The 55,813-nt window shown below is 54.1% G+C and carries 56 protein-coding genes (1 of these 56 cut by a window edge); 21 read left to right on the forward strand and 35 right to left on the reverse strand.

The window, feature by feature from the left end:
* Positions 1-323: 323 nt before the first annotated feature.
* From pstS to psbQ, 3 genes are read right to left on the reverse strand one after another with little or no spacing between them, the layout of a single operon-like run.
* On the reverse strand, positions 324-1,328 hold the full coding sequence (gene pstS / locus DXY38_RS08745; protein ID WP_170952905.1) for a phosphate ABC transporter substrate-binding protein PstS: 1,005 nt from the start codon (positions 1,326-1,328) through the stop codon (positions 324-326).
* A 48-nt stretch (positions 1,329-1,376) separates the two neighbouring features.
* The gene (locus DXY38_RS08750; RefSeq protein ID WP_115071323.1) at positions 1,377-2,462 is read right to left on the reverse strand and encodes an FAD-binding oxidoreductase; all 1,086 of its coding nucleotides are present in this window, start codon (positions 2,460-2,462) and stop codon (positions 1,377-1,379) included.
* A gap of 14 nt (positions 2,463-2,476) precedes the next feature.
* Positions 2,477-2,935 carry a photosystem II protein PsbQ gene (gene psbQ, locus DXY38_RS08755; protein WP_006854265.1) on the reverse strand — a complete coding sequence of 153 codons (459 nt, stop codon included), beginning with the start codon at positions 2,933-2,935 and terminating at the stop codon, positions 2,477-2,479.
* Between the two features lie 100 nt (positions 2,936-3,035).
* Here psbQ and purU point away from each other — a divergent pair, with 100 nt between their 5' ends.
* Together purU and DXY38_RS08765 are read left to right on the forward strand one after the other, a co-directional pair.
* A complete protein-coding gene (gene purU, locus DXY38_RS08760; protein WP_115071324.1) occupies positions 3,036-3,890 on the forward strand; it encodes a formyltetrahydrofolate deformylase in 855 nt (284 codons plus the stop codon).
* On the forward strand, positions 3,887-5,182 hold the full coding sequence (locus tag DXY38_RS08765; RefSeq protein ID WP_115071325.1) for an O-antigen ligase: 1,296 nt from the start codon (positions 3,887-3,889) through the stop codon (positions 5,180-5,182). Before purU ends, DXY38_RS08765 begins: the two co-directional genes overlap by 4 nt.
* On the opposite strand, the gene DXY38_RS08770 is transcribed toward DXY38_RS08765, so the two are convergent.
* The 3 genes from DXY38_RS08770 to acnB are packed head-to-tail and all read right to left on the reverse strand — an operon-like array spanning position 5,118 to position 10,894.
* Positions 5,118-6,803, reverse strand: coding sequence for a radical SAM protein (locus DXY38_RS08770; protein ID WP_115071326.1), 1,686 nt, complete (start codon positions 6,801-6,803; stop codon positions 5,118-5,120). The two genes, DXY38_RS08765 and DXY38_RS08770, sit on opposite strands and share 65 nt — an antisense overlap.
* Positions 6,804-6,837: 34 nt before the next feature.
* Positions 6,838-8,292, reverse strand: coding sequence for a ClC family H(+)/Cl(-) exchange transporter (locus DXY38_RS08775; protein WP_115071327.1), 1,455 nt, complete (start codon positions 8,290-8,292; stop codon positions 6,838-6,840).
* A 19-nt stretch (positions 8,293-8,311) separates the two neighbouring features.
* Positions 8,312-10,894, reverse strand: coding sequence for a bifunctional aconitate hydratase 2/2-methylisocitrate dehydratase (gene acnB, locus DXY38_RS08780; protein ID WP_115071328.1), 2,583 nt, complete (start codon positions 10,892-10,894; stop codon positions 8,312-8,314).
* 114 nt (positions 10,895-11,008) lie between these two features.
* On the opposite strand from acnB, the gene DXY38_RS08785 reads away from it, so the two are divergent.
* A complete protein-coding gene (locus tag DXY38_RS08785) occupies positions 11,009-12,067 on the forward strand; it encodes a 3-deoxy-7-phosphoheptulonate synthase (protein WP_115071329.1) in 1,059 nt (352 codons plus the stop codon).
* 23 nt (positions 12,068-12,090) lie between these two features.
* Here DXY38_RS08785 and DXY38_RS08790 read toward each other — a convergent pair whose 3' ends face one another.
* From DXY38_RS08790 to DXY38_RS08815, 6 genes are all read right to left on the reverse strand, one after another.
* Complete coding sequence (locus tag DXY38_RS08790) at positions 12,091-12,702, reverse strand: diacylglycerol/polyprenol kinase family protein (RefSeq protein WP_115071404.1); 612 nt, start codon at positions 12,700-12,702, stop codon at positions 12,091-12,093.
* A 43-nt stretch (positions 12,703-12,745) separates the two neighbouring features.
* Positions 12,746-13,768: an RpoD/SigA family RNA polymerase sigma factor gene (locus DXY38_RS08795; RefSeq protein ID WP_115071330.1), complete on the reverse strand. Its 1,023-nt coding sequence runs from the start codon at positions 13,766-13,768 to the stop codon at positions 12,746-12,748.
* A 187-nt stretch (positions 13,769-13,955) separates the two neighbouring features.
* A complete protein-coding gene (gene ppk1, locus DXY38_RS08800) occupies positions 13,956-16,067 on the reverse strand; it encodes a polyphosphate kinase 1 (protein ID WP_371411002.1) in 2,112 nt (703 codons plus the stop codon).
* 60 nt (positions 16,068-16,127) lie between these two features.
* A complete protein-coding gene (locus DXY38_RS08805) occupies positions 16,128-17,351 on the reverse strand; it encodes an MFS transporter (protein ID WP_115071332.1) in 1,224 nt (407 codons plus the stop codon).
* Between the two features lie 19 nt (positions 17,352-17,370).
* On the reverse strand, positions 17,371-18,444 hold the full coding sequence (locus DXY38_RS08810; protein ID WP_115071333.1) for an anthranilate phosphoribosyltransferase family protein: 1,074 nt from the start codon (positions 18,442-18,444) through the stop codon (positions 17,371-17,373).
* 91 nt (positions 18,445-18,535) lie between these two features.
* Positions 18,536-18,736, reverse strand: coding sequence for a hypothetical protein (locus DXY38_RS08815; RefSeq protein ID WP_115071334.1), 201 nt, complete (start codon positions 18,734-18,736; stop codon positions 18,536-18,538).
* A 251-nt stretch (positions 18,737-18,987) separates the two neighbouring features.
* On the opposite strand from DXY38_RS08815, the gene cynS reads away from it, so the two are divergent.
* Positions 18,988-19,440 carry a cyanase gene (gene cynS, locus DXY38_RS08820; protein WP_115071405.1) on the forward strand — a complete coding sequence of 151 codons (453 nt, stop codon included), beginning with the start codon at positions 18,988-18,990 and terminating at the stop codon, positions 19,438-19,440.
* A 51-nt stretch (positions 19,441-19,491) separates the two neighbouring features.
* Here cynS and DXY38_RS08825 read toward each other — a convergent pair whose 3' ends face one another.
* From DXY38_RS08825 to DXY38_RS08845, 4 genes are all read right to left on the reverse strand, one after another.
* On the reverse strand, positions 19,492-20,205 hold the full coding sequence (locus DXY38_RS08825; RefSeq protein ID WP_115071335.1) for a HEAT repeat domain-containing protein: 714 nt from the start codon (positions 20,203-20,205) through the stop codon (positions 19,492-19,494).
* Between the two features lie 11 nt (positions 20,206-20,216).
* Positions 20,217-21,107 (reverse strand): formate/nitrite transporter family protein, encoded by an 891-nt coding sequence (locus DXY38_RS08830; protein WP_115071406.1) that lies wholly within the window; start codon positions 21,105-21,107, stop codon positions 20,217-20,219.
* Positions 21,108-21,384: 277 nt separating this feature from the next.
* Positions 21,385-22,926, reverse strand: coding sequence for a ferredoxin--nitrite reductase (locus DXY38_RS08840; protein ID WP_115071337.1), 1,542 nt, complete (start codon positions 22,924-22,926; stop codon positions 21,385-21,387).
* A gap of 220 nt (positions 22,927-23,146) precedes the next feature.
* Positions 23,147-23,326, reverse strand: coding sequence for a hypothetical protein (locus DXY38_RS08845; RefSeq protein WP_006854248.1), 180 nt, complete (start codon positions 23,324-23,326; stop codon positions 23,147-23,149).
* A gap of 39 nt (positions 23,327-23,365) precedes the next feature.
* Between DXY38_RS08845 and DXY38_RS08850 the strand changes: the two genes are divergently transcribed.
* Together DXY38_RS08850 and cobA are read left to right on the forward strand one after the other, a co-directional pair.
* A complete protein-coding gene (locus tag DXY38_RS08850; protein WP_371411003.1) occupies positions 23,366-24,025 on the forward strand; it encodes a DNA mismatch repair protein MutS in 660 nt (219 codons plus the stop codon).
* Positions 24,022-24,810 (forward strand): uroporphyrinogen-III C-methyltransferase, encoded by a 789-nt coding sequence (cobA, locus tag DXY38_RS08855; protein WP_115071339.1) that lies wholly within the window; start codon positions 24,022-24,024, stop codon positions 24,808-24,810. Before DXY38_RS08850 ends, cobA begins: the two co-directional genes overlap by 4 nt.
* A gap of 53 nt (positions 24,811-24,863) precedes the next feature.
* Here cobA and moaB read toward each other — a convergent pair whose 3' ends face one another.
* Positions 24,864-25,391 carry a molybdenum cofactor biosynthesis protein B gene (gene moaB, locus DXY38_RS08860; RefSeq protein ID WP_115071407.1) on the reverse strand — a complete coding sequence of 176 codons (528 nt, stop codon included), beginning with the start codon at positions 25,389-25,391 and terminating at the stop codon, positions 24,864-24,866.
* 59 nt (positions 25,392-25,450) lie between these two features.
* Here moaB and DXY38_RS08865 point away from each other — a divergent pair, with 59 nt between their 5' ends.
* Both DXY38_RS08865 and DXY38_RS08870 read left to right on the forward strand, forming a co-directional pair.
* Entirely contained in the window at positions 25,451-25,705 is a 255-nt protein-coding gene (locus DXY38_RS08865) for a MoaD/ThiS family protein (RefSeq protein WP_115071340.1), read from the forward strand.
* A 4-nt stretch (positions 25,706-25,709) separates the two neighbouring features.
* Positions 25,710-26,147 carry a molybdenum cofactor biosynthesis protein MoaE gene (locus DXY38_RS08870; protein ID WP_038014285.1) on the forward strand — a complete coding sequence of 146 codons (438 nt, stop codon included), beginning with the start codon at positions 25,710-25,712 and terminating at the stop codon, positions 26,145-26,147.
* 8 nt (positions 26,148-26,155) lie between these two features.
* Here DXY38_RS08870 and DXY38_RS08875 read toward each other — a convergent pair whose 3' ends face one another.
* Genes DXY38_RS08875 through DXY38_RS08885 form a run of 3 tightly spaced genes read right to left on the reverse strand, consistent with a single transcriptional unit; the run spans position 26,156 to position 28,198 of the window.
* Positions 26,156-27,415: a molybdopterin molybdotransferase MoeA gene (locus DXY38_RS08875; protein ID WP_115071341.1), complete on the reverse strand. Its 1,260-nt coding sequence runs from the start codon at positions 27,413-27,415 to the stop codon at positions 26,156-26,158.
* A complete protein-coding gene (moaC, locus tag DXY38_RS08880; RefSeq protein WP_115071342.1) occupies positions 27,399-27,875 on the reverse strand; it encodes a cyclic pyranopterin monophosphate synthase MoaC in 477 nt (158 codons plus the stop codon). The genes DXY38_RS08875 and moaC overlap by 17 nt, the downstream gene beginning before the upstream one ends.
* A gap of 2 nt (positions 27,876-27,877) precedes the next feature.
* On the reverse strand, positions 27,878-28,198 hold the full coding sequence (locus DXY38_RS08885; protein WP_115071343.1) for a hypothetical protein: 321 nt from the start codon (positions 28,196-28,198) through the stop codon (positions 27,878-27,880).
* Between the two features lie 313 nt (positions 28,199-28,511).
* On the opposite strand from DXY38_RS08885, the gene DXY38_RS08890 reads away from it, so the two are divergent.
* Positions 28,512-28,967, forward strand: coding sequence for a nitrate reductase associated protein (locus DXY38_RS08890; RefSeq protein ID WP_006854238.1), 456 nt, complete (start codon positions 28,512-28,514; stop codon positions 28,965-28,967).
* On the opposite strand, the gene DXY38_RS08895 is transcribed toward DXY38_RS08890, so the two are convergent.
* Together DXY38_RS08895 and DXY38_RS08900 are read right to left on the reverse strand one after the other, a co-directional pair.
* Positions 28,948-31,176, reverse strand: coding sequence for a molybdopterin oxidoreductase family protein (locus tag DXY38_RS08895; protein WP_115071344.1), 2,229 nt, complete (start codon positions 31,174-31,176; stop codon positions 28,948-28,950). The genes DXY38_RS08890 and DXY38_RS08895 overlap by 20 nt on opposite strands.
* Before the next feature lie 75 nt (positions 31,177-31,251).
* The gene (locus DXY38_RS08900) at positions 31,252-32,814 is read right to left on the reverse strand and encodes an MFS transporter (RefSeq protein ID WP_115071345.1); all 1,563 of its coding nucleotides are present in this window, start codon (positions 32,812-32,814) and stop codon (positions 31,252-31,254) included.
* 231 nt (positions 32,815-33,045) lie between these two features.
* Here DXY38_RS08900 and DXY38_RS08905 point away from each other — a divergent pair, with 231 nt between their 5' ends.
* From DXY38_RS08905 to DXY38_RS08915, 3 genes are all read left to right on the forward strand, one after another.
* Positions 33,046-33,630 carry a molybdenum cofactor guanylyltransferase gene (locus tag DXY38_RS08905; protein WP_071778048.1) on the forward strand — a complete coding sequence of 195 codons (585 nt, stop codon included), beginning with the start codon at positions 33,046-33,048 and terminating at the stop codon, positions 33,628-33,630.
* Positions 33,627-34,679, forward strand: a complete 1,053-nt coding sequence (locus tag DXY38_RS08910; RefSeq protein ID WP_371411004.1) for a GTP 3',8-cyclase MoaA — start codon at positions 33,627-33,629, stop codon at positions 34,677-34,679. The genes DXY38_RS08905 and DXY38_RS08910 overlap by 4 nt, the downstream gene beginning before the upstream one ends.
* A 64-nt stretch (positions 34,680-34,743) precedes the next feature.
* Positions 34,744-35,235, forward strand: coding sequence for a redox protein (locus DXY38_RS08915; RefSeq protein ID WP_115071346.1), 492 nt, complete (start codon positions 34,744-34,746; stop codon positions 35,233-35,235).
* Here DXY38_RS08915 and DXY38_RS08920 read toward each other — a convergent pair.
* From DXY38_RS08920 to DXY38_RS08950, 7 genes are all read right to left on the reverse strand, one after another.
* A complete protein-coding gene (locus DXY38_RS08920) occupies positions 35,223-36,125 on the reverse strand; it encodes a transglutaminase family protein (protein WP_115071347.1) in 903 nt (300 codons plus the stop codon). The two genes, DXY38_RS08915 and DXY38_RS08920, sit on opposite strands and share 13 nt — an antisense overlap.
* Positions 36,110-37,093: an alpha-E domain-containing protein gene (locus DXY38_RS08925; protein ID WP_115071348.1), complete on the reverse strand. Its 984-nt coding sequence runs from the start codon at positions 37,091-37,093 to the stop codon at positions 36,110-36,112. The genes DXY38_RS08920 and DXY38_RS08925 overlap by 16 nt, the downstream gene beginning before the upstream one ends.
* Positions 37,087-38,577: a circularly permuted type 2 ATP-grasp protein gene (locus DXY38_RS08930; RefSeq protein ID WP_115071349.1), complete on the reverse strand. Its 1,491-nt coding sequence runs from the start codon at positions 38,575-38,577 to the stop codon at positions 37,087-37,089. The genes DXY38_RS08925 and DXY38_RS08930 overlap by 7 nt, the downstream gene beginning before the upstream one ends.
* 243 nt (positions 38,578-38,820) lie before the next feature.
* Positions 38,821-40,530 (reverse strand): urease subunit alpha, encoded by a 1,710-nt coding sequence (gene ureC / locus DXY38_RS08935; protein WP_115071350.1) that lies wholly within the window; start codon positions 40,528-40,530, stop codon positions 38,821-38,823.
* A gap of 3 nt (positions 40,531-40,533) precedes the next feature.
* Positions 40,534-40,854 (reverse strand): urease subunit beta, encoded by a 321-nt coding sequence (locus DXY38_RS08940; RefSeq protein WP_115071351.1) that lies wholly within the window; start codon positions 40,852-40,854, stop codon positions 40,534-40,536.
* An 11-nt stretch (positions 40,855-40,865) separates the two neighbouring features.
* Entirely contained in the window at positions 40,866-41,168 is a 303-nt protein-coding gene (locus tag DXY38_RS08945; protein ID WP_006854227.1) for an urease subunit gamma, read from the reverse strand.
* A gap of 63 nt (positions 41,169-41,231) precedes the next feature.
* Positions 41,232-42,122, reverse strand: a complete 891-nt coding sequence (locus tag DXY38_RS08950; protein WP_115071352.1) for an urease accessory protein UreD — start codon at positions 42,120-42,122, stop codon at positions 41,232-41,234.
* Between the two features lie 109 nt (positions 42,123-42,231).
* On the opposite strand from DXY38_RS08950, the gene ureE reads away from it, so the two are divergent.
* From ureE to urtE, 8 genes are all read left to right on the forward strand, one after another.
* Positions 42,232-42,699 carry an urease accessory protein UreE gene (gene ureE, locus DXY38_RS08955; protein WP_115071353.1) on the forward strand — a complete coding sequence of 156 codons (468 nt, stop codon included), beginning with the start codon at positions 42,232-42,234 and terminating at the stop codon, positions 42,697-42,699.
* On the forward strand, positions 42,696-43,364 hold the full coding sequence (locus tag DXY38_RS08960; protein ID WP_115071354.1) for an urease accessory protein UreF: 669 nt from the start codon (positions 42,696-42,698) through the stop codon (positions 43,362-43,364). Before ureE ends, DXY38_RS08960 begins: the two co-directional genes overlap by 4 nt.
* Positions 43,364-43,966 (forward strand): urease accessory protein UreG, encoded by a 603-nt coding sequence (gene ureG, locus DXY38_RS08965; RefSeq protein ID WP_115071355.1) that lies wholly within the window; start codon positions 43,364-43,366, stop codon positions 43,964-43,966. The genes DXY38_RS08960 and ureG overlap by 1 nt, the downstream gene beginning before the upstream one ends.
* 116 nt (positions 43,967-44,082) lie before the next feature.
* Entirely contained in the window at positions 44,083-45,378 is a 1,296-nt protein-coding gene (urtA, locus tag DXY38_RS08970; RefSeq protein ID WP_115071356.1) for an urea ABC transporter substrate-binding protein, read from the forward strand.
* Between the two features lie 91 nt (positions 45,379-45,469).
* Positions 45,470-46,624 (forward strand): branched-chain amino acid ABC transporter permease, encoded by a 1,155-nt coding sequence (locus tag DXY38_RS08975; RefSeq protein WP_115071357.1) that lies wholly within the window; start codon positions 45,470-45,472, stop codon positions 46,622-46,624.
* A gap of 4 nt (positions 46,625-46,628) precedes the next feature.
* Positions 46,629-47,759 carry an urea ABC transporter permease subunit UrtC gene (gene urtC, locus DXY38_RS08980; RefSeq protein WP_115071358.1) on the forward strand — a complete coding sequence of 377 codons (1,131 nt, stop codon included), beginning with the start codon at positions 46,629-46,631 and terminating at the stop codon, positions 47,757-47,759.
* Entirely contained in the window at positions 47,756-48,529 is a 774-nt protein-coding gene (urtD, locus tag DXY38_RS08985; RefSeq protein WP_115071359.1) for an urea ABC transporter ATP-binding protein UrtD, read from the forward strand. Before urtC ends, urtD begins: the two co-directional genes overlap by 4 nt.
* Complete coding sequence (urtE, locus tag DXY38_RS08990; protein ID WP_115071360.1) at positions 48,526-49,233, forward strand: urea ABC transporter ATP-binding subunit UrtE; 708 nt, start codon at positions 48,526-48,528, stop codon at positions 49,231-49,233. The genes urtD and urtE overlap by 4 nt, the downstream gene beginning before the upstream one ends.
* On the opposite strand, the gene DXY38_RS08995 is transcribed toward urtE, so the two are convergent.
* The 4 genes from DXY38_RS08995 to queC are packed head-to-tail and all read right to left on the reverse strand — an operon-like array spanning position 49,196 to position 53,699.
* Positions 49,196-50,791: an APC family permease gene (locus tag DXY38_RS08995; protein WP_115071361.1), complete on the reverse strand. Its 1,596-nt coding sequence runs from the start codon at positions 50,789-50,791 to the stop codon at positions 49,196-49,198. The genes urtE and DXY38_RS08995 overlap by 38 nt on opposite strands.
* 24 nt (positions 50,792-50,815) lie before the next feature.
* Positions 50,816-51,682: an aminotransferase class IV gene (locus DXY38_RS09000; RefSeq protein ID WP_115071362.1), complete on the reverse strand. Its 867-nt coding sequence runs from the start codon at positions 51,680-51,682 to the stop codon at positions 50,816-50,818.
* Positions 51,679-53,022, reverse strand: a complete 1,344-nt coding sequence (locus DXY38_RS09005) for an anthranilate synthase component I family protein (protein ID WP_115071363.1) — start codon at positions 53,020-53,022, stop codon at positions 51,679-51,681. Before DXY38_RS09005 ends, DXY38_RS09000 begins: the two co-directional genes overlap by 4 nt.
* The gene (gene queC, locus DXY38_RS09010; RefSeq protein WP_115071364.1) at positions 53,019-53,699 is read right to left on the reverse strand and encodes a 7-cyano-7-deazaguanine synthase QueC; all 681 of its coding nucleotides are present in this window, start codon (positions 53,697-53,699) and stop codon (positions 53,019-53,021) included. The genes DXY38_RS09005 and queC overlap by 4 nt, the downstream gene beginning before the upstream one ends.
* 31 nt (positions 53,700-53,730) lie before the next feature.
* Between queC and DXY38_RS09015 the strand changes: the two genes are divergently transcribed.
* Entirely contained in the window at positions 53,731-54,252 is a 522-nt protein-coding gene (locus DXY38_RS09015; RefSeq protein WP_115071410.1) for an ecotin family protein, read from the forward strand.
* 4 nt (positions 54,253-54,256) lie between these two features.
* Here DXY38_RS09015 and DXY38_RS09020 read toward each other — a convergent pair whose 3' ends face one another.
* Entirely contained in the window at positions 54,257-55,516 is a 1,260-nt protein-coding gene (locus DXY38_RS09020) for an HlyD family secretion protein (protein ID WP_115071365.1), read from the reverse strand.
* A gap of 2 nt (positions 55,517-55,518) precedes the next feature.
* Positions 55,519-55,813, reverse strand: partial view of a type I secretion system permease/ATPase gene (locus DXY38_RS09025; RefSeq protein ID WP_115071366.1) — the final stretch only. The gene runs 2,660 nt beyond the window's last position; 295 of the gene's 2,955 nt are visible here — the last part of the coding sequence; the start codon falls outside the window, past its right edge — the gene reads right to left on this strand; its stop codon occupies positions 55,519-55,521.

Genomic DNA, 55,813 nt, shown 5'->3' on the forward strand with positions numbered 1-55,813 from the left:
ACAACATCTCTGTGACTCCTGCGATCTACTACCTCAGCCGCCCTTATGGCGATCTCACTGATGGTGGAAACCGTGCCTTCGGTGGCGACCGTCAGAACAATTCCAGAGACACTCAGTTCAACAACTTTGGCGGCCTCCTGAAGACCACCTTCAAGTTCTGATCACTAAAAGATTGATCCCCCTTTTGAGGAATGTTCTGTTATTTGCTTTCCCCATATTACAGAAGAGTATGAGATTTTTAATGGAGAATTGGCTTCTAAAGTGATTGTCTGAGGTCCACGCCTAGCTGCAAAAACTTATCCATCGTGGTTTCTGCTGGTGGCTTACTCCTTAATCGTGTTAGCCGCTGCTTTGGCTCGAACGATCACCTCTGGAGGAAGGGAGATGTAGCCCAGCGCGGGAGCTTTCGCTTGGGATTCCTCCGACAACATGTAATCGAAGGTTGATTTGAGTACATCCGTGTTTGCTCCGTTGCCGTTGGCGTAAGCCAGCACCCAGGTGAAGGTCACGATCGGATATCCGTTCTCTGGATTGGCATTGCTACCGATGAGATTGGGTCCGAGGTCGATGGAACCCAGGGCACGATTTGCCGTGGCATTGGTTGGCACCACTTTTTCTCCGGAGCCGTTTTGAATGGCAGCCGCTTGTAAATCCCCTTTGACATAGGCCAGCTCGACATAGCCAATCCCACCATCAATCTGGGTGAGTTGAGCGGCGACACCCTCATTGCCTTTGGCTCCTACGCCTGTAGGCCATTGAACGGATTTATTGGCGCCTACAGCGTTGCTCCATTCCGAACTGATGGCAGAGAGGTGCTTCGTGAAGTTGTAAGTGGTGCCAGAGCCATCGGAGCGATGCACCACTTTGATGGCTTTGGATTGGCAGCCCAACTCCTTGTAATCACGAATCTTGCCTAAAAAGATTCCAGCAAGTTGCTCTCGTGTGAGCTTCAATTCACAGCCTGGATTGTGATATGCCACCGCGATGGCGCCTGCTGTCATCGGAACCTGGACGACGCCGCGACTCACTTTGGCAATGGCTTCGGCTTGCATTGGCTTGTCAGAAGCCCCGAAGTCAACGGTGCCTGCAGTGAATTGACGGACTCCTGCACCTGATCCAACGGATTGGTAATTGACCTGAATTCCTTGTGGTGCCAGATCTTGGAACCAGCGTTGGTAAATCGCAGCTGGGAATGAGGCCCCCGCTGCTGATAGTCGGCCTTGTTGTTTGCCAGTTCCCTGATTGCCCGAGGAGCAGGCAGCAAGACTGAAAGCGGCAGCAACGCTGATCAGTGCAGTACTGGAGGGGCTCAAGAAACGGCGAAGCATGAGATCGAAGGAGCGATTTACTTGCATGTCATCTCTAGATCTGAGGTGTCAAAGACCAATAAAGATCGAGATTTGCTGACAAACCCAGTCTGCCGTAGCAGGCGCCAAAAGAACTCCGTTTCGATAATGCCCGCTGGCCAGAATCAAGCCTGGCTCCAACACGTCAAGCAATGGTGCTGGCTGTCCAGAGGGTCTGGCCCTGAGGCCATGCCATTGATCGATCACCTCGGCCTGTTGCAGCCAGTGGGGTGCCAGGCCATCCAATCGCCGCATGATTGCAGGCTCTTCAGTGGAAGGTTCCTCGCCTTGTTCCAGGGTTGCTCCAAGCCAAAGACGGTTGTTGCCATGGCGAATCAGATTGACTCCATTGCAAACCAGTACTGCTGGCCAGTGATCCCATGCCTTGCTGGGGGCCGAGACTTGAAGATCCAGCACCTGGCCAAGCACTGCACCCATTGGATAGTCGTGCCCAAGAGGTTGGAGCAACAATGCACTGGCCAAGGCTGTGCAGAGCACAACAACGGCGCAGTCAATGGTGCGGTCTGAGTCCAACTCCAGGTGCCAGCGGTTGTCTTCCCCGGTGCTCGTTCGATGGAGTTTTGTCACGCGAGCCGGTAAAAGCCCGACCTTTTCTGCCTTGAGGCTGCGTCTCAGCGCCCGTTGCAGGGCAAGGGGATCAATCCGTCCGTCATGTTTGGAAAGCAATCCTCCATGCCCAGGATTGGGCCAGGGGACCGGATGGGATCCCGTGTTCACTGAGCTGAAGCTTTCGAGCCCAAGGTCATGGCGTTGATTGGCTAATGCCTCCATGCGTTCTGCCTCCATTGGGTCAGAAGCCAGTTGGATCAGAGGAGAGTGGAGCTGCAGGGGCGTATCCGGATGATTCAGCCTCTCCACCCATTGAGGCCAAAGCTCCATGCTGCGTTGACGCAGCCGCCAAGCCCGTCCGCTTGATCGACGGAAGACGTTCCCCATCAACACGCCAAGCGAAGCAGTCGTGCCATTGAGGGATTGGTCACATTCGTTGCTGCGCTGAATCGGCGCGTCTAACGACGGGTCAATCAACGTGACGGTGTGTCCTTGACGGGCCAGATGCCAAGCCGTGCCGGCGCCGACGGCACCAGCACCAATCACGGCAATCGAGGTAATCAGCTCAACGCTTCGGCGGGAATAACGCGGGCGTAATTAGCAAAACCCGTTGCAACGGATGTGTAGGACTTTTGCAAGCGTGTTCCGTCTTGGAGACGGGCGGCCTCATCCACATCAGCGAGAGCTTCTTTGAGCTTGGTTGCCAGCTTGTTGGCTTCGGCCCGGTCGTTTGGAAGGAGGCGCTGATTGATGTACAGCATCTCGCGACCGACCTCTTGCATCGGTCCGTGAATCAGGTTGCGGGTAAAGGTCCAATCGCGCTGATTAACAAGGGCTGCCAAATCTGGAAGACGTTCCTGGGCTTGCGTGAATCCCTCGGCTTGCCTACGGATGACTGCCATGTCTTCAGGGCTAATCGTTGCGGGCTTGGCATTGCCATTACCGCTGCAGGCCGCGAGGCCGAAGCAGAGGCACACGCAGAGGCAAAACGCAGCGAGGCGACGCAGGGCGCTCAGCATGGGGATCGGTAGAGAAGGGAGTCCGCGAGTTTACCTGCGTAATTCCGTTCCCCGAGCAATGACTGCCAAGAGAGAATGAACTTGTGAATATCTGCTGCGCGTGAACGGCTCAACGGTCATCCTTCAACTGATCTGTCCTGATCGGTCAGCACTTGTGAGTGAGCTGGCTGGTTGGGTGGCAGCCAACGGCGGCAACATTCGTCACGCTGACCACCACACCGACTCGGGTGCAGGGTTGTTTTTAAGTCGGATTGAGTGGGAGCTTGATGGATTCGGGTTGCCTCGGCACGCGATTGAGCCAGCGGTTTCTGCCCTTGCGGAGCGGCTCGGCGGTGAGGCCCAGCTCCATTTCTCCGATGAGTTGCCCCGAGTTGCGATCTTTGTGAGTAAACAGAGCCACTGTCTGCTGGATTTGCTTTGGCGCTCTCGCAGCGGTGAATTGCCGATGGAGGTTGCGTTAGTGATCTCCAATCATCCCGATTTGGAGCCACTCTGTGGTGATTTTGGTGGGCGATTTGTCCACGTACCGGTCACTCCGGCAACCAAGCGGGACGCGGAAAACCGCATTCTTGACCTTCTTGAAGAGCAAAGCATTGAACTCGCTGTGTTGGCGAAATACATGCAAGTGCTAAGCGGTGATTTTTTAGAGCGCTTCTCCCAGGTGATCAATATCCATCACTCGTTCTTGCCTGCGTTTAAAGGTGCTCAGCCATATCACCGCGCCTGGGACCGGGGCGTGAAGTTGATCGGTGCCACGGCGCATTACGTCACCGAAGACTTAGATGATGGTCCGATCATTGAGCAGGCCACCCTGTCTGTGAGTCATCGCGATGAGGTGGAGGATTTGATTCGTAAGGGCCGGGACACGGAGCGATTGGCCTTGGCCCGGGCTCTGCGGTTGCATCTCTGCCGGCAGGTCATGGTGTATCGCGGCCGGACGGCGGTGTTCGCGTGATCCAGCGCATCGATGCATCCCGCCCGCCCCAATCGTCGCGCTGGGGTTGGCGATGTTTCCAGATTGGCTTGTTCTTGCTGCCCTCTTCGGCGCTGCTGGCCAGCTTGTTGTTGTTTCCCTCTCTGCTCATGAGCAGTTGGAGGAGTGAGCGTCCGTTTTGGCGTGACCCCTGGAACGCGCCTTTGTTTTTGGCGTCCTTGTTGATGGTGATTGGATGCTTCGGCTCCTATTCCGGGTCCCTGGCCTGGGTCGGCATGGGGAACTGGTTGCCATTCTTTTGGGCGTTTTGGGGCTTTCAGCCCTACGTCAGTTCGGCTGAGGCACGCCGTCGTTCTGCGCTTTGGCTTGTGGCCGGTAGCTTCCCCGTGGTGTTGACGGGTTTGGGACAACTTTGGTGGGGCTGGCAAGGTCCCTGGCAAGTCCTGGGTGGTTCGATTATCTGGTTCATGACCCCTGGTGGTGAACCTGAGGGTCGCCTGTCAGGACTGTTTGATTACGCCAATATCGCTGCAGCCTGGTTGGCCCTGGTTTGGCCGTTGGCGCTTGCAGCACTGATTCAACCGGGCCTGAGCAAGCTGCGGAGGAGTGTTGTTCTTGGCTTGGTGGCCGCTTTTGTGACGGCCCTCGTGCTCACCGAGTCGAGGAATGGCTGGGGCGCGTTGGTGCTGGCGCTACCGATTGTGTTGGGTCCTATGAGTTGGCCCTGGCTGGTGCCGCTGCTGGTGGTTGGCCTTGGGCTGTTGACTCTCTCTGTTGTTCCTGGGGTGCCGCTGTTGATTCAGGCCCCCGCGCGCTCGTTGGTGCCAGAGGCGATCTGGGGAAGGCTCAGTGATAGCCAGCACGCTGGTGAGCGCGTCCTTGCCTCCACGCGCCTGAGTCAGTGGGGTGTGGCGGTTCAGTTGATCGCTGAGAGGCCCTGGCTGGGATGGGGGGCAGCGGCTTTTTCGGTGATTTATCCGCTCAGAACGGGGAAATGGCATGGCCATGCTCACAACCTTCCCCTTGAACTGGCCATTGCCCATGGTTTACCGGTGGCCGCTTTGGTGGCAGGGCTGGTGTTGGCTTTGTTGATCGTGGCACTCCGTCGTGGGGTCACACGATTGTTTGATCGTGCCTGGTGGGCAGCGGTGCTGATCTTGATGGTGCTGCATGGGACCGATTTGCCGTTTTTTGATAGCCGCGTGAATATTGCTGGCTGGATTTTGCTGGCGGGATTGCGCTGTTTGCTCAGACCGAATCAGGAGCGCTTTCAGGAGCGTTCTCTGGACTCAGCGCTTCACGTTGATGCTTAAGAAGCGTGTCGCTGGGGAGGGGACCATCCAGATGACACCAGGGAAGAATCTGGTGATCGGCCCAGGTGTGATGAACCACCTCCTCCCAGGCGGGTGGCCGGGGCAAAGGCACTCCGGCAGAGCTAGCGGCAGGTAATTCCTCCGACCGTGCGGCTCGATAGGCCTTTTTCCAACCACCAAGACTCTCTTGAGAGCCCCTCACCGCGGCGATCACTGGTGCGAGTCGACGGTCACTGCGGGAGAGCAGGGCCTGGATCACGCTCCAGCCGTAGCTTTCAGGCCGGAGTTCCACCCCTTTGGGTTTGAGTCGTTTGGCGAGTCGTTTGAGGCGTTTGTCAGCTTCTGGCTTGACCCCTTGCCACTGAAAGGGTGTGTGGGCTTTAGGAACGAAGGTGCTCACGCCCAAGGTGAAGCGCAGGCCTGGAGTTTGTTTTTTCAGATCCAGCAGCAGATCGGCGGTGGCCTCGACGTCGTCGTCCTGCTCCGTGGGAAGTCCCACCATTCCGTAGAGCTTGAGGCTTTTCAGTCCTCCTTCTTTGGCGTACCGGGCTGCGTCGTTGATTTCCTCGCGGCTGAGTTTCTTATTCACGACGCGTCTCATCCGATCACTTCCGCTTTCGATGGCGATCGTGATCGACTTGCTACCGCGGCGACTCAAGGTTCCCGCTAGTTGTGGGGTCACGGTGGCCGCTCGTACGGAGCTCACACTGACGCGTAAATCATCAAAGCGGTCTTGATCCAGCCACTCCAGCAAATCGCTGAACTGGGGATGTTGGGTGACAGAGGCGCCTAGCAAGCCAAGACGACGGGTTGCCTGAAGCCCCTTCTCGACGGCAGGAATGAGGCCGTCATCAAGAGACGGGGTTCGGAAGGGCAAGGTGAGATAACTCGCCAAGCAAAAGCGGCACAGTTCCGGGCAGCTGCGCACCACCTCCACCATATGAATGTCGGGCCAGGCGGCCTCAGGGGTGATCACCGTGGAATGGCTCAGGCTGTTGCCCCTCCAGGTTTGCTTGGCGATTCGCTCCGGCAGATCGGCCTCTCTGGGTTTGATGCCCAGCAGGGCGCCGTCGGCACTGAACTGCGGAGCATGAAGATCGGGCACGTAGATGCCGGGGATCTGCGCTAGGTGATGAAGCCGCTTGTGACGGGGTTCGTCCCGCATCTGCTGGACGGCATCGATGAAGGTGGGCAGCAGTTCCTCTCCATCCCCAAGCAGCACGACATCAAAAAATGGGGCCAAGGGTTCGGGGTTGGCGGTTAAAACGGGACCGCCACCGAACACGATTGGATCCTGATCACCCCGTTCATGGCTCCAAAGGGGAATGCGTTGTTGCTCGAGGAGATCCAACAGAACCGGTCCATCGAGTTCCCAGCTCAGGGACAGTCCAAACAGATCACAGCGACGGTGTTGCGGATCTCCCTGATCTGTAAACAGTCTCCTGACATCGAGGTCGGAGCGCATGGCCAAGCTGGCCCATACGAGTTGGTAGCCAAGGCTGGTGATGCCTACGGTGTAAGTGCTTGGAAAGGCCAGCACTGTTTTCAGTGCCCCTGCTTCGGGTGCAGCAGGTTCAAACAGAAGGGTTTCGCGGTTCAGCAGCGCCCATGCATCACCCATGCATCCTGCAGGATCAACGGAGCAGAGACAATTCCTAGGGGTTGTTGTCTTCGGGGTCTGGCTCGTCTTGGTCTGATTGGGGTTTGGGTGGTTGAAAGGCCCGGCGTTCGTTTTCGGCTTGGAGGTGATCTTCCTCGAGAAACTCAAGCCCCATCTGTCGTTCGTAGATCGAGCGGTGATCAAACAGGCGTGCAATCAGAAAACTCGCCAAGCAGGCCACCAGAATTGGTTTCAGGACTAACAAGTCCTTCGTTAAAGCGAAGGCCAAAAACATGGCCGTGATCGGCGTGCGCGAACAACTGGCCACGAAGGCGCCCATCCCTGCAAAGACATAGGTGCTGGGGACGTGGCCGGTGAGTGCTTCCACCCAAATCCCACAGGCGAGGCCGATCGCACCGCCCAGGGTCAGCATTGGAAAAAACAAGCCTCCGGGTGCACCAGAGGCTGCTGCTAATCCGGTGCTGAAAAACAGCACCACAAAGGTGCCGAGCGCCATTGGAATATCTGCTTTCCCATCACCGATGAGGTCTTGTAAGCCTTCGAGGTTGTGAAATGCAGAGGGGAGACATGAATACACCCCACCGAGCAGTGCTCCGCTGATCACCATGCGCAGAACGAGGCGGTCCCGAAACCAACGATGACCTTGTTTCTGCATGGCGATGACGTAGCGGCAATACAGCTCGGCCAACACACCCACAACAACGCCTAGTCCGATCAGGTAGCCCAGATCTATGGGTAAAAAGCTCACCAATGGTTCGTATTCCTTCTCCAGCTGAAAGCCAAGGCCAGTGTCCAGTCCGCTGCCACCTGTGCTTAAACCCGCTAATCCCAAGACATCCGCCCAGGCATCAGCCAAAAAGGTGGTGACGATCACCAGCAGCATTACGACTGGTCTTACGGAGTGCAGTAATTCCTCAATGGCGTAGAAAAATCCGCCAATCGGAGCGTGAAATACGGCCGCAATCCCTGCTCCACCGCCCGCTGCGACGATCACGCGACGAAATGCCGCAGGTGCTCTTAGCCAACGCGCGAGTTGCCAGGCCACCGATCCCCCCATCTGAACGGCGGGACCTTCCGGCCCGAGGGGGAAGCCGCTGCCGATGGCGACGATCCCGGCAACCAGTTTGACCAAGCCCACCTTGAGACCCATCGGGACAGCCCGATGGTTCAGGAATCCCATGATGTGGGTGATTCCGGATCCACCTGCTGATGGTGCCAGCCGCGACACCAGTAATCCAGACACCAAACCACCTGTTGCGCCTAAGCCAGGGAGAACGGCCCAAGCAGGAAGGTCTGCCAGCAGTTCCAGGCGCCAGGCACCTAAAACTTTGATTCCTTCCTTAAACAGCACTCCCGTTAGGGCTGCGCCAAGCCCTGTGAACATCAAGGCGAGCACGACCACCAGCCAGCGCTGTTCGAGCAGCCGGCGAATGCTCCGACTCGAACCGGATGGATCTTGTTTTTCTTCTAGGTCGCTAGCTGCTGTCATGGCTTTGAGCGGATGCCGTTTAGGCGCCGGCCATGACCTCCGCTTGTTCCGTAGCGCTCAGCACTCGGCCCTGTTCGACGAAGTTATCGATTTGGTCGAAGTTGAGGTATCGGTACAGCTCTGCGGAGAGTGGGTCGATTTTCTCCGCGGCAATCCGTTGGTATTCATCGGGTGTGGGAATGCGTCCGAGTAGGGCGCAGACAGCGGCTAATTCAGCGCTGCCCAGGTAGACCTGCGCTCCTTTGCCAAGCCGGTTGTTGAAGTTGCGAGTGCTGGTGGAGAACACGGTGGTGTCGTCATCCACCCGGGCTTGATTGCCCATGCAGAGCGAGCAGCCTGGCATTTCCATGCGGCTGCCGGCTGCTTCAAATGTGGCGTAGTAGCCCTCTTGCTTGAGCATGTCCTCGTCCATACGCGTGGGCGGGCAAACCCAAAGCCTGGCAGCGATGTCGCCGGCTTCTTCGAGCACTTTGGCCGCGGCGCGGTAGTGGCCGATGTTGGTCATGCAAGAGCCGATGAACACCTCTTGAACGGCTTCGCCAGCCACTTCGCTGAGCAGCTTCACGTTGTCGGGATCGTTCGGGCAGGCGAGGACGGGTTCGGTGAGCTCATCGAGATTGATCTCAATCACTTCGGCGTATTGAGCGTCGTCATCCGCTTGAAGGAGTTGGGGGTTGGCCAGCCAGTCCTCCATCACCTTGATCCGTCGCGCCAGGGTGCGGGCATCGCTGTAGCCGCGCGCAATCATGTTTTTGAGCAGCGCCACATTGCTGCTCAGATATTCACTCACGGTGGCTTCGGACAATTTGATGGTGCAGCCTGCGCAAGAGCGTTCCGCCGTGGCGTCCGTGAGTTCGAAGGCTTGCTCCAGCTTGAGATCTGGCAGTCCTTCAATTTCCATGATTCGGCCATTGAAGACGTTCTTCTTGTTGGCTTTTTCCACGGTGAGCAGGCCCTTTTGGATCGCGACCCAGGGAATCGCATTCACGACATCGCGGAGGGTGACCCCCGACTGAAGAGAGCCGCTGAACCGGACCAGCACCGATTCGGGCATGTCGAGGGGCATGGCGCCGATGGCGGCAGCAAAGGCCACAACCCCTGAGCCTCCCGGAAAAGAAATGCCGAGGGGGAACCGGGTGTGGCTGTCACCTCCTGTGCCCACGGTGTCGGGCAAGAGCATGCGATTGAGCCAGCTGTGGATGATGCCGTCACCGGGGCGTAGGGCAACACCGCCGCGCTGGGCAAAGAAATCAGGCAGTTCCTTCTGGGTCTGCAGGTCTACTGGTTTGGGGTAAGCGGCGGTATGGCAGAAGCTCTGCATCACCAAATCAGCGGAAAAGCCCAGGCAGGCCAATTCCTTCATTTCGTCCCGGGTCATGGGCCCGGTGGTGTCTTGACTGCCAACGGTGGTCATCAGCGGCTCACAGCTCGTGCCGGGACGGACGCCTGGAAGACCGCAAGCTTTGCCCACCATTTTTTGCGCCAAGGTGAAGCCTTTTCCCGTGTCGGCAGGGGCGCTAGGCCGGATGAACGTTTCAGAAGGAGCTAGTCCCAGTTGGCTGCGCACCTTGTCGGTGAGAGCGCGACCAATCATCAGTGGGATGCGACCACCAGCACGCACTTCGTCGCTGATCGTGCTCGGCTTGAGTTCAAATCGGCTGATCACCTCGCCATCGCGTTCGATCATGCCGGCGTAAGGGCGAATCGTGATCACGTCACCGGTGTTCAGATCGCTGACATCGCACTCAATCGGCAAGGCGCCTGAATCTTCCGCAGTGTTGAAAAAGATGGGAGCAATTTTGCCGCCAATGATCACTCCGCCGGCGCGCTTGTTGGGAACATGGGGAATGTCATTGCCGGTGTGCCAAAGCACGGAGTTGATGGCGCTTTTTCGAGAGCTTCCGGTGCCGACCACATCACCCACATAGGCCACGGGATGACCTTTCTTCTTCAGGGTTTCAATGGTGTTGAGTCCCTCTGGATCACGGGTTTCCAACATCGCCAGGGCGTGCAATGGGATGTCGGGACGGGTGGTCGCGTGGGTGGCTGGTGAGAGGTCGTCCGTGTTGGTTTCGCCGTCCACCTTGAACACGGTGACGGTGATCTCTTCGGCGAGTTGATCTCGCCGGGTAAACCATTCCGCTGCAGCCCAGCTGTCCACCACCTGTTGGGCGTAACGGTTGCTGGTCGCTAGCTCCATGACGTCATTGAATGCGTCGTAGACCAAGAGGGTGCGGCTAAGTCCTTGAACGGCACAGCTCGCAAGCATCTCGTCTGGATGCTTCAGCAGTTCGATCAGTGCGGCGACGTTGTACCCGCCCACCATGGTGCCGAGCAATTCCACCGCCTCCAAAGGCGCCACCAATGGGCTGGATGCTTTGCCTTGAGCGACGGCACTTAACCAGGTTGCTTTGACATAGGCCGCTTCATCCACGCCGGGGGGAATGCGTTCGCTCAGCAGGTGCAGCAAGGTCTGCTCTTCTCCCGCCGGTGGATTTTGAAGAAGTTCCGTGAGGGCCTGCGTCTGAGCGGCATCAAGAGGAAGCGGCGGGATGCCCTGACCTTCCCGTTCCTTGGCGTTCTCGCGATAGGTGCTCAGCATCGGTTTTGGCGGCGCAGACAGCGATACACACCATTGTTGTTGGTCAGCGTTCCACCCTGTTGTTTCTAACGGTGGATCGCCTTGCGTAATCTGGATTGAATTTCAGGCCAAGGCATGACCACCACCCACGATCTGCATGTGGTGGACACGCGACCACTGATTCCACCGGCTCTGTTGCATCGTGACCTGCCCATTGATCCAACGGCTTTAGAAACGGTGGCGACGGCTCGCAGCCGCATCCAAGCCATCCTGCGTGGATTGGACCGCCGACTCTTGGTGATTGTGGGGCCCTGTTCTGTCCATGACGTGGAGGCGGCCAGGGACTACGCCCGTCGTTTGGCGCCCTTGCGTGAGCGCCATTCCGCTGAGCTGGAGATTGTGATGCGGGTGTATTTCGAAAAACCCCGCACCACCGTGGGATGGAAGGGGTTGATTAACGATCCCCATCTCGATGGCTCCTATGACATCAATACGGGGCTACGGATGGCCCGCTCCCTGTTGCTCGATTTGGCTCGGGAAGGAATGCCCACCGCGACAGAGCTGTTGGATCCTGTGGTTCCTCAGTACATCGCCGATTTAATCAGCTGGACCGCGATTGGTGCACGCACCACGGAAAGCCAGACCCATCGTGAAATGGCCTCAGGCTTATCGATGCCTATTGGCTACAAGAACAGCACCGATGGCAGTGCCACGATTGCCATTAATGCCATGCAGGCTGCTTCCAAGCCCCATCATTTCCTCGGCATCAATCGTGAGGGTCATGCTTCGATCGTTAGCACCACAGGAAACCCAGACGGTCACTTGGTTTTACGGGGTGGCAATCGCGGCACCAATTACCACTTGGAAGCGATTCAGGATTCAGCTGCGGAATTGGCTGGTGCAGGTCTGCCTGATCGCTTGATGGTGGACTGCAGCCATGGCAATTCCAATAAGGACTACCGCCGTCAGGGTGAGGTCCTACAGGCAGTGGCTGCTCAGGTGGACCAAAAACTGGATCACATCATGGGAGTGATGATTGAAAGCCATCTCGTGGAAGGCAACCAAAAGTTGGCTTCAGATCTATCCACCCTCACGTACGGGCAGAGCGTGACCGACGCATGCATCAGCATCGAAACCACAGCTGAGCTTTTGGGAGAGCTTGCAGCCTCTGTTGCCAAAGCAAGGTTCAGTTAGTGCGCAGTCGTTCTTTGGGGTGATCAGGCTGTCATCCAGGACCAACTCAGGGCTACGCCAAGGGGAACGGTCAGGTTGTCGATGCCCCAGACGCTCATTTGTTCGAGCCCGACAGCCAACGTGCAGACGGCCAAAAGTCGAAGTGGGTTGATTTGACTTTGGGTCACTAGCACTAAGGCGAACAACACCACAGCACTGGTGATGGCCATCGTGCTTGTGCCGATGAAGGACTTGCGCTGCTCCAAGACCATCCAGTTTGGGGAGAGAACGGCGCGCCCAATCAGACCTGCCAGGCCATCACCGAACGCCATCACCAGCACACCAGCACAGGCAGCAGCTGGATTTTCAGCCCAAAAGAGGATCAGAAGCAGACAGATGGCGACGCCATAGGCAACGGTCCCGTAGCTCTTTCGACCCACGTCCTCCACCGCAGGCAGCAAGTGCCAACGGTGATTGATCAAGGTGATCAGGGTGACCACCGCAGCGCAAGGCACTGCAATCGCGATTGGAATGCGGAGAAACCAGGCGAGTGGAAGAACCGGTCCAGTGCCGATGTGAACAATCTTTCGACTCAGCTCGCGTTGATCCGGCCAGCGTTGACGGCAGACCAGAGCGCTGCCTAAGACACCGCCCATCCAGAGGGCGATGAGCAAGAGAGATGGCAGAGGCAAGGACGACTCAGGCGGCCTGTTGATGATTGGTCATCGTGCGTAATTTCAAAATGGCTTTGGATTCGAGTTGGCGGACGCGTTCTCGTGACACATTGATTTGACGGCCAATTTCGGCAAGGGTGAGGGGTTCTTCTCCACCAAGGCCGAACCGTAAACGCAAGATTTTTTGTTCGCGCTCGTTGAGCTGTGAGAGCCAGCCGCCCAGGTGCTCCTTCTGAATGCTGCGATCCATGCCTTCCATCGGTTCATCGCCGTTGGGATCTGGGATCAGTTCTCCGAGGGTGCTGCGATCTTCTTCGCCCCGGGCATGAGCATCAAGAGAAGCGCAGGGGGCGCTTTGGGAGATGAGTTCTTCGAGGTCTCTCGGTTCAATACCCATGGCATGAGCCAACTCCAAACGGTTCGGTTGACGCCCGAAACGATGGGAAAGCTCCCGGGTGATCTTGCGCATTTTCGACAGCTTTTCACTGATATGAATCGGCAGACGGATCGTGCGCGCACTGTTGTCGATCGCCCGTGTCATCCCTTGCCGAATCCACCAGTAGGCGTAGGTCGAAAATTTGTAACCCATCGCGGGGTCAAATTTGTCGACAGCACGTTCAAGCCCGATCGCCCCTTCCTGAACGAGGTCGAGAAGTTCGAGACCTTGGTTTTGATATTTCTTGGCGACACTCACCACCAACCTGAGGTTGGCAGCCATCATCCGATCGCGTGCTCTCTTCCCCATCCGGATGCGATGGCGTTGTTTAGGGGTGCGGTCTTCTTCTTGAATGTCAAGAAGCTCTTTCATGGCTTGCACATGATGGGCAAGCTCAATTTCTTCAGCAGCCGTTAGGAGTGGTACACGCCCAATGCTGCTTAAGTAATGACCAATTGAATCAGTGGCCAAGCGTCCACCCGAACGACTTCCTCGGCCGGGGCTTGTGCCACGTGAGTGATTGGCTGTATTGCGTCGACTAGCTGTCGGCAATAAAGGTTCCTTAGAAGTGCCTTTAGAGGCAGCCTCATTGGACTCCAGAGGGATCCCCATCACCCTGGTCTCCTGACGAATTTGGGCGCAACTTAGCACCTTGAGCGCTTAGTGGCGGTTGCAATTCTGAAGCCTTTCGATAGCTCGCTATCTGGATCGATTTGCAGTGTCGATGGCTACAGAAATATTGGGTTTTTCCTGATTAAGCCTTTAATCGTCGTTGAGGATTGCTTTCGATTTGGTTGAACTAGTGCATTCCTTTCCAGTCATCAATTAACTGCGATTGGGAGTTGCGCTCTTCTCCCTCGGGATACCGTTGAATAAACGTACCGTCGGATTGCATGTCCCAAGCACCCCTGTTATCGCTTAGGTAGCGTTCAAGTAGGCGTTCGAGCTGTGCTCTGAGGTCGGGTTCTTCAATGGGGGCAACCGCTTCGACGCGTCGGTCAAGGTTGCGTGGCATCAAGTCGGCGCTACCGATGAACACCTCTGGTTCCCCACCATTGTTAAACCAAAAGATGCGTGAATGCTCTAAGAAGCGACCAATAATGCTCACCACGCTGATGTTGTCGCTAATGCCTTCAAGGCCCGGGTAAAGGCTGCACATCCCTCTGATAATTAATTGAATGGTGACTCCGGCTTGAGAGGCTTCGTACAAAAGAGCAATGATTCCTGGATCCACCAGAGAATTCATCTTCGCTTTGATTGATCCACCACGGCCTTGTTTGGCATGTTCGATTTCGCGGCGAATCAATTGTTCCATTCCCTTTCTTAGGGAGACAGGAGCAACGAGTAGCTTGCGGAAGCTTTGTTGTTTGGAAAAGCCTGTTAGGTAGTTAAACAACTCCACGAGGTCTTGACCGAGCTCTGGTCGTGCTGAAAGCAGACCTAGATCGGTGTAAAGACGAGAGGTTTTGGAGTTGTAGTTGCCAGTGCCGATATGCACGTAGCTGCGCAGTCGCTCTTTTTCTTTGCGTACGACCAGAACAATCTTGGTATGCGTTTTGAGGCCAATGACGCCGTAGACCACATGCACACCTGAGCGCTCAAGATGTTTGGCCCATTGAATATTGTTGTCTTCATCAAAACGTGCCTTGAGCTCTACTAGGGCCATCACTTGCTTCCCATTTTCTGCTGCACGGATCAGTGCTGCGATGATCGGGGAATCTTTGGAGGTGCGGTAGAGGGTCATCTTGATCCCCATCACAAGGGGATCATCTGCCGCTTGATTGATAAATTCCTCGACTGAGGTGGAAAACAAGTCGTAAGGGTGATGGAGGAGAACATCGCGACGACGCACGACTGAGAAAATGCTCTCGAACTCCTCTTCTTTGATGGAGCCATCTTCCAACCTTCCCCTCTGCGCTCGGCTGAGGATGGCAGGAGTTTGACCTGAATGCGTTGCATCTTTGAGGTGTGGCAACGGCAGGCTCATCAAGCCGAAAAGATCATCGAGCCCGAGGGGGCCATTCACCCTGTAAAGGTCTTCTTCAACCACGGACATACCGTCCATCAACATCTCAATGACGTCTTGAGGTGTGTCGCTAGCAACTTCCAGGCGGACGACTTCGCCCCCCATCCTTCGCTTTCGCAAGCCCTGTTCGATGGCGATCATCAGATCGTCGGCTTCAAGGTCGCGTAGTTCCAGGTCTGCATCCCTGGTGACCCGGAAAAAGTAATGACCTTCAATGCTCATTCCTGGAAAGAGCAGGCTGAGATTGAAAGCAATGACCTGCTCAAGAGGCACTGCTGTGTGCAATGGCTTGGCATCAGCGCCGCCAAGCTCAGTGGGAATTGAGACAAAGCGCGGAAGGATCTTCTGAGGAACCTTCACCCGGGCCAGCTGGCGTTGCCCCGACTCTGGGTCATGGATCAGGGCGGCGACGTTGAGGCTGAGATTGCTAACGAAGGGAAAGGGATGGGCAGGATCCACCGCTAAGGGCGTTAAGACCGGAAAAATCGCCGTTTGAAAGAAATTGTCCACCCAGTGCCTCTGGGCTTCGTTCAGCTGTTGGTAGTTGAACAGGAAAACTCCGTGATCCTCCAGCCCTACGCGCAGATGGTCGAGGAAATGCTTTTGCTGGGCCTCCAGCAGAGCTGAGAGCTGATTGCGAATCTCATGGAGCTGCTCCCGAGGGGTGAGGCCGTCTTCGCTTTGCTTGTCGATGCCGGCCTCAACCTGAGATTTCAAGGACGCCACGCGCACCATGAAAAATTCATCCAGGTTGTTGCTGAAAATGGCGCTGAATTTGGCCTGCTCTAATAACTGTGTTCTTTGGTCAAGCGCCTGAGCTAAAACGCGCCGGTTGAACGCGATCCAGCTGAGTTCCCGATTGATGTAGAGGTTCCCGGGAAGCATGACGCCGCTCATAAATGGACGAGAGCACTGTGCTCGCAAGCGAAAGGTAGCAATCGTCGGTCACCCTGTGGACTCCTCAAGGGGACTGCGCGTCACTAAGAGCACGACGACTAGAAGTAATCCGGCGCCTCCAAAGAACGGACTGGTTTGACCCAGGAGGTCGTAGCCCAGTCCAGCGAGAGGTGGGCCTAAAAAACTGCCAAGACTCTGCAGTGCTTGCAGGCTGCCAAGGGCTGCTCCTTGTCCTTCATCGCTAAGGCGCCTCGAGACGAGGCTGCGAAGGCTTGGGGTCACGAGACCCGTGCCGCTGGCCAAAATCGCCACGGCTGTAAACACTCCGATCCTGGCTTGCTCCGGATCGGTTGTGGGGATGAGTAAACAACCGGCGATCACCAAACCGAGGCCGATCAGCGTGAGTTTCCACTCCCCAAACCGTTTCACTAATGGACCGATCAGACCACCCTGGACCACGGTGGCGACGACCCCCACAATCAAAAAGGCTGTAGTGGCAAGCTCTGGACCCCAATTGAAGCGTTGCTTGAAATAGAGAACCAGGATTGCGGTGAAGCCATTGAAGGCAAGAAAGAACAGAAAAAAGCCCAAGGCCAGACGCCCGACGGCTGGATTGCCAATCACCCGCGCGATTTGAGCGAAGGGGTTGAGCTCCCGTTTGCGGGGAAGGACGCGGCGTTCTGACACCGGATGGGTTTCAGGGAGCAACGTCAGGACAACAACAAGGTTGAGCACGGCGAAGCCGGTTGCCACCCAGATCGGCACCGTGACGGCAATGCGCGCTAATTGGCCACCAAGAAAGGGGCCGATAATGAAACCAAGCCCGAAGGCCACTCCGATCAATCCGAAGGCGCGTGCGCGTTGCTCGGGAGGGGTGATGTCTGCGAGTACGGCTCCTGCTGTGGCGGCTGTTCCACCACTCACCCCATCGATGAGTCGAGCTCCAAACAGAAGAAACAGGGGTAAGACAGCACCTGTGGGCCAGTCTTGGCTCACGGTGATCGCAAACAGTCCGAGGCCGAGGACGGAACCACTGACGCAGATGGCGATCACAGGCCTGCGGCCGAAGCGATCACTCAGGGCTCCGATTAAGGGAGTCGCTGCGAACTGAGCAAGGGCGTAGCTGCCAGCTAAAAGACCAAGGGTGCGGCCGTCGGCATTGAACGATGCCAACAGAAAGGGCAGCAATGGAAAAACAATGCTTTCGCTGAGTCGGTCATTGAGAAGCGTTAGAAACGCACTTAATAACGTTGGAACGTGTGGACGGCGCACGTTCGATCGAGACGGTTAATCACCCTCCCACAGACGCCCGCCAGGCGATCAGTTGTTCCAAGGCGGCGCTGCCAACTCCATTGGCTTGCATGGTGCGGGCCTCCTCTACACCGTCCTCCAAGCTTTTGCTCAGTCCGCTCAACCAGAGGTAGCAGCCTGCGTTCCAACGCAATGATTGGGCCATGGGCCCTTGGCCTAGAAGTGCCTCTTTGGCGTGCGTCGCCCAGGCTTCCTCTGATTCCCAGCGGGGGTCGTCTCCAAAGCAGCCATGATCTCGGGGGTGAACGATGTGTCGTTCGGGCTCTCCTGAGTTGTGAATGCGAGCTGTGATCCCGGCCCGACTCACCGGCAGGTCTGTTCCGCCCTCTAAGCCCTTCACGGTGATGACGTCCGTTTCTCCGGCCAGCTCTAGGGCTTGCCAGGCTCGGCTTTCCGTTGGTGGATGCACAAATCCACTCACAAGCAGGTGGTGCCCTTGGTGAGCAGTCCAGAGCAGTTCGGCGCTGGCCAGTGGAGGTCGTTTCCCGAGATCATCCCGCGCGGGAAGCAGTGCCTCGCCAAGGGGGAAATGTTCCGGTTGATAGATGAGGGCAAGACCATGGAGGTTGAAGCCTGCTTGAACATCATTGATCGACAGTCCCTGCAAGTTGAGCCCGATCGAAGCGAACAGCTCTGCGGCAGTGATTCCAAATTTCACCGGCATTCGCTTCCCTCCCTGCAAGACCACAGGCTGTCCAGACCCCACCAACAGCAAGGTTGTTAAGGGGTAGATCGGTGCCGTGCGAGATCGGCCGTCAAAGGGCATGCCAAAGCAGATCGGCCGGCGTTGATCGGCTTCACTCTGAAGACAGGGACCGAGACGTCTATAGGTATCGAGCATGCCGGTGAGCTCTTGAGGCTCGGGCCTGCGGATGCGATGGGCAATGAGAAAGGCGCCGATTTGAACGTCTGAAGCTCCTCCCGTGAGCATCAATTCCATGGCCTCATCGGCTTCTCTTCGCGTTAAACCTTTGCTGGTGTGCTCTCCACTGCCAATTTTGCGTAGCAATTGCTTGAAACATGCACGCTTATTGGCTTCTGGAGAGCTTTGCATTGATATGACCGGAACCGAAAGAGATCGTTCCGCAGAATCATCTCCTTCGGTGGTAGTCATTGATACCAGAATCTTTTATCTAAGCCGTTGGCTAGCTTCTGCAAAGGCCCGCATAGCTCCCGTGTAGGGGGTGAGATGGGTGCTGACGTCCTTCGGCGTAATAAAGCCGTTCAATGAGCAGGTTTGGAAAGGCTTCACGCACAACGGCTGGGGTCAACGACAAAGAGTCACTGGTAAGGAAGTTATTGATACTCTTTAGGGTTTGATTCAGGGTTTGAGCGAACTGATTCATGGGTGAGGGAAGAAACATGAAATCGAACTAACCATCAACTAAATCATGATGCTGTTTCCCTTGTTGTCGTTCTGTCGCCGATGCTGCTATTGGTTGCTCCGAGCTTTTGAATTGGTAGTCAATGCATCTTTTTTGGGTCTTGATCTTGTAGATGATTTGTTCACTGCTGAGTGGTCCCGCAAGGGTTGCTGATCTCTAGTAGTTCTTTATTGGTCTTTTATTGCATGACAACATCTGCTTTGGCACCGTCCTTGGCTGGTCCCTCGCCATCGACGCTGACTGCTTCACTCATGGCGGCAAAGAAGGCGAAGGGTCTTTCCTTCGCCGACTTAGAAGCGGCCCTTGGGCTCGATGAGGTTTGGATTGCTTCTCTCTTTTACGGACAGGCAACCGCATCCCCTGAAGAAGCGGATAAATTAGCAACATTGTTGGCTCTCGATCCAGCTATTACCGCTGCGCTGCAGGAGTTTCCGACGAAAGGAAGCCTAGATCCTGTGATTCCTACAGATCCGCTGATCTATCGTTTCTATGAGATCATGCAGGTTTACGGTATGCCTCTTAAAGATGTTATTCAGGAAAAGTTTGGCGATGGAATTATGAGTGCCATCGACTTTACTTTGGATGTGGATAAGGTTGAAGACCCTAAAGGAGACAGGGTAAAGATTACAATGTGTGGAAAATTCTTGCCTTATAAAAAATGGTGAGTTTTTGATCTCATTCAAAATGCCCGGCATAGCCGGGTTTTTTTAGTGTCTTTAATATTGCTGTTGAAGCTGGCGGAGGGCGTGCGCACTTCGTTCTGGATTGGTGAGCTCTGTGCTCAGTAACTTCAGCGCTATTTTGCTATGCGTTGTGGCCATGCAACCCAAGGCTCTTAAGGCAGCTTCAGCAGCTGCATCGGAGCCTTTATGGACCAGAACCGCAAGCCTGGTGCTGATCTCAATGTCGTCTCGTCGCTGCAGCAAGCGTATGCAGGCGATGACAACGGGATCACGCCAATCTTGCAGAGTACATTCACACAACTGCAGTAATTCAACGGCCTGAAGTTGATGAGATTTGAAGCTGAGAAGATCTAAACCGGCGAGGCGATGTGCTTGGCTGGGCAACTGCAGAATCTGCTCATATTGAGACAGTGTGAGTTCTGCACCCCAGCAACTCAGTGCCTTGAGCAAAAGGACATCTGGATCATGGGATTGCTTCAGCTGCGTGAGTAACCAATCTTTTGCTTCAGGTTGATGGCATAGGCCGGCTGCATGGATCAATTCAGGATGAATTCCGTGCTGTTCGATCAGGGCATGGATGATTGGCCAACCTGTTTCTGCGAACATCCCCAAACGCTCAGCCACTGCAAAACGGAGTTCAGCAGAAAGGCTGGGAGAGAAAACCTCTCCCAGCCAGGTTGGATTCAAAGGAATCTTCCGTGCATTGGCCAGCCGATCCCAAAGGGAGGCTTCATCAATGGCACTCATATGGTTTGAAGTCAGCGGGCGCCGAGTTCAGCGGCGAGTTCACGTTCTAGCTTTTCATCATGCTCTGTGGGAAGCACATCGGAAATTTTGGTGCGATGGGTGCTGTAGAAGAGCATGCCGATGAACACCATTCCTCCAACAATATTTCCCAAGGTGACTGGGAGGAAATTCCAGAAAATCACCTTATAGAAAGGAACGCCTGAACCGAGGATTGGTCCAGCTGTATGCAGGAACTGGTTCACAACAATGTGCTCCATGCCCATCGATTGGAAGGCCGTAATCGGTAACCAGCAGGCCAACAATTTGCCGGGAACACTTTTGCTCACAAGAGCCATCGTGACGCCTAAGCAAACCAACCAGTTTGCAACAACTCCACGCAGGAAAGCCAAGAAGAATCCCATGGATTGAAGGTTCTCGTACTTGGTAACAACGTTGGTTTTGTTGAGGGCAATGATCTTCGCAGCCACCTGTTGCCACATGGCACCACCATCGGCAGCGGAGGCGGGATCCACAGTGCCACCACTGGTCAGGCTAATTGCCATGATTAAGGCAACCACAGCTGTGCCGATCCAGTTGCCCAACCAGACCCAACCCCAGTTCCTAAACGTGGCACTCCAGGTGCTTTTGCCGGCCCATGTGGACATGGGCAGAAGTGCGAAGTTGCCAGTGACAAGCTCCATGCCGAACAGCACGATGCTTGCAAAACCGAAGGGGAAGAGCAGGGATCCCAACCAAGGTTGACCACTCTTGAGACCAATTGTGAGGGCAAGGATCACCGCAAGACCGAGAATGGCGCCGGAATAAAAGCCACGAATGAGCAGGTTTTTGACGCTGACTGTTGCTTTTTTCCCGCCGGCGGCAATCATGCCGTCGACGAGTTCATTAGGCAGGACGTAGTCCATCTGGGAAGCTGTTGAACTCATGATTGGGTGTTAGTAAAAAAAGTGAATCAACCGCTGACGCGATTCATGAACCGTGAGAAAACATCTTGCTGCTTTGGTGATACAGAAATTGCTTCGTTGTCTTTGCCACTTGCGCTGAGCCAATTGACAAAACGCGATAGAAAATCACCTTTGAAAGACATTGAGAAATGAATAAATGTTTGGTTCGTGATTGCGTTTAACCATGGCTTCAAAATAAAGCGCCACGGTTTGACGTCGTCGAGCTAATTCGGTTTGCTTAAGCTCGAGGCTTTGCTCCGAATTGTTCGATAAGCACCTGTCGAAGAACATTTTGAATGTCTTCAGCGGGAATGGCTTTTTGCTGCACTTCGCCGATCTGTGGATTTTCGCCTTGCGATCCTCCGATGCTCAGGGTGTAGCCCTCACCCATTTCTCCTTTGCTGTTTTTTGCCTTCGTGCCTGTCAAACCAATGGCACCCATGAAGGCTTGCCCGCAGGTGTTGGGACATCCGGTCCAATGGATCTTCAGCTCTTCGGGAAGCTCGAGCTCTGCATCGAGTTGCTTCGCTGCAGCAATGGCTTGGTCTTTGGTGTTGGTGAGACCAAAACTGCAGTAAGTGTTTCCTGTGCAGGAGACCGTTCCCGCCGCGATGGCTCCCGGTTGCAGGGGGAAGCTCTGCAGCAAGGGGTCAGCTTGAAATGCGTCCAGTTTGTCTGTGGAGAGCCCCACAATGATGACGTTTTGGTCTTCCGTTAGACGCACTTCGCCAGATCCATATTCAAGGCTTGCAGTGGCTAAATCGTGAAGATCATTGGCAGTGAGTCGCCCAACGTTCACATGAAGCCCTGCGAAAAATTCGCCTGGATTTTTTTGAGGATGAATTCCGTAGTGAGAGCGTGGTGTTTCATTGAAGACTGAACCTGGATCTTCGGCTAGAGGGCCAAAAAGTTCTTCAACTTTGTTCCTGAAGGTTTCGACGCCAAGTTGGTCGAGATACATGCGAAAGCGCCCTTTAGGACGCTTATCACGTTCACCATTGTCACGCCACAAGCGGATGACGCAATCCGTCATTTTGCAAATCTCATCTTGCTTGACCCATGCATTCATGGGCAGCGCGTAGGCATTCATCTGAGAGGAGAGGATTCCTCCGATCCAGACCCCGAAACCCATCACACCATCACGTTCGACGGGATGAAAGACGATGTCGTTATGCAGTAAAAAATTATCCTTGGCACCCGCAACGGCAGTATTCCACTTGCGAGGAAGATTGGAATATTCTGGATTCCCTTCACAATGGTTGGTTAGGAAATCTTGCAACTCAATTGTAAATGGGCGTGTATCAATGATTTCGTTCGGGTCAATTCCTGCTAATGGGTTGCCTGTTACATTTCTAGGGTTATCAAAACCCGATTGAATTGAACTGAGTCCAACTGATTTAAGGCGTTTGAGAATATCTGGCAGGTCGTCTAGTAAGACTCCTCGAAGTTGGAGATTTTGGCGAGTTGTGATGTCGCAGCTTCCATTCTCTCCGTAGCGTTCAACAATGGAAGCAACAACGCGTAGTTGCTGATTGCTGAGCACACCGTTGGGGACTCGTAGGCGAAGCATGAACTTGCCGGGAGTTTTGGGACGCCAGAACATTCCATACCATTTCAGGCGAAGCTGTAGATCGGTTTCGTCTACTTCTTCCCAGCCAATCCGAGCAAACTCTTCAATTTCATCGCCCACAAGTAGCCCATCTTTTGAAGCTTTGTTCTGTTCAATCTTGTTGAGCTTCTTGTTTTCTAGGAATGTTCTTGTCGGGATTTGAATGCTCATAGTGCTGATGTTTGGTACAGGAATTCGTCAGTTAGCGAGATTTCCAGCACCTCAGAAATGTTCGTGCTTAGAAATGGTTTATAGCGAGCTGTGGTGTGATGTTTCGGTATCGGTTGGAACTAAATTGGCCATCACGAGCTCGAAATTATGTTTGATGTGATACAGGAAAGTTTCCTGGTTTCTGGCTCGATAGATCCGTGATTGGATCCAAGAATTTGATTCAGTATTGGCGACCGATTTCACCGATCCAGCGAACGGCTCCTTGGCGGATCATCGACCAAACCCTGGCCATGGCTGCTAAGTCGCGGTCAAAGTCATTGCGGAATCGTTTTGGTGCCCGGCTGCTGCGAGCTGTTGGGTGTATGGGAGCGCGAGAATGCTTTCTGCCGTAGTAAGTCATGCATGCATGAATCGTGACCACTCGACTTCATCAGTTCCGGTGGGTTTCGATCCGTGGCCGTTGCTACGTAAACATGCGGAACCTGGTCGTGAGTACGGCCTGCGCTTGGTGATTCATGGCCGTTCTGGTGGAGTTGTTCCCCCCTGCTTTCAGGAGCTGTTGATTGCTGTCGGTGAGCGCCGAAAAGCCTCAGTTGAATTAGAGGTGTTAACGGCGGAGAGCTCGAAGCCAGCACAGCGCGATTGTGCATCCCAATGGTTGGTGCCCCTGCTGTTGCTTCCTGGCAGCCATGCGCGCTGTGATGTTCCTCAGATTCGGGACCGGTTGAGGGGTGAGGGTGTGGCAGTGAAGCCGCTTCCGTTTCTTGGCTCTTGGGAGTTTTGGTGGTTCCTTATGTCTCGTTGGATCGCTGACGTTTCTGTCCAGCACCCCTCGCTAGCGCTGATTCACCACCCATTAAGGCCAGGGCTGTCGGATCGTTTCCTCACTTCACTGCAACGCCGCTTTGATCTGCCCGTTGTGCCCTTTGATCGTTGGGATAGGTTTGTTGTTGATCATCCAACCATGGTTCCATTACCGCTTTCGTTAGCCCCTAACCGGATGTCGGAGGCGCTGCGTCAGGCTGGGGGTTTGCCTTCTCTCCTTGAAGATCCTGTGCTCCGTCAGGGTCTGATCCATTGTCTTGCTGCATTGCCGTGACTGACTCGACCAACACTGGAACTGTGTATCTCGTTGGCGCGGGACCAGGAGATCCAGACCTTCTTACCGTCAAAGCGCATCGTCTACTGCGATGTTGCGATGCCCTTGTTTACGACTCATTGGTTCCTAGTGAGGTTCTCGAGCTTGTCCCCGAGACCTGTGAGCGCCACTTCGTCGGTAAACGTCGGGGGCATCATTCCGTTCCACAGCCCAGCACCAACTCCGTGCTCGTGGCCTTGGGTCAGCGTCATCAAACCGTGGTGCGCTTAAAAGGAGGCGACCCTTTTCTTTTCGGACGCGGAGGTGAAGAGGCCGCCCATTTGGTCTCCCATGGCATTGCTGTTGAGGTGGTGCCGGGTGTGACCTCGGGTATTGCCGCTCCGGCTTATGCAGGAATACCAGTGACCCATCGGCGTGCCGGTTCTTCGGTCACCTTTGTGACCGGTCATGAGGAGATCGACAAACGTCGGCCATCCGTGAATTGGCGCGCTCTGGCCACCGCGAGTGATGGTTTAGTGATTTACATGGGTTTGCATAATCTCCCGCGTATTGCTGAGGAATTGATCGCTGGCGGTTTGGACGGAGAGACTCCTGTTGCTGTTGTTCAGCAGGGCACCGTGGTTGGTCAGCGATGCCTCAAGGCACCTCTGTGCGAGGTGGCAGAGGCCACTCGTACAGAGAACTTTGCCTCACCTTCTATCGTTGTGGTGGGTGATGTGGTGAACCAACAAGTGGCTGCTTGTGCGCCTGAGCCCGCTGCGGTGACCATGCCGATTCCATTCTGAATTTTGATCCTTTGGCAGCTAAATGACGTAGACGCCTGAGGCCCCTTAACGCCCTAATCGGGATCCACCTTTTCTTTCCAGAATGCTTCTCGTAATCGCGGCAGAAGTTGTACGAGGTTGCAAGGACGTGTGTTTGCGTTCAATTGGCTGGAGATGAGTCGGTCCCAAGCTGTTTGAACGGCATCTAAAGAACCGGGAAGCACGAAGACGATGGTTCCGTTGGCGACGCCTGCCAGGCATCGACTTTGCAAGGTGCTGGTCCCGATGCTCTCGTAGGAAAGAACCCGGAAGAGTTCACCAAAACCGTCGATGGTTTTGTCCAGCAATGGGGCGATCGCTTCTGGGGTACCGTCTCGGCCTGTCAGGCCTGTTCCCCCGCTTGTGATCACCACATCAACGCTTGGATCGGCAATCCACTGACTGAGTTCTGAGCGGATCTGGTAACGATCATCAGGGCAGATACGCCGATCGCTGAGTTGATGCCCTGCTGCCGTTAAACGTTGTTCGAGTGCATCACCGCTGGTGTCTTCCGCCCTGGTGCGTCGGTCGGAAATGGTGAGGAGAGCAATTGAGAGGGCCAGCTCCAGCATCGCGAACGAAAGATAACGCTAGAACGAAGCAGGGCTTGAAGTTGTTTCCTATGACGAAATCTCCGGAGAGAACACTCCAGGTGTTGTTGTTTGCTTCGCTTCGAGATCAGGCTGGCTGGGATGAACAGTGTGTGTTTCTTCCTGACAAAGATGTTGTGACGGCTGAAGACATTTGGGATCAGTTGAAGCTTGGACCTCGCCCTGCGTCTGTGCAAATCTCGATTAATCAGCGGTTGGTGAGTTCGCTGACACCTGTGCAAATAGGGGATGAAGTTGCGTTTCTTCCACCCTTTACCGGAGGTTGAGGGGATGACACAAAAACTGGAAATAACAGTTGAGATTCACAGCCAACCCTTCGATCCTTGGATTCAGTTGTCTGAATGGTCATCGACTGCGGCTGCTTTAGCCTCATTCAGTGGACGGGTTCGGGATGTTGCTGAACATGGGAGTTCGCTTGAAGCGCTTGAGCTCACGCACTATCCAGGACTGTGCGAAAGCTTGATCCGTGAGGATGCGGAACGGTTGTTGATGGCGCATGGCGCGACAGCAGCGCTTGTGATCCATCGGGTTGGGCGCTTATCGCCTCATGAGGTCATCGTGCTTGTGGCGATTGAGGCTGATCGGCGTGGTCCTGCGCAACGTTGTTGCATGGCTTTGCTTGAAGCGATCAAGCATCAGGCCCCTCTCTGGAAAAAAGAGTGGAGGGATGGACAAGGCACCTGGGTTAGTGGAAATACGCCGCTTTGATTCCCTCTTTAGAGGAGGCGTGCTCGCATGAGTTGCGCCCAAAGACTCTCGCCGGCTTCTAACCGTCCGGTTTGTGCTGGAATCTCCAGCAACAGATCGCTCTGAACCAGAGAGCCAATGCGGGATGAGGCTTGAGAAACGCTCACCCGCGCCATCAGCTCTCCGCTGGCATTGACCTCCAAGCGTGCGCGGGCTAATTCGGGTCGTCCCGGCCGGCGAGCCAAAGCGTTGGCCAGCTTGACTTTGACGCGTGGAAAGAACTCAGGCTCTTGTTGACCCTCCAAGAGCTGTAAGGCTGGCCAAAGCAGTTGCAGGGCTGTGATCGCTGCAGCAACAGGGTTTCCAGGGAGGCCAAAGAAAGGCACACCCCCTCTTTGATTGTTGATGTGCCCGAAGGCAAAGGGGCGTCCGGGCTTCAGAAATAGTTTCCAGAAATTCACTTGCCCCAATTCACTTACAAGCGCTCGGATCCAGTCACTGTCTCCTGCTGAAATTCCGCCTGTGCTCACCACAACATCGCAGGTGTTGCTGAGCTCAGCTAAGGCCCGCCGCAAGGCTTCTGGCTGATCGGGAATCACACATTTTGTATGGACCACCTGATGGAGGCTGTTCAGGATCGCCTCAAGCAGGGTGCTGTTGCTTTCCCATATGGCTCCTGCGCGTCTCTCTAGCCCGGCTGGCACAAGCTCATCGCCGCTGATTAGGAGGCCAATGCGAGGTTTGAGATGGACCTTCAGTGTGGCTACGCCGCAACCTGCCAGGCGTCCAAGCTGGGAAGGCGTTAAGCGCAGGCCTGGATTGATCAATCGATCCCCGGCTTTGCATTCTTCGTCTTCGGCTCGGATCCAGGGTTGATCCGAAACTTCAGCAGCCAAGCTCAGTTGCGTTTGGCTCGTCTCCACGCATTCCTGAGGCAAAACCCAGCCTGCTCCCTCTGGGAGGGGTGCTCCGGTCAAGATACGGATAGCTTCACCCGCGTTTAAGACTCGATCAAATGGAGATCCCGGGGCTGAGCGGCCGTGAAGGGTCCATTGTTGGCCGACGCTCGGTTGATGGTGTTGTCCTAAGGCATAGCCATCCATGATTGAGGCTCGGAACCCTGGGATCGAGACAGGAGCGTTGATTGGTTTGGCATTGACGCGCCCTAGAGCCTCGTCTAGGGGCACCGTTGTTAGGCCTTTGATTGGCTTGATGTGTTTGAGCAGCCGCTCTCTAGCTTCGTTAAGAGGTAATCCTTCGCGGCCATAGGGCTCAGCGGGACCAGGCACCGTTGCGGCCTCCGTCCTTGTGGGTGAGAGCGACCTGTCCCAAGGTCATCCCGGGATCAATCGATTTCAGCATGTCGTAAAGCGTCAGCAATCCAATGGATACCGCTGTCATGGATTCCATCTCCACACCCGTGTTGTGTGTTGTGCGGCACCGGCAGCACAGAATTAGTCCCGGTAATGAGGAATCCGGCTCGATCGTGACTTCCACGCCACTGAGTGGTAGCTGGTGGCAAAGGGGAATCAGTTCCCAGGTCCGTTTCGCTGCTTGGATGGCAGCAACTCGCGCAACAGCAAGGAGATCACCTTTCGGCGTATTGCCAGAACGGATCAGTTCCAACGTGGTTGGCTGCATTTGAAGGCAACCCCGAGCGCTTGCTTCGCGTCGCGTGGGGAGGCGATCACCCACATCAACCATGTGAACATCACCGGATGCGTTGAGGTGAGTGAGGCCTTGTTCCATGCTTAGCGGTTGCCAAAGGCAGACCAAAGTGTGGCTTCAGAGCCCACAACTGGAGCCACCTCGGCTTTTGGCGATGAGCTGGTGGCTGCTGAAGACGCAACTTGCTCAACAACTTCGCTGCGGGATCCCAACTCGGCCCAGAGGGTGGCTGGTGAGCCAATCACAGGCTCCACTTTTGCGCTGGCTTGATTGTCGCCGATGGCAACGCCAGCTTGACTGCGCACCATTTGTACTGCAAGCGACCCAACAATGAAGGCTCCTAAAAAGCCCGTTGCTATGGCGATTTGACTGCGATTCCCTGTAGAGACGACCCCAGAGTTCATGCCTAAGTTGAAGAATTCAGACTCTCACTATGGAAACGTGTTGAGTGAATCGCTACCAAATGAGGCAAAAGCTCCAGGATAATTCACATTCTTGAGGCCGTAGGGCGTGCCTGCATGTGCATTGGCTTCGCTGGTGTACCAGCCGTGAAGAGAGCCAAGAAGAAGTCCAAGGGAAATGGCTAAACGCACAGAACAGGTCATAAACTCGCGAAATCTTCTCTTTGGATGAAGGAGTTCGAAGTTGCGATTGAAACCATTTCGGTGGGCGATATCTGCAAATGGTTCAAAGTGAACAATTTATGTCGTTAAATGCATGAATCAAGCCAGCCATTGCTTTGGGTTTGAGAAGGATTTTGTGGGGAACTGGCGGTGCATCCCTCTTTGTGTGCGTCGGAAGCTAGATCTCATTGGCGTCAAATTAAAATTGAGTCATTGGCTTGAGCTCACTCAGGAACAGCGCCAAATGCTTGTGGATTGGCCTGATGAGTTGCCAGTTTTGAATGAGTTGCGTGAGCACTTGCGACTTCTCACTCGGCTGTTGGCTGAGGGGATGGCCAAAGACCTGCCCTTAGCTGTGGATGAACCTTGGCAAGTGTTGGGAGAACTGCCCAGCATTGTGCAGGAATCTGCCTTGAAAAAATCGATTGTTATTAATGTGAACCAATGGGCTTCTTTGTTTGAATTAGAGCGTTTTGCTTTATGTAAATTGGCCCGTCCTGGCCATGATCATCACAACTTGGATGCTGCTTTTAGCGAAATACTGGGTTGATCAATTTTCGAAGCGCTTCTAAGCGCCCCGCTTCCTGTTCGATTGGTTTGATGACAGAAACTGCTGGAGCGACAATGACTGCACTTGCTTTTAATTCCGGTTGCTTTGATATGGGGCAAGCCTGTTCATGCATCAGAGCATTCACTTCACAGGCTTGAGTTTGCGTGAATCCCCAATGCATCGGAAGAAAGACTGTGCTCCGTCGGATTTTGTCTGTGACTTTCACACGAGCGGTGAGTTGGCCCCTTCGGGAGCTCACCGCGGCGAGCTCTCCATGCTTCACCGCAAACTGATCTGCATCTTTAGGGTTAATTTCTAAGAGGGGTTCTGGGTGCATCGTTTTTAAGCGCTCCACCTTTCCTGTCCGAGTCATCGTGTGCCACTGTCCGAGATAACGGCCAATAGTGAGGACCAGTGGGTAGGTGTCACAAGGTGGTTCTGCAAGACCAAGTGGTTGGTCGCTACAGAACCTTGCTCGTCCATTTGTGGTTAAAAACTTGTGATTGGTGTACAGCCGTTTTGACTCTTGAGATGGTGAACTGTTTTGAGGAAATGGCCATTGTTGGGGTCCTTCTTTGTCCAGAACGTTATGACTTAGCCCTGAGACATCACATAATCGTTTTTTCGTTAGTGCTGTAAATTCTGCATAAACTTCAGCCGCAGATGCGTATGTGAATTGTTTTTCAAACCCTAAGCGCCTTCCGATCTCGGCAAACACTTCCCAATCGGGGCGGCTTTCTCGATGGGGATTCCTGAATGCTGGGCAGTAAGTCACCCTGCGCTCAGAGTTGGTCATGGTTCCAGCTTTTTCGCTCCATTGAGCAGCTGGCAGAAGAAGATGGGCGTAATGCGATGTTTCAGAGTCTGCATAGGCTTCGCTAACGATGACCAATGGGCAGCGCTGCATCGCTGTTTTGACGCGATCTAAATCTGGCATGCTCACGAGAGGGTTCGTCGCAACGACCCACCACAAATCCAGCTCTCCCCGTTCCATTGCCTCTACCTGTTGCCAGGCCGTTAGTCCAGGCTTGGAGTCAATTTTCCCCTCAGAAAACCCCCAGGAGTGCTCGACTTCAGCACGATGCTCCGGGTTCGTAACTTGACGATATCCGGGAAGAAGGTGGGAGAGACCGCCTGCTTCTCTGCCTCCCATGGCGTTGGGTTGCCCTGTTAAGGAGAAGGGTCCAGCTCCTTCTTTGCCAATTTGACCTGTCAATAAGTGCAGATTGATGATTCCACCCACGACGGCTGTTCCTTCGCGCCGTTGATTCACACCCATCGACCAGAGGCTCAAGACTTTTTCGCCCCGATGAAAAAGTTGGGCGACTTCCCGTAGACGTTTTTCCGGAATGCCACAAAATAAGGCCACACGTCTAGGGGTCCAGCGGGCTACGACATCAAAAAAGGCGTCGTAGTTGTCCGTGCAGTTATCGATAAACGTAGGGTCTTGTCCGTTTTCACGCATCACCAGGTGGGCAATGCCGTGAAGGAGGGCAAGGTCACTCCCAGGAGCGACTGCTAAATGAATGTCAGCAGCCTTTGCGGTATCGGTTTGGCGTGGGTCCACCACCACAATGGTGACGGAGCCAGGGTGTCTTTTTTTTCGTTTTAGTAATCGTTGAAAGAGCACTGGATGGCATTCAGCGGTGTTGGTTCCGATCAGAAACGCCACCGTGCAATGGTCTAGGTCTTCGTAGCTGCAGGGGGGACCATCTGAGCCCAAGCTACGGGTGTAACCCGCAACAGCAGAACTCATGCAGAGTCTTGAATTAGCGTCAAAGTTGTTCGTTCCAAGTGCTCCTTTGAGGAGTTTTTGCGCCAAGTAATAGTCTTCGGTGTGAAATTGCCCAGATCCATACATGGCGATGGCCTCTGGTCCTTTGGATTTGAGGCTTGTTTTGATCTGGCTTGAGATGCGCTCAAGCGCTTCATCCCAGCTGATCGGTTGGAAGTCGTCATCAAGACTGTTACGTCCAAAGGGTTGATCCAGTCTTCCCCTCGACAGGGCTTCTCCGACTGTTGCCCCTTTGATGCAAACTTGGCCGAGGCTCGATGGATGCAGTCGATCCCCTCGTGCCGTCCACATTGGGGTCCCCTCTGCATCTCGACGCACGGCCTCACCTTTTTGGGCTGGTGGTCGTAAGTCCAGACCACATCCCACTCCGCAATAAGGACATTGACTGCGAATGGTTGTGGTTGGTTCTGCCATGATTTCAAGTGGGTATTAGAAACACCCGGAGCCAATGGCGCCGGGTGCTTTGCAGATACGAACAGATATAAGGAATCAGCTGTTGGCGAATTCAGGAGTCGATGTTTCTCCTTCATGCAAGTCATCGAAGGAACCTTTGGGTTCTTTGAGGAAGAAGAAGCAGAAGAAAGCAACAATCAGGCCAGCGACCCCCAAGACTTGGAAGAAAGCACTATTGGAGGCTGCGATGATTTCTGGAGAAGGATCCTTACCCCCACCCATCCACATCGGAAGCAAACTAAAAATTGTGAGGTAAGTTACAGCTCCGACGTTGCCATAGGCACCAACCAAACCAGCAACTTGGCCTGTGACGCGCCGCTTCACCAAAGGAACGAGTGCAAAGGTAGCTCCTTCTCCTGATTGAACGAAGAAAGAGGCCAGCATGGTTATCAACACAGCGATGATGATCCCTGTGGTTCCGCTGAATGTGCCAGGTTTGATCATGCTCATGACGAGGTAACCAATCCCCAGACCGCCAGTTAAGAACGACATTGTGTTTTTACGACTGCCAAGTTTGTCGGAGATCAGACCACCAGCGGGGCGAGCGACAAGATTCACAAAAGCAAAGCAGGAGGCAAGGATTCCAGCGGTTGCTTTAGGGAGATCAAAAGTGGTTTCGAAAAATGTTGGCAACATTGAAACGACGGCCAACTCTGATCCAAAATTCACAATGTATGTGAGTTCAAGGATGGCAACCTGCTTGAATTCGTAGCGATCTTCTTTCGGGTATGTTTTTGTACCCATGATCAGTTCTCGATTGGTGCGAATGATTCCCCAGGTTTGAAAGATAAACCAGATAAGAACCGCAGCTAACGCCAGTGGATACGTTCCTGCATTCAGGAAACCAACCTTTTGTAAGCGCCAGCAGAGGACACAAAGAATGGCTGCAAACGGAACATTCATTCCTAACAATCCCCAGAAATCACGCATTGATGTGACTTCCAATCCAGCTGTGCGCTCAGGCTTTTGATAAGTTTTTCCAGGGGGTGTATCGCTAACGTTGAAGTAATAAATAAAGCCGTATACAGCAGAAATAATTCCCGTTAGAGCAATTGCACCACGCCAATTAAGGACAGCGCCTGAGGGAAGTTCAAACCCGCCTGAGAACGAGAGCCATCCGGCTAGTCCTACGAGTGTTAAGGCCGAGAACGCTGATCCGAAATTGCCCCAACCGCCATAAATCCCCTCAGCTAGGCCAATCTCTTTCGGAGGGAACCATTCGGCAACCATGCGGATCCCGATCACAAAGCCTGCACCCACGATGGATAACAGCAGGCGTGCCACCACGAGTTGATTGAAGTCTTGGGCTGAGGCGAACATCAGGCAAGGAATGACCGAAAAAACCAGCAGGCTGGAATAGGTCAGTCGAGGCCCGTATTTGTCGAGGAGCATTCCAATCAGAACGCGGGCTGGGATCGTGAGAGCCACGTTGCAGATCGCAACGGTGCGGATTTGACCGAGAGTTAAACCCAAATCGGCTTTAACGGTGGTTGCCAAAGGCGCCAGGTTGAACCAGACGACAAAGGTCAGAAAAAATGCGAACCAGGTGAGATGAAGAGTTCGATATCTCCCCTGGAACGACCAGAGTTCTCCAAGCATGGGGGGTCTAAATGTGTGTAAATCAACCCCGGCTTCTGAAAAATGCGCTGAGGAAGCAAGTAGCGGCGCACATGCAAACCGCCTTTCTATTTGATCATTAGGCTCTGACCCTCATGGTTGTATTTGATACCAACTAAGGACTATGCCAATGCTGATCTGTTCACTTTTGTTTTATTCGCTACATTGAAAGAGTCTGCTTTGTACGGCGATTTGTCTGCGATGGACCTGCCAATGCTGCAAGGACTTCGCGCTTGTGTGCTTAGTGGAGGGATGAGTTGTCGCATGGGAAGAGACAAATCTCTTCTTGCTCATCCACAAGGTGGCTGTTGGTTGACGCACAGTATTGGTTTGTGCCGTCATCTAGATCTGCCAGTTGATGTGGTGAGTTCAATCTCGAGTCATCGTCAGTTGGTGTCGACGCTTAAAGGTGTTGACTGCAAGTCTGACCCTTTTCCCGGTCAGGGCCCTTTGGCTGCGTTGTCGGCGGTTTTTGGTCAGGCGAAGGTGCTCGCTCTACTGGTCCTTCCAGTTGATATGCCTTGCTTGGACTCTTCGACCCTGGTCCGGCTGATTCATGCTTGGCAGGAGCAGCCTTCTGTGGCTGTGGTTTCACATGACGGAAACCAGCTTCAGCCTTTGTTTGCTGTTTATCCCAACCACAGTGTCTATCGAGATGCCTTGTGGAGTCAGTTGGCTGCTGATCGACTGAGCATGCATGATTGGCTTGGGAGGGTGCCGCATCGGGTGCTTGCCTTGCCTTATGGGGCTTTGCGAAATCTCAACTGTCCTGCTGATCTAGGAACCCTTGAGGAATGATGAAGCCATCAGCTGTCATTGATCTCCTTGCTAGGCCGCTGGGAGTTTTAAGGTTGTCCCTAACTGCAAGATGTAACTTAGCGTGCCGATATTGCTGTCCAGAAAGCATTGAGCCTCCAGGTTTGTTGTCCACTCGCGATCAACTTCGCTTGATCCAAGCGGCCTGTCAGTTAGGAGCCCATACGCTTCGACTAACAGGTGGTGAACCTTTGCTCACCGATCGCCTTTGGCCGCTTCTTGATCAACTCTCGCTTGCAAGGCAGGAGGTTGCTCATCCTTTTAGTCGTTTGAAAGACGTGGCTATCACCACCAATGGTTCTCTCCTCAATGATGAGAAGGCAAGACGGTTGCGCGATATGGGAGTGGATCGCATCACGATCAGCTTGGATGCCGTTGATGGAGCAAGTATTGCCCGTATGGCTGGCTTGCGTACTGGTCCTGAGGCTGGGAAGGCTCTCATTCAGCGCGTCTTGGCGGGAATTGATGCAGCTCGTGCTGCGGGATTCAATCCTGCGCGAGGTCGTCTCAAGCTGAATGCCGTGATCCAACGCGGTCAAAATGATGATCAGCTGATTCCATTGGCGCGTTTTGCAAGGACACAAGGATTGCCATTGCGTTTGATCGAATATATGGATGTAGGCAATCGCAATGGCTGGTGTCGTGATCAGGTGATGCCGGCCAGTGAGATGATTCAGCTTCTTCACAGCAATTGGCCGCTTCAATCCCTTGGTCGTCAACCTGGTGGAACAAGTGGTCAATGGATCTACGAAGATGGTGAAGGTTCTGTTGCCACCATTGCCTCAATTACAGAGCCATTCTGTTCTGATTGCAATCGTCTTAGGATCACCGCAGACGGGCAAGCGTTTACCTGTCTGTTTGCCAGTGAAGGTCTTGATTTGCGTCCATGGCTTCGAGAGGATATTTCCGATTCTGTGCTTGCAGAGGTGATGACTGGGCTGTGGTCGCGCCGTTCTGATCGTTTTAGTGAAGAGCGTGGGTTAGAGCAGCCAGCAAACCATCACGCCGAGATGGCTTATTTGGGTGGATGAGTGGCATCCGCTACGGATTAAACGAGGTATAAGCGTTAAAGCTAATTACTGACTTTTTGTTGCGATGTTCGAGCTTATTCCTTATACGCGTTTTCGGGATACTCCATCTGTTCGTTTTTTTGATGTCACGATTTCTGATTCGAATGCTCGCGACTTAGTTATTCACCGTGGGCCAGCGGTAAGTCCTCCGGATGCAGAGGAGAGTGGAGATTGGCAATTTTATTTGCATCCCCATCAAGAAGACAACCTGTTAGCCGCTAGTGGAGGGCGAACGTTTTATTTGGTCAATTTTGCTTGGGATCAGCCTTTTCATATTGTTCGTCTGGCGTCTGGCGGCGACATTCTTCGCATTCCTCCAGGAACATTTCATCGATCTATTTCTGATCTAGATGGATCTGTCGTGCTCAATCAAGCGGTTCGTGAAGAGAAGGCATCTTTGACCCGTGAGTTTCGTGTTTATAACAGTGGTCGTATCCCTGCCTTGAGGTTGGTGACGACCAAAGGTGCCATGCGTCCTGTGTTGCATGGTGTTGAGCCGCTTCTTCAAGCTGCCTGAATAAGAGCCGTCTTGTTCTCCGGTTGATTGGTGTTGTCCTCAACGGTGGCTTGAATGGTCCAACTCAGGTGGCTTTGCGTGGATGCCGGCCCGCTGAAGCTGCCCGTGATCGCTGCCGTGAGATCTGGGCGGGAGGAACTCGCCAGCACGATGTAGCGATCGGTTGTTTCTCCACCGGCGCTGGGATCAAACCCACGCCATCCTGCACCTGGCAGATAAATCTCCGCCCAGGCATGCAGGTCGTAGGACTCGGGTGCCGGATTCGCTAAGTGGTACCCGCTGACAAATCGAGCCGGTAAACCAATGCTTCGGCAGCATTCCACCATCAGCATGGCGAGGTCGCGGCAGGACCCAACCCGCTCTCGCAGAGTTCGGCCTGCTGGCCAGGCGGCTCCTTGATGGCGTTGGGTGTATTTCACCCTGTCTTGAATCATCTCGATGAGCTGTTTGAGGAAAGGCAGCGCTTGTTGGTTGGTGCCCATCAAGGCGTCCTGAGCTAAGGCAACTGCTGAGGGATCGTGTTGGCCGTTTGGCAGCCAGCCCTCTAACGCTCCTTGAAGATCTGGATTCAATCGACCACGTGGGTAGGGGAGCAGGGGTTCGCGCCCGTCGAGACATTTCAGTAACGGTGCTGAAGTCGTGGTTTCAACGCGACTGCATGCTTCGAAGCGGAGCTCATCCGTGGTGTTTTGAAAGCGCACGCGTCGAATGGCATCGCCGCTGGCTGCGACGAGTTCATGGCTATGGCAGGGCTGGGGTGAAATGTTGAGTTGGTAATCGATCAGGTGCTGATGACCATGGCCCCGAGGTCGCATGCAGAGCCTGTGTTCGCTCAGACTGATTTGAGCGTCGTAGTGATATGTGATGCAGTGGATTAGCTCAGCGCGCATGATGGATCAGTGGGAATGGAGCCAAGGTCGGTGGTGATGAAATATCGGGCGTGAATCAGTTGATGCAGTTGATTGAGCTCTTCCTGTAATTCGTCGATGGCTTCGTGCAGCCCCCGCTCAATCAGGGCATCAATCCGTACATAGCTCCACTTGGCAAGCAATTGCCCGCGCAGGCATTCGAGATCATCAGGAGGGCCCAGCTGTGGTTGTCGTTGGATTAGCTGCAATGTGTCGTTGATTTGTTGCAAACAGAAGCGCACTGATCGTGGAAAGATTGGATCCAGTAAAAGGAACCTGGCCACGGAAGACGGCGTGATTGCTTGTTGAACACTTTGCCGGTACATCTGATAAGCCCCAGCTGTACGAAGTAGAGATATCCATTGAAGTTCATCAAGAACCCCACCAACTTCTTTTGTGTTTGGTAGTAGAAGAAAATACTTCACATCCAGGATCCTGGATGTTTTGTCGGCGCGTTCGATCCAGCGGCCTAGTTGACTGAAGAGCCAGGCCTGATCACGGCTTAGGGTGACATCCGTAATGCCATAGAAAAGCTGGCAACCTCTTCGGATGCTGCGGAGCTGTTCTTGATCTGGTTCTTGCCAGATTGACTCACCATCTTGAACATTCCAGTAGAGGTCGTTCAGTTGCTCCCACATTTCTGTGGTGATCACATCACGGATTTGGCGAGCATTTTCTCTTGCATTGGCAATGCAGCTCAGAATGCTGTTGGGATTGTCGCGATCAAGGAGCAGAAACCCCAAGACATCTCGTGGAGATCGCAGTGGGTAAACTTGATCAAAGCTCTGCCTGTCTCCACTGGCATCAATGAGTGGAAGCCATGGTTCGGCGCTGCCGGGAGGGCAATCCAACGCCATGGCTTCACTCACTTCCAGGAAACGAGAAATGTTCTCTGCGCGTTCCACATATCGATTAATCCAATACAAGGAGTCGGCAACCCGGCTCAGCACGGCATTGCCTCCTGGATGCTTGGTTCAACCTGCCTGTCTTTGACAATCTGGCTGTCACCAACAACCCATGTGTCTTTACAACCTCCTCCTTGCGATGAGTTCACCACAAGGGAGCCACGTTTCAGGGCGACGCGAGTGAGTCCACCCGGGCTGACCCAGTTCGATGCTCCGCGTAAAACATACGGTCTTAAATCCACATGACAAGGAAACAATTCTCCATTGCTTAGTGAGGGAACGGTCGAGAGTTGTAATGTTGGTTGGGCAATGTAATTTCGAGGATTTGCTCTAATTTTTGAGTCGAATTCTGCGATTTCACTTCGGCTTGACTGTGGTCCGATTAACATTCCATAACCCCCTGCTTCAGCCACAGACTTCACTACAAGTTTTTCCAGGTTTTCTAAAACGTATTGGCGATCATCTGGCTGGGAGCAGAGATAAGTGGGGACGTTGTCGATAATCGGTTCTTCGTCAAGGTAATAACGGATCATTTTTGGTACATAGGCGTAGATCAATTTGTCGTCGGCGACCCCAGTTCCTGGAGCATTGGCGATGCCGATGCGGCCATTTTGCAAAACATCCATCAATCCAGGCACGCCAAGTGCCGAATCGCGACGGAACACCTTTGGATCGAGGAAATCGTCATCGATTCGTCTGTAAATCACATCCACCGCTTCTCGTCCAGTGGTGCTGCGCATCCAAACGCGGCCGTCTTCGCAGATCAAGTCACGCCCTTCCACCAGGGCAACGCCCATCTGTTGAGCGAGGTAGCTGTGTTCGAAGTAAGCACTGTTGAACACTCCTGGTGTGAGCAGCACAACGCGTGGTGAATCTGCCCAAGGAGCTAAGTCCTGCAGTGTTTGCAACAATCTCGAGGGATAGTCGTCGATGGGTTGAACGGTTCGACCAGCAAACAGGCTGGGAAATAACCGCTTCATCACCCGTCGGTTCTCGAGGAAATAGGCCACACCGGATGGACAGCGCAGGTTGTCTTCCAGCACGCGCCATGTGCCTTCTTCGTCGCGGATGAGATCCAGTCCTGAGATGTGACACCAGCGATTCAATGGGAGCTGGATGTCTTGCATTTGGGGTCTCCAGCCCTGAGAACTTTCCACGTCTTCCCTTGGAATGACACGATCCTTCAGGATTCTCTGTGGTCCGTAGACGTCGGCTAAAAACCGATCGATGGCCTCCAAGCGCTGAAGAAGACCACGTTCGAGCTTGGCCCAATCGTTGAGGTGAATGAGCCTTGGCAGGGGATCGAAGGGCAGGATTCTTTCTCCCCCATCTAATCCTGCGCCATTCAGCTGGAAGGTGGCTCCGAGTCGTCGGAGGAGGTTTGCGGCCGAAGCATGATTTCGATTCAGTTCCGTGAGCCCAATCTGCCCAAGCGACGACAGCAGTGGCTCTAAATCTGCTCTGGGAGCGGATTCCTTCTGACAAAAATATTCGTCGTAACCAAGGGTTGGCCGATACTCATTGAACATTGGCTCACCATTGAACTTAGACATCAAAGATCTGCATGTCTGTTGGGCTATGTGTTATTTGTTACCGATCGCTTGATCGCAATGCCAACTGGTTCGCAGGACGGTTTTTTGGTTTCGGTTAATACTTTTTCTGGATTAATGTGTCGGTGATCAAGCAGTGGCGAGAACCATTTCTTGGTCTAGGAATCTTTTATTGAACATTTATTGATGTCATTCTGGACGATGTTCTTTGGTCGGTCGCGATCAAAGCAGCAGGTAGCGCTGGGCGAGTGGCAACACCTCCGCTGGTTCACAGGTCAGAAGCTCGCCATCGGCAAACACCTCATAGGTCTGTGGATCCACGCTCATCTTTGGAAGTGCTGAGTTGAGTTTCAGCGCACTTTTGCCAACGTCACGGGTGTGTTCTACGGCAATACAGGTGCGTTCCAGTCCGAGTTTGCTTTGGATGTTGTCGTTGAGGGCTGCATCGCTCAAAAAGGTGAGGCAACTGGGCGCAAGGGCTTTGCCAAAGGCGGCAAACATAGGTCTTCCATGCACAGGCCCAGGTGTGGGGATTGAGGCGTTGGCATCACCCATTTGGGCCCAGACGATCGATCCGCCTTTGACGACGAGTTGCGGTCGTATCCCAAAGAATCCTGGTTTCCAGAGCACCAGATCGGCGAGTTTGCCTGTCTCTACAGACCCAACTTGGCTGCTGATGCCATGGGCGATGGCTGGATTGATGGTGACTTTGGCGATATAGCGCTTCAGACGGTGGTTGTCGTTGCGGCTTGAATCTTCTGGCAGGGCTCCGCGTTGAACCTTCATTTTGTGGGCTGTCTGGAACGTGCGTGTGATCACTTCTCCCACCCGTCCCATGGCCTGGGAATCGCTGGCGATGATCGAGAAGGCGCCGAGATCGTGAAGGATGTCCTCAGCTGCGATCGTTTCGCGGCGGATGCGTGATTCTGCAAAGGCCACGTCTTCAGGGATTTTTGGATCCAGGTGATGGCACACCATCAACATGTCGAGGTGTTCTTCGAGGGTGTTGCGGGTGTAAGGACGTGTGGGGTTGGTACTGCTGGGAAGCACATTCGCCTCTCCGCAGATTTTGATGATGTCGGGCGCATGCCCGCCGCCAGCACCTTCGGTATGAAAGGTGTGAATGGTTCGGCCCTTGATGGCGGCGATGGTGTCTTCAACGAAGCCGGCTTCATTCAGGGTGTCGGTGTGGATGCAGACCTGTACATCCATTTGATCGGCTACCGACAAGCAGGCATCAATGGCGGCAGGCGTGGTGCCCCAATCCTCATGCAGTTTGAGACCGCATGCTCCCGCGCGTACTTGCTCCTCTAAAGCTTCTGAAGTGCTGGCGTTTCCTTTCCCGAAGAACCCCAGGTTTACGGGTAGGCCCTCAGCGGCCTGCAGCATGCGGCCTATATGAAACGCACCAGGCGTGCACGTGGTGGCATTGGTTCCTGTGGCTGGTCCAGTGCCGCCCCCCATCAAGGTGGTCACACCGCTGGCGAGGGCCGTTTCGATCTGTTGGGGGCAGATGAAATGGATATGGGTGTCAATCCCACCAGCGGTGAGGATGTGTCCTTCACCAGCAATCGCTTCGGTGCCGGGGCCGATCACGATGGTGACGCCTTCCTGGATGTCGGGGTTGCCGGCTTTGCCGATCCCGACAATGCGGCCATCCTTGAGGCCGATATCGGCCTTGACGATGCCCCACCAATCAAGAATGAGGGCATTGGTAATTACGGTGTCAACGGCTCCTCCAGCCCGGGAGGTTTGGGATTGGCCCATCCCATCGCGAATCACTTTTCCGCCACCGAATTTCACCTCATCGCCGTAGGTGGTGAAGTCTTTTTCCACTTCGAGGATGAGGTCGGTGTCCGCTAAGCGAATGCGGTCTCCGGTGGTTGGCCCATAGGTTTCGGCGTAGGCCTGGCGGGAAATGCGATAGGGCATGAATCAGGCGTCGAGGGGTCCGTTGATGTGTCCGTTGAAGCCGACCACGCGGCGTGCTCCAGCAAACGGGATCAAATTCACGTCGCGGTGATCACCCGGTTCGAAGCGAATGGCCGTACCGGCTGGAATATCAAGCCTTTGACCGCGTGCAGCGTCACGGTCAAAGATCAGAGCAGCATTAGCTTCTTGGAAATGGAAGTGGGACCCCACCTGGACGGGGCGGTCACCGCTGTTGGCAACGCTGAGGGTTGTGACCTCCTTATTGGCGTTGAGTTCCAGTTCGCCGGGTTCCGGTATCAATTCACCGGGGATCAGGAGTGCCATCAAAAGAAGCCTTAGCGAATGGGGTCATGCAGGGTCACGAGCTTGGTTCCATCGGGAAAAACCGCCTCGATTTGGACTTCATCCACCAACTCTGGAATGCCCTCCATCACCTGGTCGCGGCTCAGCCAAGTGCTGCCTTCCTGCATCAGGTCGGCCACAGTCTTCCCATCGCGTGCGCCTTCTAAAACCAAGAAGCTGAGCCATGCCACGGCTTCAGGGTGGTTGAGTTTGAGACCACGCTGGAGTCGACGTTCTGCCAAGAGGGCAGCCGTAACAATGAGCAGTTTGTCTTTTTCCTGGGGGCTGAGGTGCATGGTGACCTTGCACTCTGTCTAGTTTCTATCTCCCTGGGGCCGCGGAATGTTCAAAATGAACGCTTAGACCCTCAATGGACGTTCTTGTAAGGGCCAGACCCTGGGAATCTGAGGAGGAGCCAGGTCTCGTGCTCGACGGGTGCGAGCCCAAATCCTGCTGAACCAGAAACGGGCATCACGGCTTGAGAAGCCGCTGTAACGGGCGATCAGCCCCTGGGGGAGAACGCCGCAATGCATCTGGCCTTCGAGACCCTTTCGATCTTGCCGAACGTCATCGAGGAGGGTGTTGATCGTTTCTGTAGGGAGAGGGAAGGGTGCCGCCCAAACGAAGGTGCCGAAGACGGGTTGTTGATTGAGTCCATGGATTCCCTTCAGCGCTGCGTCGCTGATTTCGAGTCTGTCAACAAGTTCCCAGCGCTTACCTTCAGGCGTTTGGCGTTGGATCTGAACGCCTGATCTCCAGCACCCCCGCCCCAAGGTTTCGTTTGCGGCAGTGCGCCCGAGACGCACAATTTCTGCGCTGAGAAAGGATCCATCCATCGGCAAGGTGACGCTGAGGTTTTGTTCAAACAGAGCGTCGGCGTAGAGCACAAGCTCTTGGGGTAGCCACTCCAAATCGCTCTCTGCATCCAGCTCTGCCACCACCTGTTGGCGGGCCCATGCGCCTCGGGGATGGCGTTGGCTGCGACCGACGGATCCATACACCTTTTGTGCGGCCACGCTGGTGATCAGGCAGCGACTGTTCGATTTCAAGCTGAGGTTGATGCTCAATTGATCTCCCCCCACGAGACCGCCAGCGGTGTGAAGCAGTGGCAGCTCGCAGCGCCCGTTCTCCCCCCGCTCGGCGCGCATTAATTTCAGGGGCGCGGTGCAGCCCCCCTGAAATTGACTGCCGCTGCGGCCTTCAGCAAACAGCAGGTTGCAGGTGCCGTGCCATGGGTCAAGTCGATGCATCTAGGCACGCTCGACGCCAACTCTGCTTAGCTCTGTAGCAAGCACTACCAAATAAAAGTGTGCTGTTTGGGCAGTCTTTGTTGTGTGATCTCTTTGGCTGTCTGAACCCTTGGATGTTGGCTTGATCGTGTTGGACCATCGCCTCTTGTCTGAGGAGCCATTGCCGGGCGCCACCCCGGCGGCCATGGAGTTGCCGCTGAGTGCGGATCAGCGCACGGTGCTGCGCGGACGTCGTCGCACAGTGTGTGGTCGAGACGTGTTGTTGCAGCTGCCGCGTGAGCGCCCGTTAACACCAGGTGATCGCCTCACCGATGCGCATCATCAGGTGCATGTGCTGGTGACTGCGGCTCCTGAGGAGTTGTTGCGAGTGGAGGCAGCAACGCCGCTTGCATTGCTTGAAGCTGCTTATCACCTAGGAAATCGTCATGTGGCTCTTGAGTTGCATGAGCATGAGCTGTTGTTGCTCAACGACTCCGTCCTCGCCACCATGCTTAACGGTCGCGGATTGAAGGTGACACGGTGTTGTCGTCCCTTCATGCCAGAAGGCGGTGCTTACATCGGCCATCAGCACGCATGACATCGCTTGCATTGCTGCAGTTGGTGAGTCCTGCCTTGCCCGTTGGCGCTTTTAGTTATTCCGAGGGTCTTGAAGTTTTGATCCAGAATGGTTCATTGATCGATGAATTAGATCTCCAACATTGGATTGAAGCGGAGCTTCAAAGGGGTGCCCTGAGGTTGGAGGCAGCGGCATTAAATCCATTGCGCGTTCAGCTTCAACGCTGGGAGCAAGAAAGGTCAGAGATGCCCAGCGAGTTGATGTCTTTGGATGGTTGGTTGTTGGCTTTGAGGGAGTCGGCTGAGGTGCGTGCCCAGCAAGGACAGATGGGCGGTTCTTTGCTGCAATTGATGGTTGATCTTGGACATCCATTGCCTCAGCCGGTGGTGCTGGCTTGGCCGGCAGCCTGGGCTTGGGCTGCTTTGTCGTTGAAGATTTCTGAGCTGGAGATGGTGGAGGGTTATCTCTACGGTTGGGTTGCGAATCAGCTCAGTGCAGCGGTTCGCTTGGTGCCTCTGGGTCCCACCACGGCTCAACGGATCCAGCAGCAGCTGTTGCCGATGATTCGTGAAAAGGCATCTGTGTTGAAAGATCAAGACCCGTACACCCTTTGGTGTGGTGGTGCTGGTGCGGGGCTGGCCCAGTTGGCGCATGCTGAGTTGTATTCACGTTTGTTCCGGAGCTGATGAGCAGCAAACTCAGGCTTGGCATCGCCGGGCCGGTGGGCTCAGGCAAGACAGCGCTCGTGGAAGCGCTGTGCAGGAGATTGCGCAATCGCCTGCAATTGGCGGTTGTGACCAATGACATTTACACCCAAGAGGATGCCCAATTCCTGACGCGTTCAGGTGCCTTAGAGCCTGAGCGCATCCGTGGGGTTGAAACCGGAGGGTGCCCTCATACGGCGATCCGAGAAGACTGCTCCATCAACCGAGCGGCTGTGGGTGAACTGGAACGTCAGTTTCCAGGCCTTGATCTGGTGATGGTGGAGAGCGGAGGTGACAATCTTGCGGCCAGTTTTAGCCCCGAATTAGTTGACCTTTGTATTTATGTGATTGATGTAGCGGCTGGGGACAAGATTCCTCGCAAAGGCGGTCCTGGAATTACACGATCCGATCTATTGGTGATTAACAAGATCGATCTGGCTCCCCTTGTTGGTGCTGACTTAGCCGTGATGGAACAGGACACGCTGAGGATGCGGCGGGATCGACCCTGGTGCTTTACCAACCTTCGAAATGGGGAAGGACTCGATCTTGTGGAAGCATTTGTGTTGCAACAGATACCAAATTGACGCGTATTTGGTTTGCCGATTGGCAAATGGTCTTCGTTGATACAGGAGCTTCTTTCTTCAGATCGGTACCTTTCGAGCTCCGGCGTTGAAACGTCGTTCCTCTTGTTTTGATACTCATGAGTTCATCATTGTCCAAGCGTCTCTTTGCCGGCATGGCCGCAGCGTCGCTGGGTCTGGCCGTCACAGCTTGTGGTGGTGGCGATGAGAAAGCCTCCAACGTTGAGTTTGACGACAGCGTTACCGTTGGCATTCTTCACTCTCTGACTGGCACGATGGCCATCTCTGAGTCCACCTTGGTGGATACAGAAAAGATGGCCATTGATGAAATTAATGCTGCCGGTGGTGTTGAGGTAGATGGTAAGAAGTACAAAATTGATTACATCGTTGAAGACGGTGCCTCCGACTGGCCCACGTTTGCTGAGAAGTCCAAAAAACTCATCGATCAGGACAAAGTTCCTGTTGTGTTCGGCGGTTGGACCTCTGCTAGCCGTAAGGCAATGCTTCCGGTGTACGAATCGAAGGATGCTTTCCTCTATTACCCGATTCAGTACGAAGGCCAAGAGTGTTCGAAAAATATCTTCTATACCGGCGCGACTCCTAACCAGCAGTCTGAGCCAGCGACCAGCTTTATGTTCGAGAAGTCCCCAGCTGCAGGCAAGCCCTTCTATTTAGTGGGATCTGACTATGTGTTCCCTCGTACGTCTAACACCATCACGAAGGAGCAGGTGAAGTCTCTGGGTGGAGAAGTTGTTGGTGAAGATTATTTGCCTCTTGGTAATACGGAAGTTGCTCCGATCATTGCCAAGATTAAAAAGGCTTTGCCTGATGGCGGTGTGATTATCAACACCCTCAATGGTGACCAAAATGTTGCTTTCTTTAAGCAAATTCAGGATGCTGGAATTACTCCTGAAAATGGTTATTATGTGATGAGTTATTCCATTGCTGAAGAAGAAATCAGCACAATTGGACCTGAGTTCCTTGAAGGTCATTACGGCGCTTGGAACTACATGATGTCCATTGATACGCCGGCATCCAAGAAGTTTGCTGCTGACTTTAAGGCAAAGTATGGAGCTGACCGTGTTGTCGCTGACCCTCAAGAGTCTGCATACAACATGGTGTACCTCTGGAAGATGGCTGTTGAGAAAGCCGGTACTTTCGATGACGACAAAGTACGTGAAGCCCTGATTGGTATCAAGTTCGATGCTCCTCAAGGCCCAATTGAGGTTCGTCCTAACCATCACATCTCTCAAATCGTTCGGATCGGTGCGATTACTGCAGAGGGTCAGTTCGAAATCGTAGAAGAGTCGGATAGCCCAATTGATCCTCAGACTTGGAACCAGTTTGAGCCCACATCGAAGGGCTTTGCTTGCGATTGGTCTGATCCCAGTAAGGGAGAGAAGTACAAGCTCTGATCATGAATAGCTCCATCGACTGATGGCTTGCTTTTAGAGGGGTCCCTTGGGGGCTCCTCTTTTCATTTTTTTCGCTTACTAGACACCCCCCGTGCAACTGCTTTTCGAAAGTTTGTTCAACGGTGTGGCCATCGGCTCTGTGTTGCTGATGGCCGCCCTTGGACTGGCCATTGTGTTTGGCTTGATGGGTGTGATTAATCTCGCTCACGGCGAATTAATCATGCTTGGTGCCTATACCACCTATGTGGTACAGCTCATTTTCAAACTTCCTCTTCTTGCGCCTATTTACAACGCCTACGTATTGGTTGCTATTCCATGCGCCTTCGTTGTGAGCGGTGTTGTTGGTATTTTGCTTGAACGCACAGTGATACGACGTCTATATGGGAGTCCACTGGAGACTCTGCTTGCTACGTGGGGTGTCAGTTTGATTCTCCAGCAGTTTGTGCGCAGCGTTCCGCTTGCTTATGCGGCAGGAATGGTTGTGTTTCTAGTGCTCGGATTCAGTGTTCCGTTGTTTCTTCCAAAGACCTTATTGGAGGGTCGTCAATCTCGGTTTGTGCGACTAGGTGGTTGGGCTGTTTCTGCTTTCATTGGCGTGTTATTTGCGGGTGGATTGGCCTCGCAAATTAGCCGTATTGCCAAGGCAACATCCCGCAATGTGGATGTCACCGCTCCGAAGTGGATGCGCGGTGGTCTCGAATGGATGGATCTCACCTTTCCTGTGCCACGCCTTGTGATCATTGTGATGACGTTGATCGCCGTTGTTGGGGTGATCTGGTTCCTTAACCGCAGTGTTTGGGGTATTCGGATTAGGGCAGTCACGCAGAATCGTTCGATGAGCGATTGCCTCGGCATTCCGACTGACACCGTTGACGTCCTTACCTTTGGGATCGGTTCTGGTTTGGCGGGGGTGGCTGGCGTTGCTGTGTCGTTGTTGGGTTCGGTGGGTCCCAACGTTGGAACCTCTTACATCGTGGGCTGTTTCATGGTGGTGGTGCTCGGTGGTGTTGGCAATCTTCTCGGCACCGTGTTGGCTTCCTTTGCGATTGGCTTATTAACCGATCTAATTGGAGCAGGTCGCCTGCTCACGATTTGGCCAGACATGCCTGAGCCACTGGCTGGCGGGGTTGAATTTTTTGCGACTACGAGCATGGCTCAGGTGATGGTTTTTGCCCTGATTGTGGTTTTCCTTCAGTTCCGTCCTGCAGGTCTGTTTCCGCAAAAAGGCCGAATGGTTGAGGCTTGATCAGATGTTTCGTTCGTTTCAACAGCGCAGCTGGCTCTCGGTCACTCTTTGGGTGGTGATCATCGCGTTAATCGTTGCTGCTCCATCGGTTCTGCCTGTGTTCCGCCTTAACCTTTTGGGTCGGTTTTTATCTCTAGCGATCGTGGCGCTTGGGATTGATTTGATTTGGGGCTTTACCGGTCTTCTCAGTCTCGGGCAGGGTATTTTCTTTGCTCTTGGAGGTTATGCCGCTGCGATGTATCTCCAACTCAGGAGTTCTATTGATATGCCCAACTCCATTCCTGAATTTTTCAGTCTGTATGGGGTTGATCGGTTGCCATTATTCTGGGAGCCTTTTCGCTCGCCTCTCTTTACGCTCATCGCAATTTGGCTGATCCCTGCTTTGCTTGCAGCTGTGTTGGGGAACTTAGTGTTCCGTAATCGAATTAAGGGTGTTTATTTTTCGATTCTGACCCAAGCCGCTCTCTTAGTTTTTTTCAATTTCTTCAATGGACAGCAAAAGCTAATTAATGGCACCAACGGTCTGAAAACAGATGTCACTGTGCTGTTTGGTCAGCTCGAGTTGGGATCGCCAGAGATGCAGCGAGGCTTCTTTTGGGTGACGGCTGTTGTTGTGATCATCGTCTGGATGTTTTTACGATGGGTTGTGCGTGGTCGCTTTGGAAATGTTCTGATTGCGATCCGCGATGATGAGCCCAGACTTCGCTTTGCTGGGTATAACCCAACATTGTTTAAAACAATCGTGTTCGCAATCGCTGGGGGCTTGGCGGGTATCGGTGGAGCGCTCTATACAGTGCAATCTGGAATTGTTTCCCCCCAGTTCATGACTGTTCCCTTTTCGATCGAAATGGTCATTTGGGTTGCTGTTGGTGGTCGTGGAACCTTGGTAGGAGCGATTTTGGGATCCGTTGTAATCATGTATGCCAAAAGTTTGGTAAGTGAAGCCTTACCGGAAACTTGGCTTTTCATTCAAGGTGGGTTGTTTATTCTTGTGGTGACGGCACTGCCTGAGGGTGTGATTGGTTGGTTCAGAGGAGAGGGACCAAGAAATGTGATGTCTCGCCTGGGTTTTTCTCGGCCGATTGGTACTTATCCTCAACTTGAAGTTGATGGCAATGAGGAGGTGCAGCCATGAGCCGAATCGTTTCTGACTCCAGAGCACTTCTGGAGCTCAAAGACATCACGGTTAGTTTTGATGGTTTTCTTGCCCTTCGAGACCTAAATCTGAGCTTGCAACCTGGAGAGCTCCGGGCTGTAATCGGTCCAAATGGGGCTGGGAAAACCACGTTTCTCGATGTCATCACTGGCAAGGTTGCACCCAGCTCAGGAGGCGTGCTTTTTAAAGGTCGCTCTCTGGTTGGAATCCCTGAACATCGCATTGCTCGGCTTGGAATTGGTCGTAAATTCCAAAGCCCGCGTGTGTTTGAAGATTTAACGGTTCAGGACAACTTGGTATTGGCTGTAAGTCGGTCAAAGCAGCCTTGGACTTTGCTTTTTGGTCATATTAGTGCTGAACAGCGAGACCAAGTTCACCATCTCATGAACATCGTTAATCTTCAATCTCGCTCTGATTGGAGAGCTGGATCTCTATCTCATGGACAGAAGCAGTGGTTAGAAATTGCGATGTTGGTTGGCCAGGATCCTGACCTCTTGCTGGTGGATGAGCCAGTTGCAGGTCTTACAGATGAGGAAACTGACCTAACGGCTGATTTGCTGAAGTCTTTGGCTGGAGAACACACTGTTTTGGTGATTGAGCACGATATGGAATTCATCCGTCGTCTTGAGAGCCCGGTGACCGTGCTGCACCAGGGTCATGTTCTTTGTGAGGGCTCGATGGATCAGGTGCAACAGGATCCTCGAGTGATCGAGGTTTATTTGGGAACTACGGAGGACGAAGCTCAATGACAATGCTCGAGATTCGGGGTCTCAACACTTATTACGGCGAGAGCCATATTCTTCGAGATGTTGATCTGAGGGTCCTCGCTGGGGAAATGGTTTGTCTCATCGGCCGGAATGGAGTGGGTAAGACCACACTCCTTAAGTCTCTGATCGGTTTGCTTAAACCACGATCCGGTGAGATTATTTTTGAAGGCCATGGAATGGAGCGTCAGCCTCCTCATCAGCGTGCAAGGTCTGGACTTGGTTATGTACCTCAGGGGAGGGAAATTATTCCTCAATTAACTGTTGAAGAAAATTTGATGTTAGGGATGGAGGCTCTCCCAGGAGGTCTTTCTCGAAATCGTCGAATTGATCCTTTTATTTACGAGCTCTTCCCAATTCTTCAGGAGTTTCTTTCACGTAAAGGAGGAGATCTCTCTGGAGGTCAGCAGCAGCAGCTTGCTATTGCTCGTGCTCTCTTGGGACAGCCTAAATTGTTGCTTCTTGATGAGCCAACGGAAGGGATCCAGCCCAATATTGTGCAAGATATTGAAGCTGCCGTTCAACGAATTATCGCTGAGAAAGGGATTGGTGTTTTGCTTGTGGAACAGCATTTGCATTTTGTTCGACAAGCGGATCGTTATTACGCCATGCAGCGCGGTGGAATTGTGGCCAGTGGCTCTACGTCCGAGCTCAGCCAAGATGTGGTGGATCAGTTTTTAAGTGTGTGAGCGCGTGGGGGGATACTTCTGGTAAAGCGCTGTTGACTGCAATCGGCAGCACCAGAAGGGCCATCCCCGCCAGGACTGCGAGATGGGCCAGATTCGAGAGTTCCAGGGGTTGTCCTTGGCTGAACAGCTCCATGTCCAACACAAGTAGTCCGAGATAAAGCCCCCACCAAAGTCCTGCTTTGGTTTCAATCTGCTGGTGTTTTCGCCAGTTGTGGAGAGCAAAGAGCAGGCTCGGGATTCCGATGGCGAGCACGGCTCCCTCTAGCGCTGTACGTCCGCACCAGTTCGTTGCCCACGTCGCCATCACAAAGGCCACAGCACTGAGTGCTCTGGGATAGGGAATCCGAAAATGGCCCTGTTCTTGAGGAAGTTGTTGGCGCAGCGCCAACAAGCTTGCGGGTCCCATGGCTAAAGCGATCATCTGGGCTGCGGTGAGAAAGGCCACAACCTGTTGCCAGCCTGGGCCGATGAAGAACAGGGCACAGCCCAAGATCAGGCTGCTGATGACAGCAATATGTGGCACCCCATTTCTGTTGACCCGACCAAGGGATTCAGGGAGCAGTTTGCAGCGACCCATCATCCAGCTCACTCGCGCCGATACTCCCAAATAGGCCATTGCGGTGGTGCTGGGGGAAAGGGCGGCGTCGATGAGTAACAGCACCACCATCCAGCCCAGACCAAGGCCAAGGGCCAGGGCTGCGAGTGGGCCGCCATGTTGGCTAAGGCTCAGTTGGGACCATCCCTGCTGGAGGGCTTCCGGCGGCACGCTCACCAAGAATGACCACTGCAGCACCAGGTAAATCAACAGGCTGATGCCGAGCCCAAGTCCCATGGCGAGCGGCACATTGCGTTGGGGGTTGCGCGCCTCTCCAGCAAGGTCAACGGCTGTGCGAAACCCAAGGAGGCAGAAAAGAATGCCACCGCTTCCCACGGCATTCACAAGTTCCGTGCCGCTGCCACTCTTGATGGCCGCTGTGTTGCTGCCGATTGTGACCGGAATGCTCATATTGCCCCAGTGCTGACTGAGCAGCATCAACACAGCCGCCACCAGGAGAGGCACGATCAACTTCCAGATGGTGAGGTTGTCGATCCAGCGGGCGAGACCCTTCACACCGTTGAGGTTGATCCAGGTAAAGAACACCATCAACAGGATGGCGACAGCTAGACCGGCTCCGCTGAGAACTTGCGTGCCGTTGCGTTCCTGCGTGAGCCAGGGCAGGCTGCTGTCGAGATAATCGAGCATCGCTAAGAGCTCGATGGTTGGCACGCACAGATAGCTGATCCAGATGCTCCAGCCACCGACGAAACCCGATAAGCGACCGTGGCTGAGGAGTGGAATCTGGGCCAATGCCCCGGAACTGTTGATGAGAGAGCCCAGCTCCGCAAAGACCAGAGCGAGAAGAAAGGAGATCAAGCCTCCTAGAAGCCAGGCGGGAAGGCTGGCGGGTCCGGCCGTTCGGGCGGCGTAATAGGAGGCGAACAACCATCCCGATCCAATCGTTCCGGTGACGACGGTGAGGGTGAGGCTTGTGAGGCTTAACTCACGCCGTAATTCCATATCGCCAATCGCTTGTTGCTGCGCTCAGGATGGCAATGATTCCTCAGAATGAGATGACAGTAAGGATCTCCAAAGGGTTTCTCCCCGGCCGCTGATCGTGAGTGGCTCATCATTCACGTGGTTGATCGTCTTACAGCCAAGACTGTTGATTAACAACCATTGATCACCTGGTTGAGGTTTGGATGAAAGCGACTGCTCTTTAATTAGCCCCTGTTTGAGGCCTTGACCTCGCATCACTCCAGGTAGGCAGCCATCACTTAAAGGGGGTGTGAGCCATTGGCCATGGCGGAGCACGACAAGGTTGGCGCTGCTTCCGCAGCACAGTGAGCCATTGGTGCTGAGCATCAATCCATCGTCAGCTCCCCTCTGTTGCGCCTCCCGGCGTACTTGAATCGCTTGTCCGTAGGCAAAGGTTTTGCATCGACTCATCAGACTGGAGGCATGCCGATATTCATGACGACTGATCCATGTGCTGATGGACTCGAACGTCGGAGTATGCGTTTGTAAGGTGAGCCAAAAGCGATGCCTGGAGGGGTCGGCTGCGTTGTGATCGAGCCCAATCCCTCGTTGGCTTCCATCGCCTCGACTCCAGTTCAGGCGCAGGGCGCCCTCCCCATGCTCAAGCCCGAGTCGCTTGATCGCTTCTTGAATCAACGAAACCAACCAGGGTTTTTGGGGTGGTGGTGCCATCCCTAACAGCTCACAACTTCGCTGCCATCGACGGAGGTGTGCATCGAATAGGCAGGGACGGTTGTGTTGAACGAGGATCGTTTCGAATAGTCCGTCGGCGAGCTGCAGCCCCCGATCGCTGAGTGGCAGCGTCAGCTCTGCAGGCCGACCCCATGCTCCGTTGATCCAGGCGATGGAGTGTTGTGGCTCAGATGCTGTCACTCCAGTGCCTCTAACAGTGGTAGCAGTTTCCAGTCCAGTTCATCGGCTTCTGCTTGAGGATCCGAGTCGGCAACGATTCCGCAGCCTGCATGCACCCGAAGCTCGTTGTCTTTGCGCAGAACGGTGCGAATCAAAATATTGCTGTCAAAACGCCCATCCCAGTTCAGCGTTAGCAAAGAACCGCAGTAAGGACCTCGCCCTTTGGGCTCTAGTTCCTGAAGCCTTTGGCATGCCCTCAGCTTTGGTGCACCACTAATCGAACCACCTGGCCAGCTCGCCTCTAGGAGATCCACCCAGGTCAGCCCGTCTCGGAGTTGGCCTTTGACGACCGAGGTGAGGTGGTGGACTCGGGCATAGCTTTCGAGCTTGACCAGTTGAGGGACATCGACGCTGCCAGGCACGCAGACCCGGCCAAGGTCATTGCGTAGCAAATCGACAATCATCACGTTTTCGGCACGGTCCTTTTCGCTGCAAACCAATTCAGCGGCTTGGTTGGCATCCCGTTGTGGATCGGAGTCCCGAGGGCGTGTTCCTTTGATGGGTCTCGTTTGAACAGCACCGTTGGGCAGCACTTCCATGAAGCGTTCCGGTGATGTGGACAGGAGTGCTTCGCCATCGGCCTCACCGCTGGCAACGACGAGACCCGCAAAGGGTGCGGGACAGGTTCGACGCAAGCGCAGAAAGAGCTCCAAATTGTTGATCGGCTCTCGCAAGGTTGTGCTGGTGCAGCTGGTGAGATTGGCTTGAAAGAGATCGCCCATCGCGATCAGTTCACGGATTCGCTCAACGCCCTTGGCATAGGCCTTTCTGTCGCTGTGGCGTATCCACGCTGTATGGAGCGGGTTGGGGCTGCGGAGTGCGTCAGGGTGTTGTTTGAATCGTTCATGAAGGCCCAGAATCCAGCGCTCCATCGCGGCATGGCGCTTGGCATCAAGCCCCTCAATCCAAACCTCCCGTTGTTGGAGGTCAAAGCGCAGAACGGGGTCGTGGCGACCGATCCAAAGGCTGGCCATGGCATCGCTTCGCCAAGCGTTTGTGGGTTCGAGCCAGGCGGCAGCGTCGTAACTCAGCCAGCCCGTCCAGTGCCCAGGATTGAGCGAGCGCAGAGCCTCAAATGGATTGGTGGCTCCAACCTCTCCTGGCAACCCCCGGCAACAGAGTTGCTCGAGAGGGTCAGCGGCCAGGGTGAGCCAACGGCCCAAGTCGCTGGCATCCCCGTCCAGCCAAATCAAGCCAGCTTCTCCGTGTTCTTGGGCGAGCGCTTTGGCCACGGAATCAGGTTCGATCCAGGGATGGCTGCTGCGAATCAGCTTCTGGGTGCCGGCGTGATTGGAGGTCATGGACGGCCTGGGCTGCACAGGTCCGGCCGTCCGGCTGCGAGCAGTGCTTCATCACGGATTCGGCAGCTGTCGCAGACACCACAGGGCACATCTCCGCCGCTGTAGCAACTCCAGGTGCTTTCGATGGGAACCCCTAGATGTAGTGCTTCTTCTGCAATTTTCTGTTTACTCCACTCCACAAGTGGTGCCCATAGCTTTGGACCATGGCCTTCTCGTCCAGCGCGGCTGCTGAGGTCTGCAAGATCTTGAAAGGCCTCTAAATAATCCGGCCGGCAGTCGGGATAGCCCGAGTAGTCCACGGCATTGACGCCCAGCACCAGTCGATCGGCACCCCGCGCTTCGGCGAGGCTGAGGCCGATTGCAATGAACACGGTGTTTCGCCCTGGCACATAGGTGCTCGGGATGATGCCTGGCTCAACGCCGTTTGTGGGAAGGGTTTGGGCGTGATCGGTGAGCGAGGAGCCTCCCCACATCGCCAAATCCACCTTGATCGTGCGGTGTTCAGCCAGATTGAGAGCGTTAGCGATGTTTACGGCGGCATCCAGCTCACGCCGATGGCGTTGGCCGTAATCAAAGGAGAGGCCAATCACGCGGAAGCCTGCCTTCATGGCGAGCGCCGCGGCCGTTGCGGAATCGAGCCCTCCCGAGAGCAGGGCAATCGCGGTGGAATCGGTCATGCTTGCATTCTGTTGCCGTGTGGGTATGACCATGGGTCTGGGATTCTTGAGGCTGGCACTGCCGCTGCTGATGGTGGCTGTTTCAGCTCCTGCTGTGGCGATTCCCCGTCTTGACCTGAGTGGCTATCCAGCACCCAAGCAAGGCCTCAAGCGTTGGCTGATTCAGCCCTCGGGCTTGTTGCCGAAGAGTGACGACGCCATGATTTCGGCCCATCCACTCGATTGGCGCATCCAGTTGATCGTGGGAAAGGAGGTGGAGGTTGATTGCAATGTCAAGCGCTTGTCGGGGCCGTCTTTATCGATGCAGCGACTGCCTAAAGCTTCTGGGAAGGCCCTGTTTGAAGTGAGTGGGCCAGTGCTTGTGTTGAGTACGCGCATGGCTTGCACGTCGGAACAAGCCAAAGGCAAATCCTTTTTGTCCCTCGGCAAGCAGCCCTATTTGATTCCCTACAACGCCTCCTGGCCGGTTGTGGTGGATCTGCCTGATGGCGTGGAGTTGCGCTGGCGAGTTTGGAAAGCGGAGACGCTTCAAAAGGAAGCGACGAAGCTCTAATCGTTTAGAGCTCTCTTAGGGAGTCGGTTTTGGTTTGGAAGGTGTTAAGTAGTAACTGTAGATAGCTAACGCTGCGTAATTTGATGTTAGCTGTTAAAGACATTCCAACCTGAAGCGGCAACGTCTTGCCGTTTTTGACTTTTAGTTGCTGGCTGTCTAATTTGATGACTGCTGGGTAGGCATACCCTTGACGCATCTTTTGTTGATCAGGAGGGAGTGCGTCTGATCCCACGGACTGAACTTTCCCTTCCAGCACGCCAAAATCGCTGGCAGGAAAGGAATCAATGCTGATGTCGGCTTGTTGACCTATGCGCACGAATCCAATTTTATTGCTCGGAATTTCAACATCAGCTTCTAAAGTATTGAAGGGCACGACCTTTAATACGGCCTGGGACGATTGGGCCTGAGAAATATATCCAGGGTTGTTTAATTGTAGATCAAAGACAATACCGTTTACGGGCGCTCGAAGCGTTTGATTCTTGTTGGTTACTCTTACTTCGGTGAGGTTTGCGTTCAGTTGAGCGCGTTCACTGCGGAGTCCTGCTAGTTCGGCATTTAATTGTTCAATCTGTTGGTTGATTTGATTGATCTGGCGTTTGCCTTCAAGCTCTAACTGGGTCAGTTCTCCTTTGAGTCCAGCCACTTTGTTGCGCTGCTGCAGGTACTGGATATCGGGTGTGGCTCCTTCTCGGGCTAGGCCTTGAAGTCGACCAAGAATCTGGCTTTCAAGATTCAAATTGTTTCGGGTGGTGGAAAGCTGTTCACGATTGAGATCGAGCGTACGTTCGCGCTCCCGTTTTTTTAAGGACAATTGCTCCTGTTTCTGGAGGATTTGGGATGTTTTCTCCTTAACACCTTGCTCGAGTGATTTCAGCTGTTCGGTCGTACTTTCCTGATCAAGTCGAATCAGCGCCTGGTCTTTGGTTACCCGTTCACCGCTTTTCACCAGGATCTCTTCAACCACAGCGCCTGCTGGGATTCGAATTTCTTTGACGTTGCCCACAGGCTCGAGTTTGCCTGTGGCTACTACCACCTCTTCGGTGCGTGCAATGCCCAGCCAGCCGATACAGAACGCGGTTGTACCAATCAAACTCCAGGTCACCGCTTTGACCCAAAACTGACTTTGCTTGAGGACAGCTTCGTTGTGATCGCCAGTGCTGACGCTGCTTTCGAGCTTGTTCTGGGCTTGACGGACCAGATTGCCGATTGGATTTGTGCCGGTTTTGCTGCTCTTTGGAGGCAGCTTTTTGTTTGGGTTTGTCATGTTCAACTGGCCTCCTGCTGGCGGTAAAGGGCGTAGTAGCGGCCTCGTTTTTCCATCAATTCATCGTGGGATCCCTGTTCGACGATGGCCCCCTGGTGCATGACCACGATCCGGTCTGCCCGGCGCACGGTGGATAGGCGATGGGTGATGAAGAAAACGCTGCAGTCATGCAATGCATTGATCAAGTTGTCGCAAACCTTGCGTTCGGTTTCGTAGTCCAAAGCGCTTGTGGCTTCATCCATCACTAGTAGTTTTGGATTGGCCAGCAGGGTCCTTGCGATTGCAATCCGTTGCCGT

This window comes from Synechococcus sp. UW179B (genome assembly GCF_900474245.1).
GTDB lineage: Bacteria > Cyanobacteriota > Cyanobacteriia > PCC-6307 > Cyanobiaceae > Synechococcus_C.

What these genes read in the sequence shown, in the direction of transcription:
- DXY38_RS08840 (WP_115071337.1), bottom strand. Translation starts at nt 22,926, where the DNA reads ATGAGCATTCAAATCCCGACAAGAACATTCCTAGAAAACAAGAAGCTC.
- DXY38_RS08930 (WP_115071349.1), bottom strand. Translation starts at nt 38,577, where the DNA reads ATGTTCAATGAGTATCGGCCAACCCTTGGTTACGACGAATATTTTTGT.
- DXY38_RS08830 (WP_115071406.1), bottom strand. Translation starts at nt 21,107, where the DNA reads ATGGACTACGTCCTGCCTAATGAACTCGTCGACGGCATGATTGCCGCC.
- ureC (WP_115071350.1), bottom strand. Translation starts at nt 40,530, where the DNA reads ATGCCCTATCGCATTTCCCGCCAGGCCTACGCCGAAACCTATGGGCCA.
- DXY38_RS09005 (WP_115071363.1), bottom strand. Translation starts at nt 53,022, where the DNA reads ATGACCTCCAATCACGCCGGCACCCAGAAGCTGATTCGCAGCAGCCAT.
- urtA (WP_115071356.1), top strand. Translation starts at nt 44,083, where the DNA reads ATGAGTTCATCATTGTCCAAGCGTCTCTTTGCCGGCATGGCCGCAGCG.
- DXY38_RS08920 (WP_115071347.1), bottom strand. Translation starts at nt 36,125, where the DNA reads ATGCGCGCTGAGCTAATCCACTGCATCACATATCACTACGACGCTCAA.
- acnB (WP_115071328.1), bottom strand. Translation starts at nt 10,894, where the DNA reads ATGCTGAGCACCTATCGCGAGAACGCCAAGGAACGGGAAGGTCAGGGC.
- DXY38_RS08890 (WP_006854238.1), top strand. Translation starts at nt 28,512, where the DNA reads ATGAATCAAGCCAGCCATTGCTTTGGGTTTGAGAAGGATTTTGTGGGG.
- DXY38_RS09020 (WP_115071365.1), bottom strand. Translation starts at nt 55,516, where the DNA reads ATGACAAACCCAAACAAAAAGCTGCCTCCAAAGAGCAGCAAAACCGGC.
- DXY38_RS08790 (WP_115071404.1), bottom strand. Translation starts at nt 12,702, where the DNA reads ATGGGCGGTGTCTTAGGCAGCGCTCTGGTCTGCCGTCAACGCTGGCCG.
- DXY38_RS08950 (WP_115071352.1), bottom strand. Translation starts at nt 42,122, where the DNA reads ATGCATCGACTTGACCCATGGCACGGCACCTGCAACCTGCTGTTTGCT.
- DXY38_RS08910 (WP_371411004.1), top strand. Translation starts at nt 33,627, where the DNA reads ATGATGAAGCCATCAGCTGTCATTGATCTCCTTGCTAGGCCGCTGGGA.
- DXY38_RS08995 (WP_115071361.1), bottom strand. Translation starts at nt 50,791, where the DNA reads ATGGAATTACGGCGTGAGTTAAGCCTCACAAGCCTCACCCTCACCGTC.
- DXY38_RS08900 (WP_115071345.1), bottom strand. Translation starts at nt 32,814, where the DNA reads ATGCTTGGAGAACTCTGGTCGTTCCAGGGGAGATATCGAACTCTTCAT.
- DXY38_RS08870 (WP_038014285.1), top strand. Translation starts at nt 25,710, where the DNA reads ATGACACAAAAACTGGAAATAACAGTTGAGATTCACAGCCAACCCTTC.
- urtD (WP_115071359.1), top strand. Translation starts at nt 47,756, where the DNA reads ATGAGCCGAATCGTTTCTGACTCCAGAGCACTTCTGGAGCTCAAAGAC.
- DXY38_RS08865 (WP_115071340.1), top strand. Translation starts at nt 25,451, where the DNA reads ATGACGAAATCTCCGGAGAGAACACTCCAGGTGTTGTTGTTTGCTTCG.
- DXY38_RS08905 (WP_071778048.1), top strand. Translation starts at nt 33,046, where the DNA reads ATGCTGCAAGGACTTCGCGCTTGTGTGCTTAGTGGAGGGATGAGTTGT.
- psbQ (WP_006854265.1), bottom strand. Translation starts at nt 2,935, where the DNA reads ATGCTGAGCGCCCTGCGTCGCCTCGCTGCGTTTTGCCTCTGCGTGTGC.
- DXY38_RS08815 (WP_115071334.1), bottom strand. Translation starts at nt 18,736, where the DNA reads ATGAATCAGTTCGCTCAAACCCTGAATCAAACCCTAAAGAGTATCAAT.
- DXY38_RS08785 (WP_115071329.1), top strand. Translation starts at nt 11,009, where the DNA reads ATGACCACCACCCACGATCTGCATGTGGTGGACACGCGACCACTGATT.
- DXY38_RS08810 (WP_115071333.1), bottom strand. Translation starts at nt 18,444, where the DNA reads ATGCAAAGCTCTCCAGAAGCCAATAAGCGTGCATGTTTCAAGCAATTG.
- DXY38_RS08845 (WP_006854248.1), bottom strand. Translation starts at nt 23,326, where the DNA reads ATGACTTACTACGGCAGAAAGCATTCTCGCGCTCCCATACACCCAACA.
- urtC (WP_115071358.1), top strand. Translation starts at nt 46,629, where the DNA reads ATGTTTCGTTCGTTTCAACAGCGCAGCTGGCTCTCGGTCACTCTTTGG.
- DXY38_RS08945 (WP_006854227.1), bottom strand. Translation starts at nt 41,168, where the DNA reads ATGCACCTCAGCCCCCAGGAAAAAGACAAACTGCTCATTGTTACGGCT.
- DXY38_RS08940 (WP_115071351.1), bottom strand. Translation starts at nt 40,854, where the DNA reads ATGGCACTCCTGATCCCCGGTGAATTGATACCGGAACCCGGCGAACTG.
- ppk1 (WP_371411002.1), bottom strand. Translation starts at nt 16,067, where the DNA reads ATGCTTCCCGGGAACCTCTACATCAATCGGGAACTCAGCTGGATCGCG.
- DXY38_RS08915 (WP_115071346.1), top strand. Translation starts at nt 34,744, where the DNA reads ATGTTCGAGCTTATTCCTTATACGCGTTTTCGGGATACTCCATCTGTT.
- DXY38_RS09015 (WP_115071410.1), top strand. Translation starts at nt 53,731, where the DNA reads ATGGGTCTGGGATTCTTGAGGCTGGCACTGCCGCTGCTGATGGTGGCT.
- DXY38_RS08825 (WP_115071335.1), bottom strand. Translation starts at nt 20,205, where the DNA reads ATGAGTGCCATTGATGAAGCCTCCCTTTGGGATCGGCTGGCCAATGCA.
- pstS (WP_170952905.1), bottom strand. Translation starts at nt 1,328, where the DNA reads ATGCTTCGCCGTTTCTTGAGCCCCTCCAGTACTGCACTGATCAGCGTT.
- DXY38_RS08770 (WP_115071326.1), bottom strand. Translation starts at nt 6,803, where the DNA reads ATGGGTGATGCATGGGCGCTGCTGAACCGCGAAACCCTTCTGTTTGAA.
- DXY38_RS08895 (WP_115071344.1), bottom strand. Translation starts at nt 31,176, where the DNA reads ATGGCAGAACCAACCACAACCATTCGCAGTCAATGTCCTTATTGCGGA.
- moaC (WP_115071342.1), bottom strand. Translation starts at nt 27,875, where the DNA reads ATGGAACAAGGCCTCACTCACCTCAACGCATCCGGTGATGTTCACATG.
- urtE (WP_115071360.1), top strand. Translation starts at nt 48,526, where the DNA reads ATGACAATGCTCGAGATTCGGGGTCTCAACACTTATTACGGCGAGAGC.
- queC (WP_115071364.1), bottom strand. Translation starts at nt 53,699, where the DNA reads ATGACCGATTCCACCGCGATTGCCCTGCTCTCGGGAGGGCTCGATTCC.
- DXY38_RS08960 (WP_115071354.1), top strand. Translation starts at nt 42,696, where the DNA reads ATGACATCGCTTGCATTGCTGCAGTTGGTGAGTCCTGCCTTGCCCGTT.
- DXY38_RS08775 (WP_115071327.1), bottom strand. Translation starts at nt 8,292, where the DNA reads ATGACAGCAGCTAGCGACCTAGAAGAAAAACAAGATCCATCCGGTTCG.
- ureG (WP_115071355.1), top strand. Translation starts at nt 43,364, where the DNA reads ATGAGCAGCAAACTCAGGCTTGGCATCGCCGGGCCGGTGGGCTCAGGC.
- DXY38_RS08795 (WP_115071330.1), bottom strand. Translation starts at nt 13,768, where the DNA reads ATGGGGATCCCTCTGGAGTCCAATGAGGCTGCCTCTAAAGGCACTTCT.
- DXY38_RS08885 (WP_115071343.1), bottom strand. Translation starts at nt 28,198, where the DNA reads ATGAACTCTGGGGTCGTCTCTACAGGGAATCGCAGTCAAATCGCCATA.